We start from the raw sequence: 57,328 nt of genomic DNA, 5'->3' as shown, positions 1-57,328 counted from the left end.
GCTGCGCGGGCTGCACGGCGCGCATGTGCCGCTGGCCCGCGAGCTGCTCGCTGCGCTCGGGGACGAGCCGCCGGAGGACCTTGCCGAGGAGTACGTCCTGTGCGTGATCAACACGGTCGCGGGCGACGGGAACGACCCGCGCGAACCGGAGCGCCTGGCCCGCGCGGAGGCCGTGCTCGCATCCCGGGACCACGCGCTGCGGCGGCCGTTCGTGGTGGTCCTGTGGTCGGTGGCGTACGGGCCGCAGTACGCCGTGAAGGAGCGGGTGCGCCGGCAGGTCGGCGAAGCGCCCTGGGGGCTCGCGCTGCTCGATGTCGGCCTGGGCTTCCAGGAGTGGTTCGCGGGGCGCCCCGTCACGTCGGAGGAGCACTTCGAGCGGGCGCTCGCCGGCTTCCGGGCGACCGGGGACCGATGGGGCATGGCCAACTGCCTTGATCCGCTGGGCATGTTCGCGGACTGGCGCGGTGATCGGGAGCGGGCCCTGGCGCTGCTCGACGAGGGTCTCGCGCATGTGGCCGCGCTCGAAGCCCCGGAGGAGACCGCCGATCTGCTGCACCGGCGGGCGTACGTCCTGCTTCACCAGGGCCAACTCCGGGACGCCGCAGACCACTTCACGCGGTCGGCCGCGATGGCCCGTACGGCGGCCGTCCCCGACAAGGTGGCGAGCGCGCGGCGCGGGCTCGGCGATGTGGCACGGACCGGCGGGGACACGGAGCACGCGCGCGTGCACTACGAAGCGGCTCTCGAGCTGTGCGCGGCGAACTGGTTCAGCGTCGGCGAGACCGTGCGGACCCTGATCGGTCTGGGCCGCGTCGCCCTCGCCGCGTCACGGCCCGACGAGGCGCGCGACTGGTTCGAGCAGGGGCTCGCGCTCTGCGACGGGCCCACGCGCGCCCTCGAACTCGCGGACGTGGCCGAGGCGTTGGCCTCCGTGGCGCAGGGTCCGCGCGAGGCCGCGGTGCTGCTCGGGGCCGGTGCGGGTCTGCGCGGCCTCGCGCTCGCCGGGGACCCGGACGTCGCCCCCGTAGAGGCATGGGTCCGTGCGGCCCTCACTCCGGAGACGTACGAGAGGGCGTTCAAAGAGGGCCGGGCCATGAGATCAGCGGCGGTCAGCCGACGGTAAGCGGGTGGTCAGGGGCGCCCGCGAGGCTCGGGGACATGACGAACACACACACCCCGTACGCATCGACCCGGCTGTCCCACCTCGACGTCCTGGTCTCCGGCGCCAGCGTCGCCGGCCCCGCCGTCGCCCTCGCCCTGTCCCTCCACGGAGCCCGCGTCACCGTCGTCGAGAAGGCCCCCGCCCTGCGCGAGGGCGGATTCGCGGTCGACTTCCGCGGCTGGGTGCACTGCACGGTCCTGACCGCCCTCGGCATCCACGACGACATCCACGCGCGCCAGACCCGCATGGGCCGCCAGACGGTCGTCGACGCCGACGGCACCCCGCGCGTCGATCTGCCGGCGGAGCTGATGAGCGGCGACGTGGAGATCTTCCGCGGCGACCTCGCCCACATCCTGTACGAGCACGGCAGGGACACCGTGGAGTACGTCTTCGGTGACTCGATCGCCACCCTGGCCCAGGACGACGACGGGGTCGACGTCACCTTCGAGCGCGCGGCGCCCCGCCGCTTCGATCTCGTCGTGGCGGCCGACGGACTGCACTCCCCCACCCGTCGCCTCGTGTTCGGTGACGAGTCCCGCTATCTGCGCTTTCTCGACCACTACGTGGCCGGCTTCGGCATCCCCAACCACCTGGGCCTCGACCGCACCGGCAGGCTCTACAGCGACCCGGGCCGCGCGGTCTCCGTCAGCAACTACGACGGGGACCCGGACCGCGCGGGCGCGCTCCTGGTGTTCCGCTCCGGGCCTCTGGTCCTCGACCGCAGGGACGTGGACGGGCAGAAGCGGATCCTTGCGGAGCGGTTCGCGGGGATGGGCTGGGAGGCGCCCCGGGTCCTCGAGGCGCTGGAGGACGCGGACGACCTGTACTTCGACGCCATCGCGCAGATCCATGTCGACCGGCTCACCAAGGGTCGCGTGGTCCTGCTCGGCGACGCGGGGTACGGCGCCACGATGGGCGGCATGGGCACCGGCGTCGCGGTCGTCGGCGCATACGTCCTGGCGGGTGAACTGGCCCTGGCCGGCGGCGATCACCGCACCGCGTTCGCCGCCTACGAGGCACAGATCGGGGACTTCGCGAAGGGCTGCCAGAAGATCTCGGGCAACGCGGGCCCGTTCTTCGCGCCGCCCACCGAGCGGAAGATCCGCAGCCGTGACCGGATGTACCGGCTGCTCAGCTCCCGCCTGATGGCCGGGTTCTTCAAGCGCCTGACGGAGAAGGCCGCGACCGCGCTCGACCTGAAGGACTACCCGGCCCTGCTGGACGCACCGGCCGTGGCGGTACGCGGCCGGTGAGCCCGTCAGGCCTCTATGTCCCCGAAGTGGTCCCAGCCGCCCTTGTTCGTCCACGGGGCGCCGTCGACCGTCACCTGGGGCAGCGCCGACGGGTTGAGGACCTCGCCGATCACCTTCCAGCGGGCGGGCAGCTTCACGTCCGGCGGGAACGTGGCCACGATGGCGTGGTCCTCTCCCCCGGTGAGCACCCACTGGATCGGGTCGACGCCGACGGCCTGCCCGATGTCGTTCATCTGCGAAGGCACGTCGACCTTGCCGGACTTGATGTCGATACGGACCTTGCTGGCCTCCGCGATGTGGCCCAGGTCGGCGATGAGCCCGTCGCTGACGTCGCACATGGCCGTGGCGCCGAGCCCGGCGGCCGCGGGGCCCGCGTGGTACGGCGGTTCGGGGCGCCGGTGGGCCTCGACGAAGGCGCGGGGCGAGCGGAAGCCGCGCGAGAGGACCGCGTGCCCGGCCGCGGACCAGCCGAGCCAGCCGGTCACCGCGACGACGTCGCCCGGCTGTGCGCCGGCGCGCGTGACCGGCTCGTGGTTGCGCATGTCGCCGAGCGCGGTGATCGCGACGGTGATGGTGTCGCCGCGTACGACATCACCTCCGACGACGGCGGCGCCCGCGACCTGGCACTCGTCGCGCAGGCCGTCCATCAGCTCGTTCGGCCAGCTGGCGGGGAGTTCGGCGGGGACCACGAGGCCGAGCAGGAGCGCGGTCGGGACGGCGCCCATCGCGGCGATGTCCGCGAGGTTCTGCGCGGCCGCCTTGCGCCCGACGTCGTACGCCGTGGACCAGTCGCGGCGGAAGTGCCGCCCTTCGAGGAGGATGTCCGTGCTCACGACGACCCTGCGGTCCGGCGCGGCCACCACGGCCGCGTCGTCGCCCGGGCCGAGTCGTACGGCCGGGGTGGTGGTGAGCCGGGAGGTGAGCTCTCGGATGAGCCCGAACTCGCCCAGCTCGCCGACGGTGCCCTTCATGCGCGTACTGCCCCTTCTGCCCCGGTCCGCTTACGGTCGCGAGCCGTCTCTGTCATCGGTACGGTCATTGTCATGGGCGGGACCGTCCCGTGGACCGGTGCCCGCCTTCCGTCAGTCGCAGTGTGTACGCCACAGTCACCGCGGGTCTCCCCGCGGCGAGCGGCGACGCGATACCGTGGCGTCTCTTCTCCCCACATGATCCTCGTGGCCGCCCTGGAGGTTCCGTGGTACAGGCGTACATCCTGATTCAGACCGAAGTCGGCAAGGCGTCGACCGTAGCCGAGCTGATCGGCAAGATCCCGGGGGTGATCCAGGCCGAGGACGTGACAGGTCCCTACGACGTCATCGTGCGCGCACAGGCCGACACAGTCGATGAGCTGGGCCGCATGGTGGTCGCCAAGGTCCAGCAAGTGGACGGCATCACCCGCACCCTGACCTGCCCGGTCGTGCACTTGTAGCCCCCGTCTAACCTTGGCCGGTGAACTTCTTCCGCCACCGGCCCCGCCTTGCCACCGGGCTCCCCGCCCTGGCCCTGCTGCTCGCCGTCTCGGGCTGCTCCTCAGCAGACGACACGGCACACGCAGCGGTTCCCACCCCTGACGCCAAGGTCACGGACCTGTGCCGGAACCTGCACAAAAGGCTTCCGGACACGGTGGACGGGCACGGAAGGAACGACCCCTCTCCGCGGTCCGAGCTGACCGCGGGGTGGGGAGATCCGGCGATCATACTGCGCTGCGGTGTCGCACGGCCCGCGCTGATGGACGACCCCCAGGCTCTGCCCGTGAAGGTGAACGGCGTGGGCTGGGCGTACGAGAAGCGGGACGACGGCACGCAGGTGCTCACGACGACGCTGCGGGTGGCCTACGTGGAGGTCACCCTGCCCAAGGAGCTGGCCGCCGAGGGGGCCTCGCCCCTGGTCGACTTCGCCCAGCCCGTCAAGAAGGCGATCCCCGAAGGGATCGCCGACTGACGTGCACGGATCGGATCGCTACAGGACTAGCGCAGCCCCGTCGACCGGTTCAGCGCCGCCTGGATGAGGCGGTCCACCAGCTCCTGGTAGCTCACGCCGCTCTCCTGCCACATCCGCGGGTACATGGAGATCGGGGTGAAGCCGGGCAGCGTGTTGATCTCGTTGATCACGAAGTCGCCGTCCTCGGTGAGGAAGAAGTCGGCGCGCACGAGGCCCTCGCAGGACGCCGCGTCGAACGCCTCGACCGCGAGCCGCTGCACCTCGGCCGTCTGCTCGTCGGTGAGCGGCGCGGGCACGATGCCGGACGCCGAGTCGATGTACTTGGCCTCGAAGTCGTAGAAGTCGTGGGCCTGGACCGGCGGGATCTCGGCCGGCACGCTCGCGCGCGGCCCGTCCTCGAACTCCAGGACTCCGCACTCGATCTCGCGGCCGACGAGCGCCGCCTCCACGATGATCTTCGGGTCGTGGCTGCGGGCCTCCTCGATCGCCTCGTCGAGGCCCTCGAAGGAGTCGACCTTGGTGATGCCGATCGACGAACCCGCGCGCGCGGGCTTGATGAACAGCGGCCAGCCCTGCTCGCCGACGAAGTCCGCGATGCGGCGCCGCGCGCCTTCCCGGTCGTTCTCCCACTCGCGCGGCCGGATCACCAGGTAGGGGCCGACCTTCAGCCCGAACGAGGTGAAGACCCGCTTCATGTAGTCCTTGTCCTGGCCGACGGCCGAGGACAGGACGCCACAGCCGACGTACGGCGTCCCGGACAGGTCGAGCAGGCCCTGGATGGTGCCGTCCTCGCCGTACGGGCCGTGCAGGACGGGGAACACGACGTCGACGTCGCCGAGGACCTTGGGCACGGAGCCGGGCTCCGTGTAGACGACCTCGCGGCTCGACGGGTCGACGGGCAGCACGACCCCGCCCTCGGCGGACTCGGCGAGCTCGGCGACGTCCGGCACCTTGCGGTCGGTGATGGCCATCCGCTCGGGATCGTCGGCGGTCAGCGCCCAACGCCCCTCCCGCGTGATGCCGATCGGCAGCACGTCGTACTTGGTGCGGTCGATGGCCCGCAGCACGGCGCCTGCGGTGACGACGGAAACGCCGTGCTCGGAGCTGCGACCGCCGAAGACGACGGCCACACGGGGCTTCTGGCCCGACGGGCGGCTGCTCTGGGGAAGGTTCTCGCTGCTCATATCGCGTTGAGCGTACCTGCTGGTAGCAGCGGAGTCAGCGTCCGGCGAGCCTCGCGTCAGCGCCGTTCGGGCTTGGCGCTGCGCGACATCATCTCCTTCAGGGCGACGACCGGGGACTTCCCCTCGTGCACGATGCCGACGACGGTTTCGGTGATCGGCATGTCGACGCCGTGCCGGCGCGCCAGGTCGAGCACCGACTCGCAGGACTTGACGCCCTCGGCGGTCTGCTTGGTGACCGCGATGGTCTCCTGGAGGGTCATGCCCTTGCCCAGGTTGGTCCCGAAGGTGTGGTTGCGCGACAGGGGCGAGGAGCAGGTGGCGACGAGGTCGCCGAGACCCGCGAGCCCGGAGAACGTGAGCGGGTCGGCGCCCATCGCGAGGCCGAGCCGGGTGGTCTCGGCGAGGCCGCGCGTGATGAGCGAGCCCTTCGCGTTGTCGCCGAGGCCCATGCCGTCGGCGATGCCGACGGCGAGCCCGATGACGTTCTTCACGGCTCCGCCGAGCTCGCAGCCGATCACGTCCGTGTTCGTGTACGGCCGGAAGTACGGCGTGTGGCAGGCGGTCTGGAGGCGCTGCGCAACCGATTCGTCGCGGCAGGCGACGACCGCGGCGGCGGGCATCCGGGCGGCGATCTCGCGGGCGAGGTTGGGGCCCGTGACGATCGCGATGCGGTCCTCGCCGACCTTCGTGACGTCCTCGATGACCTCGCTCATCCGCATGGCGGAGCCGAGTTCGACGCCCTTCATGAGGGAGACGAGGACCGTGCCGGGCGCGAGCAGCGGCGTCCACTCGGCGAGGTTGGCGCGCAGCGTCTGCGAGGGCACGGCGAGCACCGTGAAGTCGGCGCCGTCCGCGGCCTCGGCGGCGTCCGTGGTCGCCCTGATGTTGCCGGGGAGTTCGATGCCGGGGAGGTAATCGGGGTTCGTACGCGTGGAGTTGACCGCTTCGGCCAGTTCGGGCCTGCGCGCCCACAGGGTGACGTCGCACCCCGCGTCGGCGAGCACCATGGCGAAGGCCGTACCCCAGGAGCCGGTTCCGAAGACGGCCGCCTTGACGGGTGGGGTCACTTGCTCTCCTCAGGACTTCCGTGCTCGATGGCGGCCGAACCGGCCTGCTCCGTAAGGGTGTTGGTGCCGGCGGCCTTGCGGCGCTGCGCGATGCGCGCCTCACGGGGGTCGTAACGCCGCAGCGGGGGCTGCTCGCCGCGCAGTTCACCGAGCAGTCCGGTGATCGCCGTCATGATGGCCTCGGTGGCCTCCTTGAGGAGTTCCGGGGTCATCTCCTTGTCGTAGAAGCGCTCCAGGTCGACCGGCGGTCCGGCGAGGACGTGGTGCGTCTTGCGCGGCAGCAGGTCGGGCTTCTTCGCGTACGGCGCGAGCACGAGGTTGGCGCCCCACTGGGCGACGGGAATCACGGGGCACTTGGTCTGCAGTGCCACGCGCGCGACGCCCGTCTTGGCGGTCATGGGCCACAGATCCGGATCGCGGGTGAGGGTGCCCTCGGGATAGAAGGCGACGCACTCCCCGCGCTCGACGGCGTCGATGGCGGCACGGAACGCGCTGAGCGCATCCGTGGTCTCGCGGTAGACGGGGATCTGTCCGGTGCCGCGCATGACGGCGCCGACGAACCCCTTCTTGAAGAGCCCGTGTTTGGCGAGGAATCGCGGAACGCGTCCGGTGTTGTACTGGAAGTGCGCGTACGCCAACGGGTCCAGATGCGAATTGTGGTTCACCGCGGTGATAAAGCCGCCGTCGGCCGGAATGTTCTCCATTCCGCGCCAGTCCCGCTTGATCAGAACCACGAGCGGCGGTTTTGCGATGACCGCCGCCAGGCGGTACCAGAAGCCGATTCTGCGGCGGGACACTCGGACACCTTCCTCTATGGACCCTTGAAGGCCCTCTCGGACCTGGTCAGCCGCACAAGTGTCGCCCCAGGCCGCCGGTCTGTCGAGAACACCGTACGCCCGCACGTTTATGCCCACCTCACGCGCCGGGCCACAATGAGCGCGACCCGAAGGGACGGACCTCACGTGCAGTGGACCCTCGTGATACCGCTGAAACCCCTGGTGCGGGCCAAGAGCAGGCTGGCGCCCACGGCGGGGGACGGGGTGCGCCCCGGGCTCGCGCTGGCGTTCGCGCAGGACACCGTGGCCGCCGCGACCGCCTCGGCCGGGGTGCGGGATGTGGTGGTAGTCACGGACGACGCGCTCGCCGGGAGGGAGCTGGCCGCCCTGGGTGCCCTGATCGTCCCCGATGCCCCGGGAGCGGGCCTGAACGCCGCTCTGGCGCACGGTGCGGCGGCCGCGCGGGCCCGGCGCCCTGATGCGGCAGTCGCGGCGCTCAACGCCGATCTGCCGGCCCTGCGGTCCGCGGAATTGTCCCGGGTTCTCGCGGAAGCCGCGCTATTTCCCCGCGCATTTCTCCCCGATGCCGCGGGAATCGGGACAACACTTCTCAGTGCGGGTTCCGGTACGGAATTGCGTCCCGCATTCGGCACCGCGTCGCGGGCCCGTCATGCCGCGTCCGGCGCGGTGGAACTCCCGCTGACGGGCGTCGACTCCGTACGCCAGGACGTGGACACCGGCGAGGACCTGCGGGTGGCGCTGTCGCTCGGCGTCGGCCCGCGCACCGCGGGGGCGGCCGCCGGGCTGCTGATCCCGGACTGAGTACGCTGCCTTCATGCAGGCGACCGCGTACACATACGACTCCGAATCCCGCTCCGGCAGCGTGCTGCTCGACGACGGCACCCCCGTGCCGTTCGACGGCCCGGCGTTCGACGCGGGCGGCCTTCGGCTGCTGCGCCCCGGGCAGCGGGTCCGTATCGAGGTCGAGGGTGAGGGCGAGGCGCTGCGCATCACGCTGGTGACGCTGCAGACGCTCTGAGCCTGCGCCGAACCGGGCTTTCGCGAACACACCGCGGGCCGGGCTCCCCGAGGGGAGCCCGGCCCGGCGCGTGAGGGGCTCTTGAGGCCGTCGCCCTTACTTCTTGCGGGCGGTGGTCTTCTTGGCGGTCGTCTTGCGCGCAGTGGACTTCTTGGCGGGCGCCTTCTTGGCCGTGGCCTTCTTGGCGGGCGCCGTCTTCTTCGCCGTGGCCTTCTTCGCGGCGGTCTTCGCCGGGGCGGCCTTCTTGGCGGCGGCCTTCTTCGCCGTGGCGGTGGTCTTCTTGGCGGTGGCCTTCTTCGCCGTCGCCGTGGTCTTCTTCGCCGTCGTCTTCTTGGCGGTGACCTTCTTGGCGGTGACCTTCTTCGCGGTCGCCTTCTTGGCGGTCGTGGCCTTCTTGGCCGCGGCCTTCTTGACGGTCGCCGAAGCACCGCCGGTCAGGCTGCCCTTGGGCGCCTTCTTCACGGCCACGTCGTTCTTCGGGAGCTTCTTCGAGCCCGCGACGAGGTCCTTGAAGCCCTGACCGGCACGGAAACGCGGAACGGAGGTCTTCTTGACCCGTACGCGCTCACCCGTCTGCGGGTTACGGGCGTAGCGGGCCGGGCGGTCGACCTTCTCGAACGAGCCGAAGCCGGTGACCGAGACCCGGTCCCCGCTGACGACGGCACGGACGATGGCGTCCAGGACCGCGTCGACGGCGTCCGCGGCCTGCTGACGGCCGCCGACCTTGTCGGCAATCGCTTCTACGAGCTGCGCCTTGTTCACGTCTTCCCCTTCGGAGACATTGCCGGAACGTATCCGGTCCGGCTTTTTCGCACGTTAGGCAGATATATACCGCAAATCAAACACGAAACGGGCTAATCACCCTTGTGCCGCAACGAACTCGGGCTGTCGCGAAGTTCCTCAGTGGTCCTCTTGTGAGAATCGACCCGCGTCGAGGTCCACCATGAATCGGTCCAGTCGCCTTGCCGCATCGGCGAGATCGTGCTTGGCCGCGGCCGTAATGACCAGCAGCTTCCGGGTCAGCGCCATCCGTACGCCCTCCGGGACTTGCAGTGCGCGCACCCTGGAGTGCGCTTCCTTGAGTTGGTCCGCGACCGCCGCATAGAGCTGGAGTTGGCCGTCGTGTTCCATGCACAGATTGTGCCATCTGGGGCGAGTTGTCGCCTCCGCAGGGGGTAACTGCCGTCCCTGGCGGGCCTCCTGGGCCCCTTCGAAGGGCGTACGCGCATGGGCGCCACGAGACGCGCGCAACCCCCGAACCCCCTTGAAAACGCGGGGAGTTGAGAGCGCCGGAACGGGACTTGGGGAGCGGTCCGGGGCCGGACACAGCTGTACCCCCAACCGTCCACGATTGGGGGTACAGAGGCTTGTTGCGATGGCCGGAATCAGCCTTGCAGAGTTCAGATCTGCACGGTCTGCGGCTTGAAGGCGGGACGCTTGGACTCGTACTCCGCGATGTCAGCCTCGTTCTGGAGCGTGATGCTGATGTCGTCCAGGCCGTTCAGCAGCCGCCAGCGCGCGTTCTCGTCGAGTTCGAAGGCCGCGGTGATGCCCTCGGCCCGTACTTCACGCGCCTCCAGGTCGACCGTGATCTCGGCCTGGGGGTCGTTCTCCACCAGGTCCTGGAGCGCGTCCACGACCTTCTGGTCGAGCACCACCGTGAGCAGGCCGTTCTTGAGCGAGTTGCCGCGGAAGATGTCGGCGAACCGCGAGGAGACGACGGCCTTGAAGCCGTAGTTCTGCAGCGCCCACACCGCGTGCTCGCGGGAGGAACCGGTACCGAAGTCGGGACCCGCCACCAGGACCGTGGCGCCCTCGCGTTCGGCCTTGTTCAGCACGAACTCGGGGTCCTTGCGCCAGGCCTCGAAGAGCCCGTCCTCGAAACCGTCCCTGGTGACCTTCTTGAGCCAGTGGGCGGGGATGATCTGGTCGGTGTCGACGTTGCTGCGGCGCAGCGGGACGGCCCGGCCGGTGTGCGTGGTGAATGCTTCCATGGCTGATCAGACTCCAGCGGGCGTACGGGCGTCAGTGTCGGACAGGTCGGCCGGCGAGGCCAGGTGGCCCAGCACGGCGGTGGCGGCGGCGACCTGGGGCGAGACCAGGTGCGTACGGCCGCCCTTGCCCTGCCGTCCCTCGAAGTTGCGGTTCGAGGTGGACGCGGAGCGCTCGCCGGGGGCGAGTTGGTCGGGGTTCATGCCCAGACACATCGAGCAGCCCGCGTGCCGCCATTCGGCGCCGGCCTCCTTGAAGACCTTGTCCAGGCCCTCGGAGACGGCCTGCAGACCCACCCGGGCGGAGCCGGGAACGATCAGCATCCGTACGCCGTCGGCGACTTTGCGGCCCCCGACGATCTCGGCGGCGGCGCGCAGGTCCTCGATGCGGCCGTTGGTGCACGAACCTACGAAGACGGTGTCGACCTTGATGTCGCGCAGCGGCTGCCCGGCGGTCAACCCCATGTATTCCAGGGCCTTTTCGGCGGCGAGGCGCTCCGAAGCGTCCTCGTACGAAGCAGGGTCGGGGACCTGCGCCGACAGGGGCGAGCCCTGGCCGGGGTTGGTGCCCCAGGTGACGAACGGCGACAGCGCGGCGGCGTCGATGACGACCTCGGCGTCGAACACCGCGTCGTCGTCCGACTTCAGCGTCTTCCAGTACGCCACCGCGGCGTCCCAGTCCTCGCCCTTGGGGGCGTGCGCGCGGCCCTCGAGGTAGGCGAAGGTGGTCTCGTCGGGGGCGATCATGCCCGCGCGGGCACCGGCCTCGATCGACATGTTGCAGATGGTCATGCGGGCTTCCATCGAGAGCTTCTCGATGGCGGAGCCGCGGTACTCCAGGATGTAGCCCTGGCCGCCGCCCGTACCGATCTTCGCGATGATGGCGAGGATCAGGTCCTTGGCGGTGACGCCCTCGGGCAGATCACCGTCGACGGTGATGGCCATCGTGCGGGGACGGGCCAGCGGCAGCGTCTGGGTCGCCAGGACGTGCTCGACCTGGGAGGTGCCGATGCCGAAGGCCAGCGCGCCGAAGGCGCCGTGCGTGGAGGTGTGGGAGTCGCCGCAGACGACCGTGGTGCCCGGCTGGGTCAGGCCCAGCTGCGGGCCGACGACGTGCACGACGCCCTGCTCGACGTCACCCAGCGAGTGCAGACGCACACCGAAGTCGGCGCAGTTCTTGCGCAGCGTCTCCAGCTGGGCGCGCGAGACCGGGTCCGCGATCGGCTTGTCGATGTCGAGGGTCGGGGTGTTGTGATCCTCGGTCGCGATGGTGAGGTCGAGGCGCCGCACCTGGCGACCGGTCTGACGCAGGCCGTCGAAGGCCTGCGGGCTGGTCACCTCGTGCAGCAGGTGCAGATCGATGAAGAGGAGGTCGGGCTCGCCCTCGGCGCGCCGGACGACGTGGTCGTCCCAGACCTTCTCCGCGAGTGTCCTACCCATCGCTTTCCCTCCGGTCGGCATTGTGCGCCGACCCAACTAGAGATCGTGGTCGCCGACGTCCGTACCCCTCGTACCGGACGTGAACGTCCCGGCCCGGTGGTCTGCGGGCCGCTGTAAGTACAGGGTGTCAAGTTTCACGGGAAATTGAACTTGCGTTTCACAGAGTGAGACGCGAGTATCGACGCATGGACAACTCTAGCGGCGTCGGCGTTCTGGACAAGGCGGCCCTTGTTCTCAGCGCCCTGGAGTCCGGTCCGGCCACCCTCGCGGGGCTGGTCGCGGCGACCGGACTGGCAAGACCCACGGCACACCGTCTCGCCGTGGCACTGGAACACCACCGCATGGTGGCGCGTGACATGCAGGGCCGATTCATCCTCGGCCCGCGCATGGCCGAGCTGGCCGCGGCGGCGGGCGAGGACCGCCTGCTCGCGACGGCGGGCCCGGTACTCACCCACCTCCGTGACGTGACGGGCGAGAGCGCGCAGCTCTATCGCCGGCAGGGCGACATGCGCATCTGTGTCGCGGCCGCCGAGCGCCTGTCGGGCCTCAGGGACACCGTCCCCGTGGGCTCCACGCTCACGATGAAGGCGGGCTCGTCGGCGCAGATCCTGATGGCCTGGGAGGAGCCCGAGCGCCTCCACCGCGGCCTCCAGGGCGCCCGCTTCACGGCGACGGCCCTGTCGGGCGTACGGCGCCGCGGCTGGGCCCAGTCGATCGGCGAGCGGGAGCCGGGCGTCGCGTCCGTCTCCGCGCCGGTGCGCGGCCCCTCGAACCGCGTCGTCGCGGCGGTCTCGGTCTCCGGACCGATCGAGCGCCTGACGCGCCACCCGGGCCGCATGCACGCGCAGGCCGTCATCGACGCGGCGGGCCGTCTCTCCGAGGCCCTTCGCCGCACCGGCTGACCTTCCCCCACTCCACCGCTCCCCCTCGGGCCGGCCGCTTCAACGCCGCAGCGACCGGCCCGAGTTGAGACTTGGTGAGACCTTCGCGCTCACGCGCTCCGGGCAACGCGAAGAGGCCCTCCCCTGTAGGGGAGGGCCTCTTGCTGTCTTGTACCCCCGACCGGATTCGAACCGGCGCTACCGCCTTGAGAGGGCGGCGTGCTAGGCCGCTACACAACGGGGGCAAGGATCTTGTGTTGCCACACTATCCAGCTGGGCTACCAGGACTCGAACCTAGAACAACGGAACCAGAAACCGTCGTGTTGCCAATTACACCATAGCCCAATGCGATCCAGGCCTGGATGGCCCGATCAGTACCCCCGACCGGATTCGAACCGGCGCTACCGCCTTGAGAGGGCGGCGTGCTAGGCCGCTACACAACGGGGGCCCTAGCGATCCTGCATGAAAAACAGCGGGTGCGACCCGGACTGTCCCCCTGGGAAGGATCTGTACCCCCGACCGGATTCGAACCGGCGCTACTGCCTTGAGAGGGCAGCGTGCTAGGCCGCTACACAACGGGGGCTTTGCGGATCTGGAATCCGCGATGCAGATAAGCTCTGCGAGCTGGCCTACCAGGACTCGAACCTAGACTAACGGAACCAGAAACCGTCGTGCTGCCAATTACACCATAGGCCATCAAAAAGCAACCCCTTGCGAGGGTTCTGTTTGATTTACGCTTCCGGGTCCGGCCTGTCGGCCCGTTTCCCTTGGCGCAGGAAGAACATTACCCGAAGGTGGACGGCGCTCCAAAACGGGTATCCGGGGCCAGCAGGGCGGGGAGCTGGTCGAGCGCTGTGATGCGCGTGAGTTCGGGGCGGCCACCGGTCCCCGCGCGGTCCAGCCAGATGCCGGTGAGCCCCGCCTCCTCGGCGCCGCGGGCGTCGGTGTCGGGCTGGTCGCCGACGTACGCGACCTCGTGCGGGGGCAGTTCCAGGGCCTCGCAGGCGGCGTGGAAGGCGGCGGCCTGCGGTTTGGCCACGCCGAGTTCGGCGGCGCAGACGACGGCCTCGAAGCGGTCCCTGACACCGAGGACACGCAGCTTGCGGTCCTGGTTGTGGAGCGAGGAGTTGGACAGGATCGCGTGCCGGTAGCGCTCAGCGAGCAGGTCGAGCACGGGGACGGTGTCGGGGAACAGCGCCCAGGCGGCCTCGTAGTGGACGATGTAGCGCCCGAACCAGGCGTCCGCCTCGGCGTCGTCCATGTCGTCGGCTCCGCGCCCCACGAAGGCCCGTACGCGGTCGCGGCGCTGGCCCTCCCAGTCGGTCTCGCCCGACTCGAAACGCGCCCAGTGCTCCCGGGTGAGGGTGCGCCAACGGGCGAGGGCCTGGCCGACGGAGGTGAATCCGTCGGCCAGGCCCTCGGCCAGTAGGTGGTCCCGCATTCCCGCGCGGTCCGCGTTCGCGTAGTCGAAGATCGTGTCGTCTACGTCCCACAGGACCGCGCGGATCGGCATGTGCCCGAGCTTAGGCCGTGAGCTTGGCCAGGGCGGCGTCGATGCGGGTCAGGGTCTTGTCCTTGCCCAGGATCTCCAGGGACTCGAAGAGGGGCAGGCCGACCGTGCGGCCGGTGACGGCGACGCGGACCGGGGCCTGCGCCTTGCCGAGCTTGAGGCCGTGCTCCTCGCCGGCGGCCAGGACGGCCTCCTTGAGGGAGTCGGCCGACGCCCAGTCGGCGGCCTCGAGCTTCGCGCGGGCCGCGGTCAGGAGGCCGACCGGGTCGCCCTTCATGGCCTTGGTCCAGGACGCCTCGTCCTCCACCGGCTCCTTGAGGAACAGGAAGTCGACGTTGGCCGTGATGTCGGACAGGACCGTCACGCGGGTCTGCGCGTGGGGGGCGATGGCCTCCCAGGCCGCCTGGTCGAAGTCCTCGGGCGCCCAGTTGGCGAACGGGGCCCGCAGCCAAGGCTCGCAGGCCGCCGCGAACGCCTTCACGTCCAGCATGCGGATGTGGTCGCCGTTGATCGACTCGGCCTTCTTCAGGTCGAAGCGCGCCGGGTTCGAGTTGACGTCCGCGAGGTCGAACTTCGCGACCATGTCCTCGATGGAGAAGACGTCCTGGTCGGCCGAGAAGGACCAGCCGAGCAGGGACAGGTAGTTGAGCAGGCCCTCGGGCAGGAAGCCGCGCTCGCGGTAGAGGTTGAGCGACGCCTGCGGGTCACGCTTCGAGAGCTTCTTGTTGCCCTCGCCCATGACGTACGGCAGGTGACCGAAGGCGGGCGTGAGCTTCGCGATACCGAGCTCGGTGAGCGCCTTGTAGAGGGCGATCTGGCGGGGCGTGGAGGAGAGCAGGTCCTCGCCGCGCAGGACGTGGGTGATCTCCATCAGGGCGTCGTCGACCGGGTTGACCAGCGTGTACAGCGGGGCGCCGTTCGCGCGGACGATGCCGAAGTCCGGGACGTTCTCCGGCTGGTAGGTGATCTCGCCGCGGACCAGGTCCTCGAAGGTGATCGCCTCGTCGGGCATGCGGAAACGGACGATGGGCTGCCGGCCCTCGGCCTCGTACGCGGCGATCTGCTCGGCGCCCAGGTCGCGGCAGTGGCCGTCGTAACCGGAGGGCTTGCCGGCGGCGCGGGCGGCGTCGCGGCGGGCGTCGAGCTCCTCGGTGGAGCAGTAGCAGCGGTAGGCGTGGCCGGCGGCGAGGAGCTTCTCGGCCACGTCCTTGTAGATGTCCATGCGCTGCGACTGGCGGTACGGCGCGTGGGGGCCGCCGATCTCGGGGCCCTCGTCCCAGTCGAAGCCGAGCCAGCGCATCGAGTCGAGGAGCTGCTCGTACGACTCCTCGGAGTCGCGGGCCGCGTCGGTGTCCTCGATACGGAAGACCAGGGTGCCCTGGTTGTGCCGGGCGTAGGCCCAGTTGAACAGCGCCGTGCGGACCAGGCCCACATGGGGGTTGCCGGTCGGGGACGGACAGAAACGTACGCGGACGTTCGCGTTAGCCACGCTTGATCACCTTGTTGGTGAGAGTGCCGATGCCTTCGATGGTGACGGCGACCTCGTCGCCGACGTTGAGCGGGCCGACCCCTTCCGGGGTGCCCGTGAGGATCACGTCGCCGGGGAGCAGCGTCATGGCCTCGGAGATGTTGACGATCAGGTCCTCGATCGAGTGGATCATCTGGGACGTGCGGCCGAGCTGGCGCTGCTGTCCGTTGACCGTGCACTGGATCGTCAGGTCGCTGGGGTCGAGGTCCGTCTCCACCCAGGGGCCGAGCGGGCAGGAGGTGTCGAAGCCCTTGGCCCTGGCCCACTGCTTCTCGCGCTTCTGGACGTCACGCGCGGTGACGTCGTTCGCGCAGGTGTAGCCGAGGATGACGTCCTTGACGCGCTCGCGCGGGACCTCGCGGCACATGCGGCCGATGACCACGGCGAGCTCGGCCTCGTGGTGCAGTTCCTGCGAGAAGGAGGGGTAGGCGATCTCGTCGCCGGGGCCGATCACCGAGGTGGACGGCTTGAAGAACGCGAAGGGGACGTCCGGGACCTCGTTGCCCAGTTCCTTCGCGTGTTCCGCGTAGTTGCGGCCGAAGGCGACGACCTTGTTCGGGAGCACCGGCGGCAGAAGCCTGACCTTGCTCAGCGGGACCTTCGTGCCGGAGAGTTCGAAGTCCGCGAACGGGATGCCCTTGATGATGTCGAGGACAAGCCCATCGGTCGTTCCGGGGGGACTGTCGCCCTCGACCGCGCCGAAGGCGACATTGCCGTCGATGGAGAATCTGGCGATGCGCACGGGTGCCTTGCGCCCCTCTACTTCCGCTGGCTGGAATCTGACGCCCCAGGCTAACGCGGCTCGGGCACCCGGCCTCGCGGTTTGCCGCGCGTCAGGAGGCGACGGGCGTCTGCTCCGGGGCTTCCATCAGGATGGCGCGGCGCGGGTTTGCGGTCTGCGCGGGGAGCTCGACGGAGTACTCCGGGAGCTCCGGTGCCGTCTGCAGCTCGTCGGCGTCCTTGAGGTGCATCAGCGTCGTACGCCGGGGGTTGGCGATGTTGCGGAACATCGTGGACTTCACAGTCTTCATGTGTCGCTCGTGACCTTGTCGGTGCGGGCGCCTGCGAGGCGCCGGTTGTCGGATTCGCCATCCCTGTAAAGCGTCAGGCTAAACATCTGATTCCCGTCGAAAGCGAGGAAGAGGCGAAGTTCTTCATGTGAGTTTGCTCACCAGAGGGCGGGTAAAAGTTTCAATTCGGACCCGAAGTGCGCCACATCGAAACGGGCATTCCGCCACTGAAGCCATCATTCCGCTCCCGATCATGGCGACTGGGACACCCCCGGGGCGTAGGTGGAACGTCAGTAAAAGTCCGTTATCGATGAGATCACTTTCTACGTCTCGTGACGCACCCCTCACAAGGCGTCACACTGGTCCGGTCCTGACCCTCGGCCCTTGTTGGAGATCCTGCACTGTGCTGGAATTCGCGGGACCGCCGCGAGATCGAGCCGGCGCGCACGGGGCGCAACGCAGCGCCGAGTCGCGGCGGGAAGGGGGAGCAGCGCCGGTCACCGACGACCGAAGGGGGCGTGTCAGCTCGCCCCCGAACTACGCCGACACCGTCCCGTCCGCGCACGCGGGGGACGCCTGGTCCAGAGGTTGCGACGCTAGTGCAGGGACGTAAGAACAGGGATGGCAGCGCTGCGGCGGAGCCGGAGCCGCGCGGCGGGACTGGCCCGATGACAGGCAGTTCCTCGCCCCAGCACGCCCAGAACCCGGGCCGGACCGCCTCCGTCGAGGGCAGTACGGCTGCCTCGGCCGCGCCCAAGACCGCCGCGAAGCCGAAGAGCCCGACCGGCCCCGGCTCGCGAATAGCCCTGCGCAACTGGCGTATCTCCACCCGCCTGGTGTCGCTGCTCGCCCTCCCCGTGGTCGCCGCGACCTCCCTCGGCGCGCTGCGTATCGGCGAGTCGATGAGCGACATCCAGCAGCTCGACAACATGAAGCTGCTGACCGACATGACCAAGCAGGCCACCGAGCTCGCGTCCGCGCTCCAGGAGGAGCGCGACCAGTCGGCGGGCCCGCTGGCCAACGGCGGCAAGGCGACCGAGGACTACACCGTCAAGGGAGCGCGCGAGAAGACCGACCGCGCGCGCAAGGCCTTCATGGAAGGCACGTACGAGATCACCGACGGGTCCAGCAACAGCGGTCTCGACGGTGTGCAGGACCACGTCACGCAGATCGCCGGCCAGCTCAACAACCTCAAGGGCATCCGGCAGGACGCGTTCAAGGACCGCAGCACCTCGTCCCAGACGATCGACGCCTACAGCCGCCTCGTCGAGCAGCTCCTGTCGCTGTCCACCGACATGGCGCAGGCGACCAGCAACCCCGAGATGATCAAGCGCACGCGTGCCCTGGCGTCGTTCTCCTCCGCCAAGGAGTACGCGTCCGTGCAGCGCGCCGTCATCGCGGCCGCCCTGCCCCCGAACGACCGTGACTTCGGCAAGCTCTCCGAGACCGACCGCCGCTACGGCGAGTCCGCGCTGGAGAACCAGGAGTCCGACCTCAAGGGCTTCAGCTCCGTCTACGGAAACGTCGCCGCCACCGAGCTGATGAAGCCCATCGACTCGGGCAACGCGACGATCAAGGCCGCCGACCAGTACGCCCGCCGCGCCCTCAGCCAGGAGGGCGGCATCAGGATCCAGGACAAGCGGTCCTACAAGGACTGGGTCGACGCGGACAGCCAGCGTCTGCAGGAAATGTCCAAGATCGAGCTGACGCTGCTCAACCAGATGGAGCAGCAGGCCCGCGAGCTGCGCAACGAGTCCGAGCGCACGGCCATCATCAACGGTGCGCTGATCCTGCTCGTCCTCGGCGTCTCGCTCGTCGGCGCGTTCGTCGTGGCCCGGTCCATGATCCGCTCGCTTCGCCGGCTGCAGGACACCGCGACCAAGGTCGCCCAGGACCGCCTGCCCGAGCTGGTCAAGCAGCTGTCCGAGTCGGACCCGCAGGACGTCGACACCTCCGTCGAGTCGGTCGGTGTGCACTCGCGCGACGAGATCGGCCAGGTGGCCTCGGCCTTCGACGACGTGCACCGCGAGGCGGTCCGTCTGGCCGCCGAGCAGGCCCTCCTGCGGGGCAACGTCAACGCGATGTTCACCAACCTCTCGCGGCGTTCCCAGGGTCTTATCCAGCGCCAGCTCTCGCTCATCTCCGAGCTGGAGTCGCGTGAGGCCGACCCCGACCAGCTGTCCTCGCTGTTCAAGCTCGACCACCTCGCGACCCGCATGCGCCGTAACGGTGAGAACCTCCTCGTTCTCGCCGGTGAAGAGCCCGGCCGCCGCTGGACCCGCCCGGTCCCGCTGGTCGACGTCCTGCGCGCCGCCGCCTCCGAGGTGGAGCAGTACGAGCGCATCGAGCTGGCCTCGGTCCCCTCGACCGAGGTCGCCGGACGCGTCGTCAACGACCTCGTGCACCTGCTCGCCGAGCTGCTGGAGAACGCGACCTCCTTCTCCTCGCCGCAGACCAAGGTCAAGGTCACCGGTCACGCGCTGCCCGACGGGCGTGTGCTCATCGAGATCCACGACACCGGCATCGGCCTCTCCCCCGAGGACCTCGCCGCGATCAACGAGCGGCTCGCGTCGCCGCCCACCGTGGACGTGTCGGTCTCGCGCCGCATGGGTCTGTTCGTGGTCGGCCGTCTGTCGCAGCGTCACGGCATCCGTATCCAGCTCCGCCCGTCCGACTCCGGTGGTACGACGGCGCTCGTCATGCTGCCCGTCGACGTCGCCCAGGGCGGCAAGAAGGCTCCCGGCAAGCCCGGTCCCGGCGCCGCCTCCGGTGGCCCCGCCGCCGCGCAGGCCGCCGCCGGTGTGGCCGCCGCACGGCGTGGGGTCGGCGCGGGTGCGGGTGCGCAGGGCGGTGCCGGTGGTACGGGCCGGCTCGGTGCCGGTCCCGGCGCGGCGCGTCCGCAGGTCGCGGGCTCGGGTCCGCGCGCGGCGCTGCCCAGCCGTGACGGCAACGGCCCGCAGGCCGGTGGCCCGCAGACGCCTCAGTCTCCGCAGTCCCAGCAGCCGCAGCAGTCCCCTCAGCAGGGTCGTCCGGCTCCGGCCGGCATGTTCGGCGCGCAGGGCCCGCAGGGTGGTCCCGGCCAGGGTCAGCCGCAGGGTCAGGGCCTCGGCCAGGGCCCGGGCCAGAACGGTCCCGTGCCGCCCCAGCAGCGTACGAACCAGGCGCCCGAGCAGGGCCGCAGGCCGGTCCTGCCGCCGCGTGGCGGTCCCCGTGCCGAGCTGCCCGGGGGCAACCCCCAGCCGCGCGTGCCGAGTTGGGGCAACGACGACGCGCAGCCGCCGGTGCCGCGCGCCTCGCTCGACGCGCCGCGCGGGCACGAGGAGCCGGACTCCACGTCGCAGTTCCCGCGGGTGGACGACCGTCAGGGCCCCGGCTCGACGGCCGAGTTCCCCCGTCCCGACTTCGACGGGCCCCGTCCCGGCGCGCCCGCCCCGCTCGACCAGGGCCAGGGCCAGGACACGGGGGCGTTCGTCCGTAACGACGTCTTCGGCGGTCACCAGGGCCAGTCGCAGAACCCGAACCACTTCCAGCCCCAGAACCAGGCGCCCGGCCAGCCCCAGAACCCGAACCACCAGACCGGCCAGTTCGCGGCGCCCGGCTTCGACGACGGTCTGCGCCCCGGCGCTCAGGACCCGTCCACCACCGGCCAGTTCGCGGCCCCCGGCCAGAACGCCCCGGGGCGTCCGCGCCAGGACGGCCCGTTCCCCGGCGGCGACGGCTTCGGCCAGACGCAGGGACAGGGCCAGTCGCAGCCGCAGGGCCGCCGCGGCGGTCCCGCGCGCGACCTGCCGCAGCTCGGCTCCCGGGACGCGGCGGACTTCTCCATGCCGCGTCCGCCCGCCCAGGGCGGCCAGGATCAGGGGTTCCCGGCACAGCCGCAGGCCCCCGGCCGACAGGACGAGCTGCCGCCCGCCGGACCCGGCGACGGCCGCACGCCGCTCTTCGACACCCTTGAGACCAACTGGTTCCACGGCCAGCAGTCGGGCCAGCAGGCCCCGCAGCAGCAGGACCGGCCGCAGGCGCCTTCCCCCCAGCAGAACAACGGCCGTCCGGGCGGCCTGCCGCAGCGCTCGCCGCAGCAGCCCCAGTCGCCCAACGCCACCCCCGCGCCCGCCCGCCCGGCGGCCGCCGCTCCCGCGGCGCCCCAGCAGGCTCAGGCGCCCGCCAACTGGCGCCAGTCGCCCAACGACGAGCTCGGCCGCCAGGCCGAGCGGGTCCGCCAGCCCTCGGCCGGCGGAGTCACCGTCTCCGGGCTCCCGCGTCGCGTCCCGCGTGCGAACCTCGTCGCGGGTACGGCTCAGCAGCAACAGCACCAAACCGGTCCGCAGGTCTCGCGTTCGCCTGATGACGTTCGCGGCCGGCTGACCAATCTCCGTCGGGGCATCCAGCAGGGTCGCCAGGCCGGTACGGGCCAGACCGGCAGCTTCCCCAGCCCCACTCACCAGCAGGAGCGTTAGTTGACCCAGATGAGCCAGGCGGCACAGAACCTGAACTGGTTGATCACCAACTTCGTGGACAACACGCCGGGGGTCTCCCACACCGTCGTCGTGTCCGCGGACGGCCTGCTGCTCGCCATGTCGGAGGGGTTCCCCCGGGATCGCGCCGACCAGCTGGCCGCCGTCGCCTCGGGCCTCACCTCGCTGACCGCGGGTGCGTCCCGGATCTTCGAGGGCGGCACGGTGGCCCAGACCGTGGTGGAGATGGAGCGTGGCTTCCTCTTCCTCATGTCGGTCTCGGACGGTTCGTCCCTCGCGGTGCTCGCGCACCCCGAGTGCGACATCGGCCTCGTCGGCTACGAGATGGCGCTGCTCGTGGACCGCGCGGGTTCCGTGCTCACCCCCGATCTCCGCGCCGAACTGCAGGGCAGCCTGCTGCACTAGTCACGACCTCCCCCACACGCACGTATGACCGCACCGTCAGGCCGCCACCGCCCCCCACCGGCCCCGTCAGACGGCACGCAGACCACCTGCTGTCCCGCCCGGAGGATCCATGACCCCGCCCACCGCCTCTCACGACCCGTACGGCGTATCTCCGCACGCCGCGTACGGTCCTGAGGGCGACCAGCCGCTGGTGCGTCCTTACGCGATGACCGGTGGCCGGACACGGCCGCGCTACCAGCTCGCCATCGAGGCGCTCGTCAGCACGACCGCCGACCCGGCCCAGCTGATAGGGCTGCTCCCCGAGCACCAGCGCATCTGCCACCTGTGCCGCGAGGTCAAGTCGGTGGCGGAGGTGTCGGCCCTGCTGTCGATGCCTCTCGGTGTGGCCCGGATCCTCGTCGCGGACCTGGCGGAAGCGGGCATGGTGGCCATCCACCAGCCCGGTGGCGACGAGAACGCAGGCGGCCAGCCCGACGTGACACTGCTCGAAAGGGTGCTCAGTGGACTTCGCAAGCTCTAACGGCGGAGGCGGCCGTTCCACCACGTCCGCGAAGATCGTGGTGGCGGGCGGCTTCGGCGTCGGCAAGACCACGTTCGTGGGCGCCGTCTCGGAGATCAACCCGCTGCGCACCGAGGCCGTCATGACGTCCGCGTCCGCGGGCATCGACGACCTCACCCACACCGGGGACAAGACCACCACCACGGTGGCGATGGACTTCGGCCGCATCACGCTCGACCAGGACCTGATCCTGTACCTCTTCGGTACGCCCGGTCAGGACCGCTTCTGGTTCATGTGGGACGACCTCGTCCGCGGCGCGATCGGCGCGATCGTCCTCGTCGACACCCGCCGCCTCGCCGACTGCTTCCCGGCCGTCGACTACTTCGAGAACTCCGGGCTGCCCTTCGTCGTCGCCCTCAACGGCTTCGAGGGGCACCAGCCCTACACGCCCGACGAGGTGCGCGAGGCGCTCCAGATCGGCCCGGACACCCCGATCATCACCACGGACGCCCGACACCGTGCGGATGCAAAGAGTGGCCTGATCACGCTGGTCGAGCACGCCCTGATGGCCCGCCTGAAGTAGCTCGACCGCCGGAAATCCGGCCACCAAGTGGCTAGATCCATACGGCAGTTGTCGTAGTGCGCCCGGAGGCCGCTGTGTCCTTTGACACGGTCGGCCTCCGTGTTCATAACGTTTCGACAGAGAATTCCAGGGCCTCAGACACAGGTCGCGCACACCCGGTTCCACTGTGCGCACAAGAGCCCCGCCTTTTGGCGGGGCTCGCTCTTTATGACCGTTTTATCTAGGGCATCCGTCACTCGGAGGTTCCGGTTCCCGGTGTTTGGAAGAGAACCGCCTGACGTGCTGGAATGCGCTGAACTGCCCAGTAGGTAAGGGCCTGGAGACAGCGGCACAGCGTAGGTGCCGACGCCGAGAGGTTGTTGGTCGAGTGAGGCGAAGCAAGAACAGTCCCGAGCCGTCGTCGGCACGGGGCAACTTCACCCCGCCGCCGCGTGCAGCGGCGCCGGCCGCGCATGTGCCACGGGCCGAGGCGGCCCCGGCGCCGTCCGGCGGCCGGATGTCACCGCGTAACTGGCGTGTGCCCACCAAGCTGAACGCGATCCTGCTCATACCCGTGCTCGTGGGTCTGATCATGGGTGGCTTCCAGGTCAAGGGCTCGATCGACACCTGGAACGAGGCCGAGGACGCGGAGAACACCGCCCGTCTCGTGCAGGCGTCCCTGACGTACGCCAACAGCCTGATCGAGGAGCGCGACATCTCCGCGGCTCCTCTCCTGCTCGGCAAGAAGAACGACCCGAAGGTCGTCAAGGCCCGCGAGACGACGAACGAGGCCGCCGACGCCTTCGACGCCGCCGCGAAGAACATGCCGGCCAAGGAAGGCCTCGAGCGCCGCCTCACGCAGTTCCGGCAGGTCGAGCCCGGTCTGGAGAAGCTCCGGGCCGCCGCGTACACGAGCAAGCTCCCCGCCGTGCAGACCGAAGAGGGCTACGTCGGCATCCAGCACCCGCTGATGGAGTTCGCCAACGAGCTCGGCCTCGGCACCGGAAACATCACGAGCTACGGCCGCACGGTCTACGCGATCTCGCTGTCCAAGGCCGCGCTCTCGCTCGAGCGGTCCATCGGCATGCACCTGCTGGTCAAGCCGGGCCCGACGGCCACGACCTTCGGCAAGCAGAAGATCGCGCTCTCCTCCTACGCGTACCTCGAGGGCATCGCCGTCGAGGAGTACAAGGGCGGCGGCACGCAGGCCGACGTCGACAAGCTCGACGCCGCCCAGAAGCAGCTGACGATCGACGGCGCGAAGCAGGCCAAGCAGGCCGTCGCCGCCGCGAAGGCGCAGGGCAAGACCTACGTCCCGCCGCCGCCCGGTGGCGCGACGGCCATGGTGTCCTATATCGCCACGCTGCCCACCACGCAGCCGAGCGCCCGCTTCACCATCGCGCAGAAGGGCGTCACCGCGGAGAACTGGTGGGCGGTCAACACCGCCAAGTTCAACGCGTACCGCACCATCGAGTCCGACCTCGCCGACAAGGCGGTGAACGAGGCCGCCGGCATCGCCGACGACGCCAAGCAGTCCACGTTCGTCACCGGTGCGATCGTCCTGGTCGCCCTGCTCGCCGCGTTCGCGCTGGCCGGGATGATGGCGCGCCAGATGAGCCGCTCGATGCGCCGACTGCGCACCGCCGCCTTCGACGTCGCCGAGCAGCGCCTGCCGATGCTCGTCGACCAGCTCTCGCGCACCGACCCGGGCCGCGTCGACACCCGTGTCCAGCCCATCCCGATCAACTCCACGGACGAGATCGGCGAGGTCGCCCGCGCCTTCGACCAGGTGCACCGCGAGGCCGTCCGGCTCGCCGCCGAGCAGGCCCTGCTCCGTGGCAACATCAACGCGATCTTCACCAACCTGTCGCGCCGCAACCAGTCCCTGATCGAGGGCCAGCTGACCCTCATCACGGACCTGGAGAACAACGAGGCCGAGCCGGACCAGCTGGAGAACCTCTTCCGCCTGGACCACCTCGCGACCCGTATGCGCCGCAACGGCGAGAACCTCCTCGTCCTCGCCGGCGAGGAGCCGGGCCGCCGCTGGGACCAGCCGGTCCCGCTGGTCGACGTCCTGCGCGCCGCCTCCTCCGAGGTGGAGCAGTACGAGCGCATCGAGCTGTCGGGCGTTCCGGAGGCCGAGATCCACGGCCGTTCGGTGACCGACCTCGTGCACCTGCTCGCCGAGCTCCTGGAGAACGCCACCACGTTCTCCTCGCCGCAGACCAAGGTCCGCGTCACCGCGACCCGTCTCCCCGACGGCCGCGTCATGGTCGAGATCCACGACAAGGGCATCGGCCTCACCGCCGAGGACTTCGCGGACATCAACCACAAGCTGGCCAACCCGCCGACGGTGGACGCCGCGATCTCGCAGCGCATGGGCCTGTTCGTGGTCGGCCGCCTGTCCGACCGGCACGGCATCCGCGTCCAGCTGCGCCCCTCGGGCGAGCAGGCCGGCACGACGTCGCTCGTCATGCTGCCCGACGCCATCACCCACGGTGGCAGCGGCGACCATCTCCCCGAGTCCGAGTTCACCGTCTCGTCGATGATCCCGTCGCAGTCCGCGTACGAGCCCGCCCCGCTGCGCACCGCCGCGGAGCTCGGCTTCGACGACAGCCGCTACGGCGAGGCCCCGGACGACCTGCGCGACCTGGACCCGGTCGGCCGTTCGCTGATGCGCGAGGAGCGCCGAGCGGCCCTGGAGGCCCAGGCGCACACCGATGGTGACCGCCCCCTGTTCCGCGACGAGATCGCGGGGGCGCAGGGGCAGGACCCGTACGAGCAGCAGCAGACCACCTATGCTCCCGCGCAGCCCGCGTACGACGATCGTCAGCAGCAGACGTACGAGGACCCCTCGTCCGTCTACGCGCAGGGCCAGCAGACGTACGACGAGCAGCCGCAGAACGGTTCCTACAACGACTCGTTCTTCGCGCCGCAGGACGGCTACACGGCGCAGGACGCCTATGCGGAACCCGTCCAGGAGACGTACTCGGCCTTCGGTGACGGGCCGATCCGCGGCTCGCAGCAGGGCGACTGGCAGGCGCAGGACGGCTACCAGGAGTCCTACCGGTCCGAGCGCAACGCTCAAACGGAATCCGCGCAGCGCGCTGACGCCGGTCAGCAGGAGCGCGTAGGCTTCGACCCGCACGGTCCCGCGGCGCCGGCCGGCCCCACCCCGTCCGCCGCTCGTTCGCTCACCGACGCCGGTCTTCCGATGCGCGGTCCGGGCGGGCAGCAGCGCCAGGCCCCGGCTGCGACTCCGGCACCCGACCGTGGCGACAACACCACCCAGGACAACGGCAGCGGCAACAGCGACGGCAGCGGCCCCGACGACTGGCGTTCGTCCAACGACGAGCGCTGGGTCCGCGCGGAGCAGCTCCGGAAGCCCAAGGCTGGCGGAGTCACCTCCTCCGGTCTGCCGCGCCGGGTGCCCAAGGCCAACCTGGTCGAGGGCACGGCGGAATCGACCCCGCAGGGCGGCCCCCAGGTCTCCCGCGCGCCTGAGGACGTCAGGGGCAGGCTGAGCAACCTGCGCCGCGGCGTGCAGCGGGGACGCGAAGCAGGAAGTGACACGAACGGCCAGGCCACGAATCAGCACAGTGGTCCTGACAGCACCTACAACCAGGAGCGTTAGTGTGAGCCCGATGAGCCAGGCGGCACAGAACCTGAACTGGTTGATCACCAACTTCGTGGACAACACCCCTGGGGTGTCCCACACGGTGGTGGTCTCCGCCGACGGACTCCTTCTGGCGATGTCCGAAGGGTTCCCGCGTGACCGTGCCGACCAGCTGGCGGCCGTCGCGTCGGGTCTTACCTCGCTGACCGCGGGCGCGTCCCGCATCTTCGAGGGCGGCAGCGTGAACCAGACAGTTGTGGAGATGGAGCGAGGATTCCTCTTCATCATGTCCATCTCCGACGGTTCTTCCCTCGCTGTCCTCGCACACCCGGAGGCGGACATTGGCCTCGTCGGGTACGAGATGGCACTTCTTGTCGACCGCGCGGGTACGGTTCTCACTCCCGACCTGCGGGCCGAGCTTCAGGGGAGCCTTCTCAACTGACAGACAGACGGTGCGATTTCGCGTTCCGTAGCCGTAAGGTTTCGGGACGCGGCTCCACGGTGATGGTGCCCGGCACAGTTGGAGGAGGAAAGCGTGGCTGGTTCTGCAACACCCCCGAGCGGTTCATCGGCGAACTGGTCCTACGGCCCTGGCCAGGGCCAAGGGCAGGGGCAGGGTGACGCGCCGAACCGGTACAACTTCCCCTCCGCGCCGAGCCACCGGCGACAGCCGTACGCGCCCCCGCACCCGCCGCAGCCGCGGCAGCCGGGGCCGTACGACCAGCCGTCGGCACCGCGCATCCAGCCCGTGCAGCCGCAGCGGCGTCCCGACACCCCTGCGCCGGCTGCCAACAACCCCCTGGTGCGTCCCTACGCCATGACGGGTGGCCGCACCAGGCCGCGCTACCAGCTCGCCATCGAGGCGCTGGTGCACACCACCGCGCAGCCGCACCAGTTGCAGGGCCAGTTGCCCGAGCACCAGCGGATCTGCACCCTCTGCCGAGAGATCAAGTCAGTGGCCGAAGTCTCGGCCCTGCTCAGCATCCCCCTCGGTGTGGCCAGGATTCTCGTCGCCGACTTGGCGGAGGCGGGCCTGGTCGCCATTCATCAGCCCGGCGGCGAAGAGAACGCCGGCGGCCAGCCAGACGTGACTTTGCTCGAAAGGGTGCTCAGTGGACTTCGCAAGCTCTAGCGGAGGGCCTTCCCGCTCCACCACGTCCGCGAAGATCGTGGTGGCGGGCGGCTTCGGCGTCGGCAAGACGACCTTCGTGGGCGCCGTCTCGGAGATCAACCCTCTGCGCACCGAGGCCGTCATGACATCCGCGTCCGCGGGCATCGACGACCTCACCCACACCGGGGACAAGACGACGACCACCGTCGCCATGGACTTCGGCCGCATCACCCTGGACCAGGACCTGATCCTGTACCTCTTCGGTACGCCCGGTCAGGACCGCTTCTGGTTCATGTGGGACGACCTCGTCCGCGGCGCGATCGGCGCGATCGTCCTCGTCGACACCCGCCGCCTCGCCGACTGCTTCCCGGCCGTCGACTACTTCGAGAACTCCGGGCTGCCCTTCGTCGTCGCCCTCAACGGCTTCGACGGCAGCCAGCCGTACCAGCCGGACGAGGTCCGTGAGGCGCTGCAGATCGGCCCGGACACCCCGATCATCACGACCGACGCCCGACACCGCGCGGATGCGAAGTCGGCGCTCATCACGCTCGTGGAACACGCGCTGATGGCCCGCCTCCGCTAGCCTGCGGCGCCTTCGGACAGGGAGAAGCCCCCGGGACCCTTTGGGTCACCGGGGGCTTCTTCGCGCTGGGGGCTTCTTCGCGCTGGGGGCTCGTCCTGCGAGGCCGGACAGGCCGATCGGGCCGTCCGGCCCGATGTGCCCGCTGCCTAGCCCTGCCAGCTGTGCGGGGCGCGGAAGCCGTGCTGGCGCTCCAGGCGGCGCCAGCCGGCCTTGTCGCGGCCGCGCAGGGCGGGGCTGTCGGTCGGTGCGGCCGCGGCGCGGGCCAGCAGGATCGCGGTCAGGGCCGCGACCTCCTCGGGCTCGGCGTGGCCCTTCTCAACGCGGATGTCGTGTGCAGACATGCAGTGATCTCCTTGTGGGGTTACTGCGGGGGGTTGCCGTGCTTGCGCGAAGGCAGGTCGGCGTGCTTCGTGCGGAGCATCGCGAGGGAGCGGATGAGCACCTCGCGGGTCTCGGCGGGGTCGATGACGTCGTCGACGAGGCCCCGCTCGGCCGCGTAGTACGGGTGCATCAGCTCGGCCTTGTACTCCTTCACCATGCGGGTGCGCATGGCCTCGGGGTCCTCGGCCTCGGCGATCTGACGGCGGAAGATGACGTTGGCGGCGCCCTCGGCGCCCATCACGGCGATCTCGTTGGTGGGCCAGGCGTAGGTGAGGTCGGCGCCGATCGACTGCGAGTCCATCACGATGTAGGCACCTCCGTACGCCTTGCGCAGGATGAGCGAGATCCGCGGCACGGTGGCGTTGCAGTACGCGTACAGCAGCTTGGCGCCGTGCCGAATGATCCCGCCGTGCTCCTGGTCGACACCGGGCAGGAAGCCGGGGACGTCCAGGAGGGTCACGATGGGAATATTGAAAGCGTCGCACATCTGGACGAAGCGGGCAGCTTTTTCGCTGGCCTCGATGTCCAGGACACCCGCGAGGGACGAGGGCTGGTTGGCGACGATGCCGACGACCTGACCGTCCAGGCGGGCCAGGGCGCAGATGATGTTGCGCGCCCAGCGCTCGTGGATCTCGAGGTAGTCGCCGTCGTCGACGAGCTCCTCGATGACCTTGGTCATGTCGTACGGGCGGTTGCCGTCGGCCGGGACCAGGTCGAGCAGGACGTCCGAGCGGCGCTCGGCGGGGTCCTCGGAGGTCACGGTGGGCGGGTTCTCGCGGTTGTTGGAGGGCAGCATCGAGATGAGGTAGCGGACCTCGGCGATGCAGGTCTCCTCGTCGTCGTACGCGAAGTGGCAGACGCCCGAGGTCTCGGCGTGCACGTCCGCGCCGCCGAGGCCGTTCTGGGTGATCTCCTCACCGGTGACCGCCTTGACGACGTCCGGTCCGGTGATGAACATCTGCGAGGTCTCGCGGACCATGAAGACGAAGTCGGTGAGGGCGGGGCTGTAGGCCGCGCCACCGGCGCACGGGCCGAGCATCACGCTGATCTGCGGGATGACGCCGGACGCCTTGGTGTTGCGCTGGAAGATGCCGCCGTAGCCGGCGAGCGCGGAGACGCCCTCCTGGATACGGGCGCCCGCGCCGTCGTTCAGGGAGACCAGCGGGGCACCGGCCGCGATGGCCATGTCCATGATCTTGTGGATCTTGGTGGCGTGGGCCTCGCCCAGGGCGCCGCCGAAGATACGGAAGTCGTGCGCGTAGACGAAGACCGTGCGGCCCTCGACCGTGCCCCAGCCGGTGATGACGCCGTCGGTGTAGGGCTTCTTGGCCTCCAGGCCGAAGCCGGTCGCCCGGTGCCGGCGCAGTTGCTCGACCTCGTTGAACGATCCCGCGTCGAGCAGCAGCTCGATCCGCTCGCGTGCGGTCAGCTTGCCCTTCGCGTGCTGAGCCTCGGTCGCCTTGTCACTGGGCCCGCGCAGCGCCTCCTCACGGATCGCGTGCAGCTCGGCGACGCGTCCGCGCGCGTCGGTGGGCTCATCCCCGGCGGAACCTGCTGAGGCGGTGTCGTCCAAAACGGTCATGTAGCGACCTTACGAAGACGACCAAGCAAAACGGGCCGTCGACTCCGTACAGTCTCCGGCCCGTTTTCCTGGTACCCCCGAACAGAACGTCTTCGCCATGCAGGCGAAGTGACTGCTCAGAGCCCCGCTGCCTTGTAGGGGTCACACAAATGGCTCAGCTGAGAGTCACCTCACACCGATGGCTCACACATGCCGCCCCCGGAGTGACGCGCAGCCGCAGCCTACGGCCCGTGGCGACCACTTCGACCGAGGGGTCGTGGCTGACGACGCGGCGCACGGGCCGGTCCCAGGTGATGTCCACGGGCTCCCCCGTGCGCGGCGGTTCGCTGACGGTCAGCGTCGCGGCGCGCCCCTTCCGCCGCACGAGGACGCTCGCGGGAGCCGACACCGTGAGCTCCCCCGCGCTCCCGGCCTGCCAGAAGTTCGCCGCGCTCACGCCGAGGGAGGGCACGGCGACAGCCTGGGCGGCGGCCGTGTTGGCGACGACCGACAGCCAGTGGCGGTCGTCCGCGCGCCGCGCGAGGTCGTGCTTCGAGGCGCCCGGCATCAGCAGATAGGCGTACGCGGCGCCGGTGGGGTCCGTGCCGTGGTCGAGCCAGAGCGTCTGCCAGCGGCGGGTGCGGCGCTCGGTGGAGCTCGTGGCGTTGATGTCGGACCATGCGCCGGTGCGGTCCTCGCGCAGGTGGTGCAGCGGGGCGCCGCCGGGGAAGACCCAGCCGCCGTGGCCCTCCAGGTGGGCCCAGCGGGCGCGGGCGGCGCCGTCGACGGTGAAGGCCTGGGTACCGCCCTCGCCGAGGTTGCGGTTGTCGACGACGGTCTCGACGGGGACGCCGTCGGCCGCCGTGATCCCGGCGCCCAGGCACACGACGGTGTCGGCGAGGCAGAACCACGACTTGCGGGCCTGGAGCGTCGAGCCGAGGCCCTTGACGTGCTGTCCGACGGCGGCGAACTCGCCGTCAGTGGCGCCGCCGACCCACTTCACGTCCGGCCGGGACGCGCCCCACTCGCCGCCGGCCTTGTCGGCGAGGCGCTTGGTGGAGACGGTCGTGCCGGGCAGCCGGTAGAAGTCGACGGTCGGCCAGAACCAGTCCGTGTACTGATCGCTGCGCTTCCCGGCGGCCCACCAGGAGAGCATGCCGGCGCCGGTGTGCCAGCCGCGCGGGTTCTCGCCGTTGCCGCACTCGTAGTACGCGATCCGGTCCGAGGACATGGAGATGTTCGCGGCGAAGCCCGGGCGCTTGTGCACCGCGCGGTCCATGGCGGCGAACAGCTGGTGTCCGACGGGCTCGGGCGCGGCCGCGACGGCGGAGTCCGCGACGGCGTGCAGCCGGGACAGGTCGGCGACCCCGAACTGCCGGGCGGTCAGCAGGGGCGTGACCGTGTCCCGCTCGATCCAGCCCTTGATCCGCCCGTGCCAGCGCTCGCGCTCGGCCGGGCTCGCGCCGGCGGCGAGCTGCGCCATGGCGGCGATCAGACCCTGGCCGTGGAAGTGGTCGCTGCGCATGACCTTGAGGTCGTCGCTGTTGAGGTAACCGCGGCTGATGGCACGGCCGTTGACGCTGTCCATCATCAGGCCGTCGAACAGGAGCGGGGCGTAGGCGTGCTCGACGCTGTCGAGGATGATCTGCCGGTTCGGGTCGGTGACGGCCCATGTGGACCCGGCGAGCAGCGCGAAGAGCCGGCCGAGTCCGTCGAGCATGACCTGGCCGTAGGTGCCCGAGTAGGCGATGTAGGTGTGCTGGATGAACGAGCCGTCGGCGTAGAGGCCGTCGCCCTTGGTGACGTAGGGGAAGACGGGCGAGAGGGCGTCGCGGGCCAGGGCCGTCTTGTCGGCGTTCCTGCCGAGGATGCCGCGCAGGGCGACCGAGCGGCACAGGTCGACGCGGTTGGCTCCGGTGGAGGTGCCCGAGTAGTCGCGCAGGACCTCGTCGGGGATGAAGTGGTCGACGGCGGCGAACGCGGCGTCGCGCCGGTCCTGCGTGAGGTGGTCGTAGAGGACGGCGACGATGTCCATCAGGAGGCGGGGGCTGCCGATCTGCCACTCCCACCAGTTCCCGTACCGCGTGGTGGTCGCGTTGTAGACGGTCGCGGCGAGGTGGTCGAGGCCCTTGACGATGTCGGCGAGGAGGCCCGCGTCGCCGGTGGATCCCGTGCCCTCCTGGGCGTAGGCCTGGGTCATCGTCCACAGGCGGTTGTAGCCCTGGGTGATGCCGGCCGGCGGGTCGAAGGGGTAGCCGGGCCAGAGGGACGTGGCGGTCGGGGCCATCGTCGCTCTGAAGCCGCGGGCGAGTTCTCCGAGTTCCTTCAGGCGCGAGGCGTAGGGCTCGGCGGTGGCGTCGTAGCCGGTGCCGAGGGAGATCTCCAGCCATCGCCTGCGCAGGGTGTCGAACTCGTCGTCGGCGGCGCCGGAAGCGCCGGCGGCATGGGCGGGCGGGGCAAGTGCCGCCCCGGCCAGGAGAGTTGAGGCGATGAGGAACGTGCGGCGCGTGGGTGTCATGGGGTTGCACCTAATCAGTCGTAGAAAGCGCTGTCTACGGTGTGCGCGGAAGGGGCCCCGCCACTGGCAGCGGGGCCCCGTGGCGCGACGGATCAACTACCGCAGTGGAAGCGGGCGTTGCCCCAGTCGGCGTGGTCGTTGCCCGGGCCGTCGCCGCCGTCGCCCGTGATCAGGTCGACGTACTTGGCGCCGGTCACGTCCGCGGTCAGCGCCCAGGCGTTGTCGGCGGCCTTGAGGACCGGCGACTGGACCTTCTGGGTGCCGTCCGCCTCGACGGAGAACTGCACGCTGCCGCGCGTCCCCTGCGAGTCGTCCTGGCCGACCTCGGCGGTGAACGAGGTGCAGCGGCCGCCCAGGTAGTAGCGGATCTTCCCGGGGGACGCGGTGCCGAGACCCTTGGCGTAGACGGTTCCGTTGACGGTCAGCGGCTTGCCGTCGCCGGCGCCGGTCTCACCGTTCTCCATGTCCTTCTCGGCGGGACCCCAGCCGTTGTCCATGGCCGTCCAGTCCAGGTCACTGGCGTACGTGTCCGTGGTGGGGGGCGGCGGGAGCGTGCGCACGGTGGCGCCCGCGGTCAGCGTCCGCGTGCTGTCCCCGACGGCGTACGTCGCCTTCGAACTCAGCTGGTACGGCTGGTACTTGGCGTCGACCGGCGGGGTGACCTGCCAGGTGGCCGTCGCCTTGGCACCGGGCGCGACCGGGTCCAGCGCGACCGGGCCCGCGGGCTCGGCCTGCCAGCCCTCGGGCAGGTCGAGCGAGAGGGACGCGCCCTTGATCTCGCTCGCCTCGTAGTTGGTGAAGGTGGCCTCCACCTTGTTCGTCCGGCCGGGCTCCAGCGTCTCGTCCGACTTCAGGGCGAGGGTGCCGCAGGCCGCCTTCTCCCCGGCCGGGCCGAGGTCGGTGACGGTGAAGTCGTCGAGGACGAAGTCGGCGCCGTCCGGGGCCCCGTCGAGCTTGCGCAGACCGGTCCAGGTGTCGCCGCAGCCCGCTGTGACCGTGCCCTCGTAGTGGCCCGTGGTGCGCTGCTGCCCGATCGGGGTGCTCGCGGTCTCGACCTGGTCGGGGGTGCCGTCGGCGGCGATGCGGTCGTAGCCGCTCACCCACTGGTAGGCGCCCGCGTGGCTGGACTGGTAGTCGAACGCGACCTTGTAGGCGTGCCCGTCCGTCATCGGCACGGCGGCCGGTGACGTGCGGTAGACGACGCCGGTGTTCTCCTCGTGGGACTTCAGGGACTCGCCGCCGCCGATGACGTCGTCGACGAGCTTCCCGTTCCAGCCTGCCTGGGTGTACGGGGCGTTCTTCTGCGCGATGTGCGTGCGCGGGTCCGTGACGCCGCCCGCGTCACCCTTGTCGAAGGGGCCCCAGCCCTGGTCGACGTCCTCGAAGTCCTCGTGCACGACGGTGCCGGGCTTCGTCGACGGGGCGTTGCTCACTACACGTACGTCGTCGACGCGGACCTTCGCGGACGAGCCCTTGGCGGCCTCGATCCGCAGCGTGGTGCGGCCGTTCGCGGGCGCCGTGAAGGTGGTCTTCACGCGCTGCATGTAGGTGCCGCCCCAGTCGCTGGAGGCGACGCCGTTCTGCAGCGTGGAGCGCTCGACCGCGACGGACTCGCCGCCCGCGCTGAGCGTCGTACGGCGGGACTTGCCGGGTTCGACCTCGACCCAGGCGGAGGCGGTGTAGCGCTTGCCCGCGTCGAGTCCGCTCACGCGCTGCTCGACGGCGGCGGTGCCGGTCCCGCTCAGGGCGGCGCTGTTGCGGCCGTGGTCGTCGGTGTCGCGCCCGACCGTGCCGTCCTTGTCCCAGGCGGCCAGGCGGGCGTCGTTGAAGCCGGGGTCCTTGATGTGCGTGCCCTCGCCCCAGGCCGGGTCGACCGCGTGCGGCGCCTTGTCCGCGGGGTAGAGCACGTACGGCTGCCCGGCGTCGGCCTTCAGCGTGACCTTGCCGCCGGAGGCCCGCACGGTGCCGGTCTTCACGCGGCCGTTGTCGGTGAGCCGGTAGACGGTGTACGAGGATCCGGGCACGGCCCAGCTCGTCGTACCGCCGTCCTTGTTGTAGTGGTACAGCTTCTTGCCGCCGTCCCACGGGAGCAGATAGGCCGTCCCGTTGAGGACCTTCCTGCCGTGGTCGTAGAAGGCGCGCCGGCCGTCCTCGACGGTGCCGCGGAGCCCGCCGGTGAAGGTGATGTCGTTGCCGTTCCAGCGGGTGATCTGCTGGTGCTGGAGGAACTTGGCGGGCAGGTCGCGCTGCCAGACGTTGTCGTAGAAGGCGTTCCAGTCGTTCTCGCCGGTCCAGCCCTCGAACTCGTCGATGGCACTCTGGCCGAGGACCGGGTCGCTGTTCCAGACGTCCTTCTCGCCGTTGCGGATGAAGCGGATGATCTTCGAGTTGAGACCCTTGTCGGTCTTGGGCCCGTAGTCGAGGTCGTTGGCCCAGTGCGACCACAGCGACTCGCGCTCGAACTTGTCGGCCCACTCGGAGGCCAGGTTCCAGCCCTGGGCGCGGACGGCCTCGGCGGTCTTCTCCGCGATCCAGCCGTGCGTGTAGTAGACGTCGAGGTAGATCGTCGTGAGGTTCGGGTCGGTCTCCTCGCGCAGCTGCTTGAACCGGGCGGCGAGGTCTCCGCTGTTGATGTCGCGGCGCTGGTCGATGTAGTAGCTCTGGTCGAGCCAGTTCCAGCCCGGGGCCTTGGGGTCGACGAGGTCGCCGGTGAAGTGCTTGGCGACGGGGTACGCCTCGGTGGCGTTCACGTGCACACCGAAGCTGGTGCCGAACTTCTTGCCGCCCTTGAGCAGCTCGTTGAGGTCCTTCAGGCCGCCGGCACGCTTGTTGATGTTGCCGCCGTAGTCCGGGTGCGCGGAGTCGTGGCCCTCGGAGGCGTAGCCCTTGAGCAGGGCGAACTGGCCGAGGTTGTCGGTGGCGAGCGAGATCCGCTTGACGTCGTCGAGCGTGCGCAGGAAGGGGTGCGTGGCCTGGCTGGCGAAGTTGAACGGGATGTGCGTGATGACCCGGTCGGGGGTGCCGTCGCTGCCCTTCGCCTTCACGCCGATCGAGTGGAAGGCGACCGCACCGTCCTGCCAGTCGACCTTGCCGTCGCCGTTCGCGTCGGGCGTGACGACGACCTTGGCCCACGGCAGGTCCTTGTCCGGTGCCGGGGCTCCTTCGCCGCGGTAGGTCCACTGGCCGGACCAGACGCCGACGCGGGTGGAGCCGTCGGCCGACGTGCGCGCCTGGTGCCAGAAGCGGGCGTCGTCGCCGCCGGTCTTGCCGCTCGGCTTGTCGTAGGTGGAGTTGGACTCGACGGCGGCGGCGAGCCGCCCCGTGTTGACGATGGCGTACGAGGCGCCGACGGGTGAGGCCTCGGCGGGAGTGTCCGCCGTGACCTTGCCGAAGACGTCGGCGGTCCGCGTCGAGTCGTTGTCGAGCGTCGTGAACGCGGTCTCGGCACCGCCGTCCGCACTGCCCACGGAGACGAGGTCGTGCCCGGGTATGTCGATCGTGCCGACCCGGAAGGCCGCGGTGTCGCGCACGGCGGTCACCTTGAAGGTGGTCGCACGCCCGCTGACGCTCAGCGAGGCGTCGATCTCGACGCCGGCGAGGTCCGGGAAGGTCAGCGTGTACGAGGCCTTGGACCCGGTGAGGACCGGGGCGCCCTTCACGGCGACCGTGTACGCCTTGCCGTTGAGGGTGACCTTGTCCACCGGGTTCGTACTCCCGAGGAGTTCGGCCCCGGAGGCGCGGTCGGTGTACGCGAGGACGCGCGGGAAGTCGTCGGCGACGGCGACGGAGAGCTGCGCGGATCCGATGACGGCCTGCGCCACGGCGGGCGCTGGGTCGGCGGCGGCCGGCAGTACGGGGCCCGTGAGGGCGAACACGGCGGACGATGCGGCGGCGACCGCGACGGCGCAGGCGGCGCGAGATCTTCGTGACATAGGTGACTGGGTATCGGCGCAGGCGCGGCCGGTCAACGGACTCGGCGCTTCCGGGCGGCGGCAGTCCAACAACCACCGCCCGGAAGTCCAAGTCACCGTGCGCGGGCGCCGGTTCGGTCAGCAGCCGCCGCAGTTGTAGTACAGGACGTCCCAGTGGTTGCCCTCGTCGGCGTAGATGTTGCCGGAGCCCGACTGGTACTGCGGGGCTCCGTCGCCGCGCAGGCCGATGTAGGTGAACGTGTTCTTGATGTAGTTCGTGACGCAGGTGTTCTTGCCGTAGTCGAGCTTGTAGCCGTTCCAGTGCGAGTAGGTGCCGCTCGCGTGGCCGGTCTCGGTGCCGCCGGTGATGTTCAGCGCGCAGCCGGTGGCCCGCTTGAGGGTCTGGGCGCCCTGGGCGGTGGCGAGGTTGAGCTGGTCGAAGGACGTACAGGTGGAGTTGTTGCGGTTGGAGCAGCCGCCGGAGGACGACCAGGTGATGCCGACCTGGCTGAACATCGAGGTCGCGGTGGCGTGACTGATCTTGGTGGCGGCCTGGGCGTCGGTGGCGGAGCTGAACACACCGAAACCGGGGGCGAAGAGGGCGCCGAGTACGAGCGCGAGGGCGCTCACGACCGAGCGGATTCTCATGGGGAGGAGGTCCTTCCTGCTGGTGACCGTGCTGGCTGTGAGACGGCTGTGCAGGTGGAGCAAGGAGATAGTGCCCGAGTTCTACGCGCGTCCGCCAGAGCGCGTCGGATGACGACGCGGTGTAATCGAGACGACACCAGGTGTTGGATGTTGAAAGTTGAACAGAACGACGCTACAGTCGACCTCGTTGAACGTTAAACATTCAACGAACTCCCCCGCCACGCCCCGTCCCCAAGGAGCAGTCATGGGTCTCTTCGGCCGCAAGAACGACGACACCACCCCCGCCGCCACCACCGGCGCGGTCAACCCCGACCTCGCCGCCCTGACCGGCGACTACACCATCGACCCCGCGCACACCACGATCGGCTTCGTGGCCCGCCACGCCATGGTCACCAACGTCAAGGGCTCCTTCACCGAGTCGTCGGGCACCCTGCACCTGGACGGCGCGGACCCGTCGAAGTCGACCGCGTCGATCGACATCACGATGACCAGCATCGACACCGGCTCCGCCGACCGTGACACCCACTTGAAGAGCTCCGACTTCTTCAAGACGGACGAGTTCCCGACGATGACGTTCCGCTCCACCTCCGCCGAGGCCCTGGGCGGCGACGACTACCGGATCACCGGCGACCTGACGATCCTCGGCACCACCAAGCCGCTCACGATCGACCTGGAGTTCAACGGCTCGGCGACGGACCCGTTCGGCAACGAGCGTGTCGGCTTCGAGGGCAAGAGCGAGCTCCTGCGCTCCGACTGGGGCCTGACCTGGAACGCGGCCCTGGAGACCGGCGGCGTGCTCGTCTCGGACAAGATCAAGCTGACCTTCGACATCTCGGCGATCAAGAACGCCGCCTGACGCCGCCACTGCGCGAGCCGGCCCCCACGGCTCCCCGCACCACGAGCACGCCCGTCCTTCCCGTCCCCCGCGGACGAAGGGCGGGCTCTCGTCGTATTCGGGGACCGCGTGAGCGACAACACGGGCCGCGGCAAAGGAAATTGAACGCTACCTTCCGGTAATTCCGTCACTTGAGACGACCCGTTACTCTCCCTTCACTTGGGCATCACACGGCGCTACGCTGCGTCCGACTGCCGAGCGATCGACTCCGCTCGAATCGACTCCGCTCGCCCCCAGAGGTCTCCCCCCTCCCCGTCGCGCCCCGGTGGCGCCGCAGGGCAGACCTTCTGCCGTCCCCGGAAAGGCGCCACCGATCCCATGAGCACGAACAGAGGGCTTCAGGCCAATGCCCTCGGCACCTCCGACAGCATCGTGATGGCCGTGGCGGGCAGCGCGCCCGCCTATTCGATCGCCGCCACCACCGCCGTGCTGATCGGCACGGTGGGCCTCGCCGCGCCGGCCGCGCTCCTCTACTGCGCGATACCCATGCTCGGCATCGCCTGGGCCTTCAACTACCTGGGCCGCCTCGATGTGAACGCGGGCGCCAGCTACTCCTGGGTCGGCCGCGCCCTGCACCCCTTCCTCGGCTTCATCAGCGGCTGGTCCCTGGTGATCTCGGCGACCATCTTCATGGTCGCGGGCTCGCTCCCGGCCGGCGCCATGACGCTCGAACTCGTCGCCCCCTCCCACGCCGACAACACCGCGCTCGCCGCGGCCGTGGGCGCGGTCTGGTTCCTGGCCATGCTGGTCGTCGTGCTCATGGGCGCCAAACTGACCGTCCACGCCCAGCTCCTGATGTCCGGGATCGAGCTGGTCATCCTGCTCGCGGTGGCCGTCGCCGCGGTGTTCAGCGACAAGCGGGTCACCGAATTCTCCTGGTCCTGGCTGGGGTTCGGGCACTTCGACGGGGCGTCCGGGTTCGCCGCGGGCGCGCTGATCGCCGCGTTCTACTACTGGGGCTGGGACGTCACCAGCAATCTCAGCGAGGAGACCCGGAACAGCAAGAAGACCTCGGGGCTCGCCGGGCTGATCGGCGTCGGCATCGTGTTCGTCCTCTTCGAGGTCTTCACGATCACCACCAACATGCTGCTCACGCCCAAGGAGATCGCGACCAGCGACAACATCATGGGGCTGCTCGGCGAGCGCGTACTGCCGGGCCCCGGCGGCGAGTTGCTGATCGTCGCGGTGATGCTGTCCACCATCGCCACCCTGGAGACCACCCTGATCCAGGTGACGCGCTCCCTCTTCTCCATGGGCCGCGACCGGACGCTGCCCTCCGCCCTCGGCAGGTCGCACCCCCGCTGGCAGACGCCGTGGGTCGCGATCGTCGTCGTCGGTGTCGTCGCCCTCGCCCTCTTCGTGGCGTCGACCGCGCTCGGCTCGGTCTCCGCCGTCCTGGAGGACGCCGTCGCCGCGATCGGCCTGCAGATCGCGGTCTACTACGGCCTCGCGGGCCTCGCCGTCGTCGTGGCGTACCGCAAACTGCTGTTCAAGTCGGCGGCCAACTTCTTCTTCGGCGGTCTGTGGCCGCTGACCGGCTCGCTCTTCATGATCTGGGTGTTCGTCGAGTCCCTCGGCAGCCTGTCGGGCACGGCCGTCTCGATCGGCGTCGGCGGCATCGCCGTGGGTCTCGTCCCGATGCTCTGGTACCGCGCCAAGGGCTCCGCCTACTACCGGCCCGCCCGTCTGGACGCGGCGCGTTCGGAGCAGGTGCACGCCGAGTACGGGAACGAGGCGCCGGTGTACGCGGCGTCGTCCGGCGACACCCTGTCCACGGACTTCTGAGCTGCACCCTCGCCGGCGGACCGGCCGACCGCACCCAGGACCATCACCGACTACTGACTGGCGAGGACGCCGATGACCGTCCGTTTCGATCCCACGAACGGCGACCGGGCCCTGGCGGAGGCCCGCGCGGACATCACGATCGGTCGCTGGCAAGGACTGCCCGAGCTGTGCGCGGCGGCCGGCTCCGACTGGGACCGGCGGACGTTCCGGATGCGCCTGCTCGCCCAGGCCACCGCGGGCACGTCCGTCGCCGAGTCCTGGCACGAGTCGCAGCCGCGGAACGCCGACGCGCTGGTCCTGCGGGCGGAGACCGAGGTGATGCGGGCGTTCAACCTGGCGATGGCGGCCGGCCCCGGGAACGCGGTCGACCCGGACCAGCTGGAGCGGGCCGTGCGCACCTCATTGCGGGCGGCCGAGGCGTTTCCCGCGGATCCGGTGCCCTGGGTCTCGCTCCTGACGGTCGCCCGCCTGTTCCCCGGCGGGCACCCGTCCATGGAGCTCTGGTGGAAGGAGCTGCACCAGCGTGACCCGCACAACCGCGAGGGCAACCACCAGGTGCTGCGCCATCTTTCGGCACGCTGGCACGGCTCGCACGGCGTCATGTACAACTTCGCGCAGGACGTGACGGCGACCCTCCCGCCCGGGTCGCCCCTCGCCGTGCTGCCGCAGGTCGCCCGGGTCGAGGAGTACCGCCACCGCGTCGAGCGGGAGGGCTCCCAGGCGATCGGGCTGCTCCAGTTCTGGAACAACGAGAACAGCGCGTCTCAGGCCCGGCGCACCTGGCACCTGTGGATAGCGCAGCGGCAGTACACGTACGCGCAGGACGTCGCGGATCTCAACACCCTTGCGCACGCGTCCTGTTACGCCGACCTGACCGGCGAGGCCGCGCACCTCTTCCGGCTTCTCGACGGACACGCGACCCGCGTCCCGTGGTCGTGCCACGGCGCCCCGGAGGAGATCTTCACGCGCTGGCAGTCGAAGCTTCTGGGCTGACCGGGCCTACGGAAATGTGATGTGGGTCACCCGACGCCTCTGTGGTGTCACATTCCGCCCCGTCCCTTCCGTCCAAGGGGTGAGCACCCATGTGGTGAGCGCCCAGGGGAGGAGCGAGCCTGATGTCCGAGAGGACCGCGGAAGGCAGCACGGGGACGGTGCGGGAGAGCGGGCAGGCACCGGCCGGTGAACGGCTCGCGGACTGGGCGGACGGCCGCCTCGGCCTGCACACCCTGTCCAGGAAGTACCTGCGCAAGGTCTTCCCGGACCACTGGTCGTTCCTGCTCGGCGAGGTCTGCCTCTACACGTTCGTGATCCTGGTCCTGACCGGGGTCTATCTCACCCTGTTCTTCCACCCGTCGATGAACGAGGTGGAGTACCACGGCAGTTACGTCCCGCTGAACGGGATCCGGATGTCCGAGGCGTACGCCTCCACCCTCGACATCAGCTTCGACGTCCGGGGCGGACTGCTGATCCGGCAGATCCACCACTGGGCGGCGCTGATCTTCGTCGCGGCGATGCTCCTCCACATGATGCGGCACTTCTTCACCGGCTCGTTCCGCAAACCGCGTGAGCTGAACTGGGTGTTCGGCTGGACCCTGCTCCTGCTCGGGCTGTTCGAGGGCCTGTTGGGGTACTCGCTGCCGGACGACCTGCTCTCCGGTACGGGTATGCGCTTCCTCGACGGGGCGATCCTGTCGGTGCCCATTGTCGGGACGTATCTGTCGATGTTCCTCTTCGGCGGGGAGTTCCCCGGGCACGACATCGTGGGGCGGTTCTACTCGGTGCACGTGCTGCTGTTCCCCGGCATCATGGCGGCGCTCGTGGTGGCCCATCTGATCCTGGTCGTCCACCACAAGCACACACAGTTCCCGGGGCCGGGAAAGACCGAGCGCAATGTCGTGGGGGCGCCCTTCTTCCCCGTCTACCTCGCCAAGGCCGGCGGCTTCTTCTTCCTGGTGTTCGGCGTCGTCACGTTCCTCGCGGCCGTCGCGTCCATCAACCCCGTCTGGAACTACGGGCCTTACCGCGTCGACCAGGTGTCCACGGGGGCGCAGCCCGACTGGTACCTGGGGTTCGCGGAGGGGCTTCTGCGGGTGATGCCGGGCTGGGAGATCACGCTGTGGGGGCACACACTGGCCCTCGGCGTGCTGGTCCCGCTGGTCGTCTTCCCCGCGGTGCTCGTCGTGATCGGCGTGTATCCGTTCGTCGAGGCCTGGGTCACGGGCGACCGGCGCGAGCACCACCTCCTGGACCGGCCGCGCAACCGGCCGGTGCGCACCGGGCTCGGGGTGGCCTGGCTGACGTTCTTCCTCGTGGCCCTGATGGGCGGCGGCAACGACATCTGGGCCACGCGTTTCCATGTCTCGCTGAACGCGGTCACCTGGTTCGTGCGCGTCGCGCTCGTCGTGGGCCCGGTGATCACCTTCGTCGTCACGCGGCGGATCTGCCTCGGGCTCCAGCACCGGGACCGCGAACTGGTGCTGCACGGAAGGGAGTCGGGCCGTGTCAAGCGCCTTCCGCACGGCGAGTACGTCGAGGTCCACGAGCCGCTCACCCGGGCCGAGCTGCACACCCTGACCGCGCACGAGCAGCCCCCGGCCCTGGAGAGCGGGCCGGAGACCGACGTGAACGGCGTGCGGCGTCATGTGCCCCGGGCCGAGCGGCTCCGGGTGCGCCTCTCGCGCGCCCTCCACGGAGAGGGCGCGCAGGTGCCGAAGCCGACCGCTCGGGAGTACGAGGAGGCGCGGCGCGAGCACCGGTGACGCGCGAAAGGGGCGTCAGAACAACGCGTCGGCCAGGCGGTCGACCTGGTCGGGGTCGATGCCCCAGCAGTAGAGCATCACCTCGTCCGCGCCGATGTCCGCGAAGCCGGTGACGGCCTCGCGGATCTGCGCGGGCGTGGCGAGCATGCGCTCGGCGGATCCCGCGGCGCGCGGGTCGAAGCCGTAGTACGCGGTGATCGCGTCGCGGGCGCGGGCGATCAGGTCGTCCGGGCCGAGCGCCACATTGACCTGGGCGACCAGGCGCGGGCGGCCGGAGCGGCCGTGCTCGTCCCAGAGCCGCTCCACGTCGCGGAACATCGGCTCCATCCACTGCGGAGGCAACGCGGCGCCGAGGAAACCGTCGCCGAAGCGGGCCACGCGGGCGAGGGCCGCCGGTGCGAAGCCGCCGAACAGGACCTCGGGGCCGCCGGGGGTGACGGGGGCGGGGCCGATCGGGCCGACGCCCTCGGCGTCGTCGTAGGAGTGGCCCGCCCAGGTGCGGCGCAGGGTCTCCATCTGCTCGTCGAGACGGCGGCCGCGGCGGCGGATGTCGATGCCCGCGGCACGGCAGTCGTCCGCACGGCCGCCGACGCCGATGCCGAGCGTGAAGCGGCCGCCTGACATCCGGTCGAGGGTCGCGGTCTGCTTGGCGAGCAGGGCCGTGCCGTGGTGCGGGGCCAGCAGGACCTCGGTCTGGACGCGGACGCGGGAGGTGGCTCCGGCGAGCGCGGCGAGGGTGATCAGAGGCTCGGGGTTGTCGTACACGAGCCGGTCGAGGAGGCCGAGCGTGGAGAAGGGGGTCGTGTCGGCGCGACGGGCCCAGTCGAGCAGGACGGCGGGGTCGTCGACGGGCAGGCCGAGGCCGATACGCGGAGTGCGCACGGTACTCATGGGGTGGAGCTCCTTCGGAAGGGGGCATGCGGAATCTCGCTGCCGCCCCTCCGGGACCGCGCACGGTGTACGTGCCGGCTTGCTTCCCGTCTGCGGCGTATTTCTGGGGAAGCGGTTCGTAAGAGTGCGGTCAGACTAGCCCCGACGCCGGGCGTCGCGCCTCCCGTTTTCGGACCGCGGGGCTCAGAACCCGCCCCCGAAGTCCCCGCCTCCCCCGAAGTCGCCTCCGCCGCCGAAGTCCCCGCCGCCGCCTCCGAAGTCCCCGAAGTCGTTCGAGTCGAAGTCCGCCCCCGAGTAGTCCCCGCCGTCGTATCCGGCTCCCGCGCCGAAGTCGCCGTATCCGGAGCCGTAGTCCGCGGCGTAGGCGGGGCTCGACATCATCGAGCCGAGCAGCGTGCCGAGGAGGAGTCCGGGCAGGATGCCGCCGCCGAAGTAGCCGCCCGCCCAGGGGCCGTAGGCCGGGCCTGCATCGTAGTAGGGGCGCCGCTCGCCGTCACCCGTGTCGACCGTGCGGACCATGGGTTCGGCGCCGTCCTTGAGGCGGGTCGCGTCGGCCGCGCAGACGGGGACCTCGCGCTCGGCGCCGGACGGGGGCGACCACAGCGCGTCCGTCACGGAGGGCCCGTGCCGCGGGTCGAAGAAGCAGGGCGCCCGGCGCTCGGGCAGCGGCCGGCCCTCGCGGCGCGCGGCCAGCATGGCCAGCGAGAACCGCCCGTCGTCCAGGGCCTGCGTCACCCCGCGCACCTCCTCGGGGCGCTGGGCGGCGGCCATGAACTGTTTCGCCTTCTCGTACGAGTCGAGCGCCCGCTCGTAGTCGGCGCGCATCGTGTCGTCGGCGCCGGGCTCGGCGGGGTGGAAGTCGAGGCGGTCCAGCTCCTCGCCGAACGCCGTGATGTCCTCGTCGACGACCACGCGGAGCTTCTCCAGGGCGGCCCGCTGCTCGTCCTCGCGCTGCCGGCGCCGCCTGCGGGACACGGCGTACGCCGCGCCGCCGCCCACGACGACGACCGCGCCGAGGCCGATCAGGGCGCCGACCGGGGCGCCGCTGTCACCGCCGCCCGCGCCCCACGCGGAGGGCGCCGAGCCGCGCGCGTTGCGGACGGCCGTGTCGACGAAGTCGTTGAGCTGGGTGGTGACGTTCTCTCCCTGGACGCTGGTCGTCAGATTTCTGACCGCGTCCTGGGACATGACCCGGCTGTCGGCCCGGGCGTCGAACTTCTGGCCGAGGCGGACCGCGTAGACGCCGGTGATGCCGGTCTTGGTGCGCAGGTCGGTGAAGAGGTCCTGGGTGGGGAAGTTCGCGGGCAGCACCGCCACCATGACGGGCTTGTCCGCGTCCTTGATCTTCTTGGTGAGGGCGTCGGCGTCCCCGGCGGACAGCTGCGCGGAGGCGGCCGGGTCGACGTACACGGGGCTCTTCTTCAGGGCGTCGGCCACCGTCGAGACGTCGGAGGCAGCCGCCTGGACCCCCGGTGTCACCGCCGTCGTGGCCCCCAGGGCGAGAAGTGAACCGAACAGGACAGATATCAGGCGCGATGCCCGACGGGTGGGCCTCATACCTCGACGCTAACCCAGGAGGGACCCGTATGCCGTATGTACTGCAAGGAGGGGCCCACCCGCTTTGCGGTGGGCCCCTCCCCGCGCCGTCTCACGCGGCGCGGTACGCCTCGGTCAGCTTCGCGACCGCGTCCGCGTAGCGCCCGGACAGGAGCAGGTGGTCCGCGTCGGCGAACGGTTTGGCCACCGCCGGCGTGATGTCCTGCCCCACCTTCTGCTGGACGAGCAGCCGTGCCTTGCCCACCACCGCGCGACCGGCCTCCGCCGACCCGGCCTTCTGCGCCGCGGCGGCCGCGAGGGCGAGGGCCTTGAGGGTGAGCGTGCCGCCGCCCGGCGGGGTGCGCAGCGTCGTCAGTCCCCAGCCGAACGGGAACTGCGGGTCGTACGCCGTGTCCCCGACGTTGATCGGCAGCTGGGCCTGCGACTTCGGCCAGGTCACGGGGAGCTGTCCGGTGAAGGGCTTCGCCCCGTACAGGACGTCCGCGACGCCGTCGCCCTCCGTGCCGGGCAGCCAGGACGCGACGAGCGCGTCGATGTCGCCGAGCCGGTCACCGATGAGCTGCGGGCGGCCGGAGACGATGAGCACCGCGCACTTCATGGCGCCGCACACCTTGTCCACGGCGGCCCGGTCGGCGGGCGTGAGTTCCAGGTCGTTGCCGTTGCCGACGTCGCCGATCCCTTCCGCGTACGGGGTCTCGCCGACCACGACGACGCCCACGTCATAGCCGTCCGTGGGGGCGGAGGCGTCCTTGGAGTAGGAGATGGTGGCCCCGGGCGCGGCCTTCTTCATGCCTTCCAGGACGGTCGTGCCATCGGTGATCTTTCCGGACGAGCCCTGCCAGGTGACGGTCCAGCCGCCGGTCTGGTTGCCGATGTCGTCGGCGTTGGACCCGGCGACGTACACCTTCTGGCTCTTCTTGAGGGGGAGCACACCGCCCGCGTTCTTCAGGAGGACCTGGGACTCGGCGGCGGCGGTGCGGGCCACGGCGCGGTGTCCGGCCGAGCCGATGGCGGCGGCGCCGCTCGTGTCGGCGTACGGCTTCTCGAAGAGGCCCAGTTTGAACTTCTGGGTCAGGATGCGCGCGACGGCGTCGTCGATGCGCGGCTCGCCGATCCGGCCCGCCTTCACCTCGTCGATCAGGGTCGTGCGGAAGTCCTTGTACGCGGTCGGGACCATGATCATGTCGAGGCCCGCGTTGACCGACGTACGGACGTCGGACGCGTAGTCGCCGGGGAGCTGGTCGATGGCCTGCCAGTCGCTGATGACGAAGCCGTCGAAGCCCATGCGGTCCTTCAGGACTCCGTTGATCATGGCGGCGTCGGCGTGCATCTTCACCGGGCCCTCGTCGTCGCCGATGATGTCGAGCGACGAGTACGAGGGCATGACGGTGCCGACCCCGCGGTCCACAGCCTCCTGGAACGGCGCGAGGTGCACCGCCTCCAGCTCCTGCCGCGTGACCTTGGTGACGCCCTGATCGATCGTGTACGAGCCGGTGGTCGACGAGCCGTACGCGGTGCCGCCGTCGCCCACGAAGTGCTTGGCGGTGGCGAGGACCTTGTCGTCCCGGTCGAGGTCCTTGCCGTCGCGTGCCCCTTGGAGACCCTGGACGACCGTCTCCATCTGCTTCACGAGGGCGGGGTCCTCGCCGAAGGATTCGTACGACCGGCCCCAGCGTTCGTCGCGGGTGACGCACAGGCAGGGTGCGAAGTCCCAGGGGATGCCGGTGGCGCGGACCTCGGCGGCCGTGACCGCGCCCGCCTTCTCGGCCGTCCCCGGGTCGCGGGTCGCGCCGAGGCCGATGTTGTGCGGCAGGACCGTGGCGCCGACGAGGTTGTTGTGGCCGTGCACCGCGTCCACGCCGTAGATCAGCGGGATCTGGAACCGCGTCGCCTGCGCCCGGAGCTGGAAGCCGTCGATCATCTTCGCCCAGGCCGCGGCCGTGTTCGGCGTCGGCGTCGAGCCGCCGCCGGAGAGCAGCGAGCCGAGGTCGTACGCGGCGATGTCGCCGCCCGTGCCGACCGCGTTGCGCTCGGCCTGTGTCATCTGGCCGGCCTTCTCCTCCAGGGACATCCGGGAGAGAAGGTCGGCGACGCGCCGCTTCACCGGGAGCCTGGTGTCGAGGTAGGGCAGGCCGTGGGCGTCGATCACCACCTGCGGGGTCTCGGCGGGCGCCTTGGCGCCGGTGACCGTCAGCTTCAGCGGGATCGTCTCGGCGGGCTCGGCCGCCTTGTCCTTGAGCGTCGGTACGGACACCGTGTGCGTGGCGCCCGAAGCGGTACCGGCCGGGAAGGTGAACTCGCCCTTGACCGGGGTGTAGTCCGTGCCCGCGCCGGCGCTGCCGCCCGCGCTCTCGTAGGCGACCGTGACCGGCTCGGCGAGCGGGGCGGAGCCGGTGGTGGCGACGGAGATCCGCACGCCGGCCGTGCCGCCCTCCTTCACCGGGTAGACGGCGGCGCCGGTCAGGACCTTCGTGGTGAGGGCGGGGTCGGCCCTGCCGTAGAGCTCCACTCCGTCCATGGCGAAGGTGCCGGGCGTGCCGGTGGGCAGGGTGAGCGCGTAGCCCCACATGTCGGTGAGGCCGAGGTTCTGGTCGATGCCGCCGACGGGCTGGTAGTCGGTGCGGTAGGCGAAGTCGGTGAAGGGGATCTCGACCTGGTGCCAGCCGGTCCACTCGTCCGTGAACGAGGTCGTCCACAGCTCGGACGCCTCGCCGTTCGCACCGCCGTCCTTGATCTCGAAGTTGACCCGCTTGCCGCTGTTCTTCCCGTCCCACCAGAAGCGGATGCCCTTGTGCGTGGACCAGTCGTGGCCGGGCTCGTTCGCGGCGAAGTCGTGGGTGAAGCCGCCGTAGCCGCTGATGTCGTACGTCCCGGAGAGAACCTTGTCGCCCTCGGGGGCGTCGTCGCGCGCCGCGAGCTCCAGCTTGGGCGGGTCGTCGCTGTCGCCGCCCCAGGTGAAGATGCCCTCCGCGGGCTGGGACGCGAAGGGAACCTCGCCCTCGAAACGGTCGACGGGCACCGGCGGCGGTTCCTCGGCGCCGGTCGCCGCGCCTGCCGACGCGAGCGGGAGCAGCCCCGTGAGCAGGGCTGCGGAGACGAGCAGGGCGGTTCTTCGCATGGACTTCCCTTCGGCCGGTTCGGGTACGCACCGCAACCTCTGGGGGTGACGGGAGTCCCTGGTGAAGCTCATGACTTACCTCACGCCGTGAGTTAACTGGTGCCCCGTGGACCCGTCAAGACTTCACGTCAGAACCGGTGCACAGCCAATTCCCTGGGCTTGTCAGGGCAGTTGAGCATTCAGTTTCTGAACGCGCACCCCCTTGACTCCCGTTCGCAGCCGTCATTTACTCACGCCTCGCACGCCCCATCTCCTCACCCCCCACAGAAGGGCGGCGCACCATGAGAACCCCCAGACGACCCCGTTCGGGCCCGCGCCGGGCGGCCCGGCTGCTCGCCGCAGGGCTGCTCACGACCGCGGGCCTGACCGGGCTCGTGGCCTCCCCCGCGCAGGCCGCGGGCGAGCCGGTCACGGCCTGGCTGACCACGACGGACGACGCCGGCGGACGCCATGTCGTCCGCGGTCTCGAACAGCAGGCCCCGTTCGCCTTCCAGCCGGGCACGGGCGGCGGTGGCGAGAACATCACCGTCGACGAGAACACCCGGTACCAGACCTTCACCGGCGGCGGCGCCTCGTTCACGGACACCGCGGCCTGGCTGATGAACAGCAGCGGCGCCCTGTCACCGGCCACGCGCGACGCCACGATGCGCAAGCTGTTCTCCCCCACCGACGGCATCGGCCTGTCGTTCCTGCGCAACCCGATGGGCGGCTCCGACCTGGCGCGTCACGGCTACACGTTCGACGACGTGCCCGCCGGGCAGACCGATCCCGACCTCTCCGAGTTCTCCGTCGCCCACGACCTCGCGGACGTCCTGCCCCTCACGAAACAGGCCCGTCAGCTCAACCCGAAGGTCACCGTGATGGCCTCCCCGTGGACCGCGCCGGCCTGGATGAAGGACAGCGGACAGCTCAACGGCGGCTGGCTGAAAGCAGAGGACTACGGCACCTACGCCTCGTACTTCGTGAAGTACCTCCAGGCGTACCGGGACCAGGGCGTCCCGGTCGACTACGTCAGCGCGCAGAACGAGCCGACGTGCTGCGGGGGCTACCCCTCGATGAGCTGGAACGCCTCGGGGCTCGCCTACTTCACCAAGAGCGAGCTGCTGCCGAAACTGGCGGCCGCCGGCCTGACCACCAAGGTCCTCGCGCACGACTGGAACTGGGACACCTACGACGGCTACGCGGCGCAGACCGTGGACGACGCGGCGGTGCGCGCACACCCGAACTTCGGGGGGATCGCGTGGCACGGCTACGGCGGCGACGTCGCCGAGCAGAGCGCGATCCACGACCGCTACCCGCAGCTCGACGCCTTCGGGACCGAGCACTCGGGCGGCACGTGGATCGCCGACCAGCAGCGCGAGGACATGCTCAACATCGTCGACTACACCCGCAACTGGGCGAAGTCGGTGACCAAGTGGTCGCTGGCCGTGGACCAGAACATGGGCCCGCACAACGGCGGCTGCGGCACCTGCACGGGGCTCGTGACCGTGCACAACGGTGACGGGCGCAGCGGGCAGGTCGACTACACCGTCGAGTACTACACGATGGGCCATCTGACGACGTTCGTCCGGCCGGGCGCCCAGCGCATCGCGTCGACCGGCAGCTCGGCCGTGCCGAACGTCGCCTGGCGCAACCCGGACGGCTCGAAGGCGCTCATCGCGTACAACGGCGGCACGTCCGCGAAGACGGTGACCGTCAACTGGGGCGGGCAGCACGCCACTTACGCGCTGCCCGCGAAGACCTCGGCGACCTTCACCTGGTAGCGAAGCGGCAGCCGGGGCAACAGAGAGCCGGAGGGGCCGACCGCGGCCCCTCCGGCGTCCTCGCCTGTGCTGCCTCTACTCGACCGGCTCGACCCCGGCCCGCAGAAGCCCGTACGTGTAGGCGTCCTCGAGGGCGCCCCACGACGCGGCGATGACGTTCTCGGCGACGCCGACGGTGGACCACTCGCCCGCGCCGTCGCTCGTGGAGATCAGGACGCGGGTCGTGGAGGACGTGCCGTGCTTGCCCTCCAGGATGCGGACCTTGTAGTCGACGAGCTCCAGCTTGGCGAGCTGCGGGTAGATCCGCTCCAGGCCGACGCGCAGGGCGCGGTCGAGGGCGTTGACCGGGCCGTTGCCCTCGGCCGTGGCGACGATGCGCTCGCCCTTGGCCCACAGCTTCACGGTCGCCTCGTTGGCGTGGCTGCCGTCGGGGCGGTCCTCGACGATGGCCCGCCACGACTCGACACGGAAGTAGCGCCGGGCGCGGCCCTCGGCCTCCTCGCGCAGGAGGAGTTCGAAGGAGGCGTCGGCCGCCTCGTACGTGTAGCCCTTGAGCTCGCGCTCCTTGACCCGCTCGACGACGCGGCCCACGAGCTCGCGGTCGTCGGAGATGTCGACGCCGAGCTCCTTGCCCTTGAGCTCGATGGACGCGCGGCCCGCCATGTCGGACACGAGCATGCGGATGCGGTTGCCGACCAGATCCGGGTCGATGTGCTGGTAGAGGTCCGGGTCGACCTTGATCGCCGAGGCGTGCAGACCGGCCTTGTGGGCGAACGCGGAAACACCCACGTACGGCTGATGCGTGGAGGGCGTGAGGTTGACGACCTCGGCGATGGCGTGGGAGATGCGGGTCATCTCGCGCAGCGCGCCCTCGGGGAGGACCTTCTTGCCGTACTTCAGCTCCAGGGCGGCGACGACCGGGAAGAGGTTGGAGTTGCCGACGCGCTCGCCGTAGCCGTTGGCCGTGCACTGCACATGGGTCGCGCCCGCGTCGACGGCGGCGAGGGTGTTGGCGACGGCGCAGCCGGTGTCGTCCTGGGCGTGGATGCCGAGGCGGGCCCCCGTGTCGGCGAGGACCGTGGCGGTGATCGCCTGGACCTGGGCGGGCAGCATGCCGCCGTTGGTGTCGCACAGGACGACCACGTCGGCGCCCGCCTCGTGCGCGGCCGTGACGACGGCCTTGGCGTACATGGGGTTGGCGCGGTAGCCGTCGAAGAAGTGCTCGCAGTCGACGAAGACGCGGCGGCCCTGCTCGCGCAGGTAGGAGACGGTGTCGCGGACCATCTCCAGGTTCTCCTCGAGGGTGGTGCGCAGGGCCAGTTCGACATGGCGGTCGTGCGACTTGGCGACCAGGGTCACGACCGGGGCGCCGGACTCGACGAGTGCCTTGACCTGCGGGTCCTCGGAGGCCTTGGAGCCGGCGCGGCGCGTGGCGCCGAACGCGACGAGCTCCGCGTGCTTGAAGTCGATCTCCTGCTGGGCGCGGGCGAAGAACTCGGTGTCGCGGGGGTTGGCCCCGGGCCAGCCGCCCTCGATGAAGCCCACGCCGAAGTCGTCCAGGTGCCGGGCGATGGTCAGCTTGTCCGCGACGGTCAGATTGATGCCCTCACGCTGAGCGCCGTCGCGCAGCGTGGTGTCGAAGACGTGGAAGTCGTCGTCGACGCGGGAAGCGGGGTAATGGTCGTCGGTTGCGTCCGTCATGCTGATCTGGCTCCTGTGTCGGATCTCGGTCTACCGGAATGACCGGCTCCACCGTCCCCCTATGATCCCTCGCGCTCCGGTCCTGGCTTGAGGTGGGCCAGGAAACGAAAAAACCCCTCGCGGGTGCGAGAGGTCTGCGCGCGGGTCGAGACGACGATGTCCGCCCGTACGTGGTCGTACGTGGCGGTCACTGCGGACCGGCGCGCCTGCTGCCAATAATCATGGCGAACGAGAGCACATCGGCAGTGTGCCACAGCCCGGGCGTGGCCCGGACCGTGGTCTCACGATGTGGGCTCAGACCGCCTCGGCCGTGCGCTGCGTGGTCTCGGGGGCGGTGGCCGCGACCCGGTTCAGGTCGATGTCCCTCGTCTCGCGCATCGTCAGGTAGACGATCAGCGACACGGCGGCGCACCCGGCGACGTACCAGTAGAAGCCCGACTCCAGGCCCGCGTCCTTGAACCACAGGGCCACGTACTCCGCCGTGCCGCCGAAGAGCGCGTTGGCGATGGCGTACGGGAGGGCGACGCCGAGGGCGCGGATGCCGGTCGGGAACAGCTCGGCCTTCACGCACGCGTTGATCGACGTGTAGCCGGTGACGACGACGAGGGCGAGCAGGGCGAGGCCGAGGGCCGGCCAGAAGGAACCCGCGTGCTTGAGCATCGTCATGATCGGCACGGTCAGGAAGGTGGAGCCGACCGCGAAGGTGATCAGGAGCGGGCGGCGGCCGATCCGGTCCGAGAGCCGGCCCGCGAGCGGCTGGATGCAGGCGAAGACGATCAGCGCGCAGAACGAGACGAGCGTCGCGGTCTCCTTGCTCAGACCGGCGGAGTTGGAGAGGTACTTGGTGAGGTACGTCGTGTACGTGTAGTACGCGACGGTGCCGCCCATCGTCAGGGCCATCACGAGGAACGCCTCGCGCCTGTGCGCCCACAGCGCCGTCAGGGTGCCCTTGCTGTCGGCGCCCGCGTCGTCGGCGGACTCCTCGTAGACGTCGGTCTCCAGCATGTTGCGCCGCAGATAGAAGATGATAGCGGCGCCCAGCGCGCCGATGACGAACGGGATGCGCCAGCCCCAGCTGTGCAGCGCGTCGTCGGACAGGGTGCGCTGGAGGACGATCTGGAGGCCGAGACCCACGATCTGGCCCGCGGTCATGGAGACGTACTGGAAGCTGGACGCGAAGCCGCGGCGGCTCGGGTCGGACGCCTCGGTGAGGTAGGTGGCGCTGGCCGCGTACTCGCCGCCGACCGAGAGGCCCTGCAGCAGGCGGGCGATGAGCAGGACGACGGCGCCGCCGTACCCGGCGACCGCGTAGGTGGGCGCGATCGCGATGAGGACGGCGGACGCCGACATCAGCGTGACCGTCAGGGTGAGCGCCGCCTTACGGCCCTTGCGGTCACCCACCCTGCCCAGCAGCCAGCCGCCCACGGGCCGCATGAAGAAGCCGACGGCGAAGATGCCGGCCGTGTTCATCAGCTGTGCCGTGGGGTTCCCGTCGGGGAAGAAGGCCCCCGCGAAGTACGTGGCGAAGCTCGCGTACACGAACCAGTCGAACCACTCGACCATGTTCCCGGCCGACCCGACCAGGATTTTCTTCCATTGCTCTCGTCCCATGGGCGGCCACGGTGCCGGAATGCTTCGCTCCATGACAAGGGTGTAACACGCAACGATCATGCGTACTTGCGTTCATAGTGTTCATGGAGCGCCCCGGGGACGGTCGGCCGGCGGGCGCGGCGCACGAAGACGTCCCGTACGGGACGTCAGATGCCGCGGAGGGCTACGCGGGCTTCTCGGCCAGCGCCTCGTCCAGGAACTCCCTTACGTGGGACAGGATCTGGGCCCGGTCCGTGCCGCGCAGGCCGATCGCGACATGGATGGAGAAGCCGTCGAGCAGCGCCCGCAGCCGGGACGCGAACCGGTCGGGGTCGAGCGGCGGGAGCTCGCCGCGTGAGGTGCCCTCGGCGAGCAGAGCGACGAGGTCGCGGTGCCAGGCCAGCTCGATCGCGGCCTGCCGCTCGCGCGCGTCGCCGTCGGCCTCGGCGTTCTGCGAGCGGTTCCAGACCTCCAGCCACAGCGTCCAGTGCGGGTCGCCCTGGGCGTCGGGGACGTACAGGTCGACGTACGCGTCGAGACGCTCGCGGACCGTGCCGCCACCGGAGAGCAGCCGGGCCCGCTCCGCGCCCAGGCGCCCCTCGCTCCACTCCAGGGTCCGCAGGAGCAGTTCGTCCTTCGAACCGAAGTAGTAGAGGAGGTGGCCGCTGCTCATGCCGACCTCGCGGCCGAGCGCGGCCATGGTGAGTTTCTCCAGGCCGCGCTCGGCGATCATCTCCATGGCTGCGGCGAGGACCTCTTCGCGCGGAGGGGCGTTCTTCCGGCGGGCCTGGGCCACGGGGACTCCTGCGGGTCTTTCAGTGTGCGGGCGTGATCTCGGGTTGCTGCTGGGTGATGCAGTGGATGCCACCGCCCCCGGCGAAGATCGTACGGGCGTCCACGAGCTGGACGGTCCTGTCCGGGAAAAGCCGCCGGAAGATCCCGGCCGCGACCTCGTCGTTCGGGTCGTCGAAGGAGCACAGGACGACGCCGTCGTTGCACAGGTAGTGGTTGATGTACGAGTAGTCGACCCAGCCCTCGTCGTCCTTGAGGACGGTCGGCGCGGGGACCTCGACGACCTCCAGGGGCCGGCCCTTGGCGTCCGTCTCGCCCTTGAGCTGGGCGACGATCTGCTTGCTCAGCTCGTGGTCGGGGTGGGCGGGGTCCTGCTGCGAGTGGACCAGGACGACGCCGGGCGCGGCGAACGCGGCGACGATGTCGACGTGGCCGCGGGTGCCGTAGACGCCGTAGTCGCCGGCGAGGCCGCGCGGCAGCCAGATCGCCTTGGTGGTGCCGATCCTCGCGTGGATCTCCTGCTCGACCTCGGCCTTGGTGCGGCCCGGGTTGCGGTCGGGGTCGAGCTGCACGGTCTCGGTGAGGAGCACGGTGCCCTCGCCGTCGACGTGGATGCCTCCTCCCTCGTTGACGAGGGAGGAGGAGTGGACGGGCACGCCGGCGAGGTCCGCGATGTGGCGGGCTATCTTCGCGTCGTGCTCCCAGACGGCCCAGTCCTGGGCGCCCCAGCCGTTGAACGTCCAGTCCACGGCGGCGAGTCGGCCGTCGCCGACGACGAACGTGGGGCCGATGTCGCGCATCCACGCGTCGTCGAGTTCGCGCTCGACGAGGTCGATGTCGTCGCCGAGGAGCGCGCGGGCCGAGTCGCTCTGGCCCGGGGCGACGATCACGGTCACCGGCTCGAAGCGGCGTACGGCGCGGGCGACGGACGCCCAGGCCTCGCGGGCCTCGGCCAGCTCCTCGTCGTTGGTGAAGGTCGGGTTGGGGCTCGGCCAGGCCATCCAGGTGCGCTCGTGCGGGGCCCACTCGGGGGGCATGTGGAAGCTGCTCATGAGCGGGTCCTCACAGGAAGTAGAGACGGTTCAGGGAGACGGAGTCGGCCGGTTCCGAGCGGACCGGGTCGCCGTCGAGCGTGACGAGTCCGGTGGCCTGGTCGACGTCGATGGAGCCGGTGCGCGAGTTGAGGCGCAGGTCTGCGGGGCCGATGCCGCGGGTACCGCGAACGGCGACGCGGCGGCGGCGGGTGGGCATCTTGTCGTTGCCCTGGTCGAGGGCGGCCTGGGCGACGAAGGCGACGGAGATGTCCGCCGCGGTCGCGCCGTGCGCCCCGAACTGCGGCCCCAGGACGAGGGGTTCGCAGGTGTCGGTGGCCGCGTTCGGGTCGCCGACGACGCCGTACGCGGGGAAGCCGGACTTCAGGACGAGCTGCGGCTTGGCACCGAAGAACTCGGGCCGCCACAGCACGATGTCGGCGAGCTTGCCGGCCTCGATGGAGCCGACCTCGTGGGACAGGCCGTGCGCGATGGCGGGGTTGATCGTCAGCTTCGCCATGTAGCGCAGGACACGCGCGTTGTCGTCGTACTCGCCGTCGCCGGAGATCGGGCCGAGTTCGGCCTTCATCTTCCCGGCCATGGCGAAGGTCCTGCGCACGGTCTCGCCCGCGCGGCCCATGCCCTGCGCGTCGGACGACGTGATGCCGATGGCGCCCAGGTCGTGCAGGACGTCCTCGGCGCCCATCGTCCCGGCGCGGATCCGGTCGCGGGCCATGGCGGCGTCGCCCGGCAGGTCGGTCTTCAGGTCGTGGACCGAGACGATCATGCCGTAGTGCTCGGCGACGGCGTCGCGGCCGAACGGCAGCGTGGGGTTGGTGGACGACCCGATGACGTTCGGGACGCCCGCCATCTTCAGCACGTTCGGTACGTGCCCGCCGCCGCAGCCCTCGATGTGGAAGGCGTGGATGGTGCGGCCTTCGAGGACCCTGAGCGTGTCCTCGACGGACAGGCACTCGTTCAGGCCGTCGCTGTGCAGGGCGACCTGGACGTCGTGCTCCTCGGCGACACGCAGCGCGGTGTCGAGGGCGCGGGTGTGGGCGCCCATGTCCTCGTGGACCTTGAAACCGGAAGCGCCGCCCTCGGCGAGGGCCTCGATCAGCGGGGCGTCGTGCGAGGACGAACCCCGGCCGAGGAAGCCGATGTTGACGGGCCAGGCGTCGAAGGCGTTGAAGGCGTGGCGCAGCGCCCAGGGCGAGTTGACGCCCACGCCCCACACGGGCCCGAACTCCTGGCCGATGATCGTGGTCACGCCGGAGGCGAGCGAGGCCTCCATGATGCGCGGCGACAGCAGGTGCACGTGGGTGTCGACGGCGCCCGCGGTGGCGATGAGGCCCTCGCCGGACACGATGGACGTGCCGGTGCCGACGACGACGTCGACCCCGTCGAGGGTGTCCGGGTTGCCGGCGCGCCCTATGGCGTGGATCCGTCCCTCGCGGATGCCGATGGAGACCTTCCTGATCCCCTGCACGGCGTCGATCACGAGGACGTTGCTGATCACGACGTCGCAGGTCTCGCGGACGGCGGCGGCCTTGAGGTGCAGTCCGTCGCGGGCCGTCTTGCCGAACCCGGCGAGGAACTCGTCGCCGTACGCCTGCGAATCGGACTCGACGCGGACGGTCAGGCCCGAGTCGCCGAGGCGGACGCGGTCACCGGCGCGCGGGCCGTGCGTGGCGGCGTACGCGCGCGGGTCGATGTGCCGGCTGCCCGGCGCGCAGTGGTCGCTGTGCTTGGTGGGCCTGCTCATGCGCCCGTTCCCTTCACTCCGAGATATCCGCAGGCGGCTGCCCTGCGCAGGGCCTCCTCCTTGGCGCCCGGCGCGTCCAGCGGGCCGTCGACGAGTCCGGCGAAGCCGATCGCGACGCGCGCGCCGCCGATGGGCACGAGGCCCACCTCGGCGCTCTCCCCCGGCCCGAACCGCACCGACGACCCGGCGGGGACGGCGAGCCGCATGCCGTACGCGGCCGCGCGGTCGAAGTCGAGCCGCGGGTTGGCCTCGAAGAAGTGGAAGTGGGAGGTGACGGAGACGGGGACGCTCGACGTGTTGGTCGCCGTGAGCGTCACCGTGGCCGGCGGGTCGCTGTGCTGGGGGCCCGGGAGCAGCGCGCCCGGCGCCTCGTCGCCCAGCGATGAGCCGATCGGGTCGCTGACCACGGCGAGCCGCGACCCGTCGTCGAAGACGGCCTCGACGTGCACCTCCGTCACGACGTCGGAGACGCCGGGGAGCACATCGTCGGGGCCGAGGACGGAGCGCGCCGCCTCGATGGCCTCGGCGAGCCGCCGGCCGTCCCTGGCCGCCTCGCACACCGTGTCCGCGATCAGGGCCGTCGCTTCGGGGACATTGAGCCGCAGGCCCCGGGCCTTCCGGGCCCTGGC

Annotated in this window: 45 protein-coding genes, 5 tRNA genes and 1 pseudogene (2 of these 51 running past the window's edge); 20 read left to right on the top strand and 31 right to left on the bottom strand. The window is 70.4% G+C overall.

Translation table 11 applies throughout. The features are described from left to right. Positions 1-1,123, top strand: the end of a protein-coding gene (locus LGI35_RS30565) for an AfsR/SARP family transcriptional regulator (protein WP_227297407.1). Its footprint begins 1,898 nt before the window's first position; the window shows 1,123 of its 3,021 coding nt (coding positions 1,899-3,021); its start codon lies off the left edge, out of view; its stop codon occupies positions 1,121-1,123. 35 nt (positions 1,124-1,158) lie between these two features. After that, positions 1,159-2,415 (top strand): FAD-dependent monooxygenase, encoded by a 1,257-nt coding sequence (locus LGI35_RS30560; protein WP_227297404.1) that lies wholly within the window; start codon positions 1,159-1,161, stop codon positions 2,413-2,415. 5 nt (positions 2,416-2,420) lie between these two features. Here the strand turns inward: LGI35_RS30560 and LGI35_RS30555 are convergent, their stop codons facing one another. After that, complete coding sequence (locus tag LGI35_RS30555) at positions 2,421-3,386, bottom strand: thiamine-phosphate kinase (RefSeq protein WP_100595034.1); 966 nt, start codon at positions 3,384-3,386, stop codon at positions 2,421-2,423. Between the two features lie 224 nt (positions 3,387-3,610). Between LGI35_RS30555 and LGI35_RS30550 the strand changes: the two genes are divergently transcribed. After that, positions 3,611-3,844, top strand: coding sequence for an Lrp/AsnC family transcriptional regulator (locus tag LGI35_RS30550; RefSeq protein WP_016642988.1), 234 nt, complete (start codon positions 3,611-3,613; stop codon positions 3,842-3,844). Between the two features lie 20 nt (positions 3,845-3,864). Further along, positions 3,865-4,356 carry a DUF3515 domain-containing protein gene (locus LGI35_RS30545; protein ID WP_227297402.1) on the top strand — a complete coding sequence of 164 codons (492 nt, stop codon included), beginning with the start codon at positions 3,865-3,867 and terminating at the stop codon, positions 4,354-4,356. 26 nt (positions 4,357-4,382) lie between these two features. Here LGI35_RS30545 and LGI35_RS30540 read toward each other — a convergent pair whose 3' ends face one another. Genes LGI35_RS30540 through LGI35_RS30530 form a run of 3 tightly spaced genes read right to left on the bottom strand, consistent with a single transcriptional unit; the run spans position 4,383 to position 7,404 of the window. Then, entirely contained in the window at positions 4,383-5,540 is a 1,158-nt protein-coding gene (locus LGI35_RS30540; RefSeq protein WP_227297400.1) for a D-alanine--D-alanine ligase family protein, read from the bottom strand. Positions 5,541-5,596: 56 nt separating this feature from the next. Next, on the bottom strand, positions 5,597-6,607 hold the full coding sequence (locus LGI35_RS30535; protein ID WP_227297399.1) for an NAD(P)H-dependent glycerol-3-phosphate dehydrogenase: 1,011 nt from the start codon (positions 6,605-6,607) through the stop codon (positions 5,597-5,599). Beyond that, entirely contained in the window at positions 6,604-7,404 is an 801-nt protein-coding gene (locus LGI35_RS30530) for a lysophospholipid acyltransferase family protein (protein WP_227297397.1), read from the bottom strand. Before LGI35_RS30530 ends, LGI35_RS30535 begins: the two co-directional genes overlap by 4 nt. A gap of 165 nt (positions 7,405-7,569) precedes the next feature. Between LGI35_RS30530 and cofC the strand changes: the two genes are divergently transcribed. Together cofC and LGI35_RS30520 are read left to right on the top strand one after the other, a co-directional pair. Continuing rightward, entirely contained in the window at positions 7,570-8,205 is a 636-nt protein-coding gene (gene cofC, locus LGI35_RS30525) for a 2-phospho-L-lactate guanylyltransferase (RefSeq protein ID WP_227297395.1), read from the top strand. Positions 8,206-8,218: 13 nt separating this feature from the next. Continuing rightward, complete coding sequence (locus LGI35_RS30520) at positions 8,219-8,422, top strand: hypothetical protein (RefSeq protein WP_227297393.1); 204 nt, start codon at positions 8,219-8,221, stop codon at positions 8,420-8,422. Between the two features lie 96 nt (positions 8,423-8,518). Here LGI35_RS30520 and LGI35_RS30515 read toward each other — a convergent pair whose 3' ends face one another. The 4 genes from LGI35_RS30515 to leuC all read right to left on the bottom strand — a co-directional run bounded on the left by LGI35_RS30515 (position 8,519) and on the right by leuC (position 11,853). Next, positions 8,519-9,184, bottom strand: coding sequence for an HU family DNA-binding protein (locus LGI35_RS30515; RefSeq protein WP_227297392.1), 666 nt, complete (start codon positions 9,182-9,184; stop codon positions 8,519-8,521). Positions 9,185-9,322: 138 nt separating this feature from the next. After that, entirely contained in the window at positions 9,323-9,553 is a 231-nt protein-coding gene (locus LGI35_RS30510; RefSeq protein ID WP_116509445.1) for an SCO5555 family protein, read from the bottom strand. A gap of 269 nt (positions 9,554-9,822) precedes the next feature. Then, positions 9,823-10,416, bottom strand: coding sequence for a 3-isopropylmalate dehydratase small subunit (gene leuD, locus LGI35_RS30505; protein ID WP_227297390.1), 594 nt, complete (start codon positions 10,414-10,416; stop codon positions 9,823-9,825). A 6-nt stretch (positions 10,417-10,422) separates the two neighbouring features. After that, positions 10,423-11,853, bottom strand: a complete 1,431-nt coding sequence (gene leuC, locus LGI35_RS30500; protein ID WP_227297388.1) for a 3-isopropylmalate dehydratase large subunit — start codon at positions 11,851-11,853, stop codon at positions 10,423-10,425. 185 nt (positions 11,854-12,038) lie between these two features. On the opposite strand from leuC, the gene ndgR reads away from it, so the two are divergent. Further along, a complete protein-coding gene (gene ndgR / locus LGI35_RS30495; protein ID WP_100595026.1) occupies positions 12,039-12,755 on the top strand; it encodes an IclR family transcriptional regulator NdgR in 717 nt (238 codons plus the stop codon). A gap of 151 nt (positions 12,756-12,906) precedes the next feature. On the opposite strand, the gene LGI35_RS30490 is transcribed toward ndgR, so the two are convergent. From LGI35_RS30490 to LGI35_RS30450, 9 genes are all read right to left on the bottom strand, one after another. Further along, positions 12,907-12,979 (bottom strand) — tRNA-Glu (locus LGI35_RS30490). A gap of 28 nt (positions 12,980-13,007) precedes the next feature. Next, positions 13,008-13,079 (bottom strand) — tRNA-Gln (locus tag LGI35_RS30485). A 30-nt stretch (positions 13,080-13,109) separates the two neighbouring features. Beyond that, positions 13,110-13,182: transfer RNA gene (locus LGI35_RS30480), tRNA-Glu, on the bottom strand. Positions 13,183-13,244: 62 nt separating this feature from the next. Next, positions 13,245-13,317: transfer RNA gene (locus tag LGI35_RS30475), tRNA-Glu, on the bottom strand. Between the two features lie 41 nt (positions 13,318-13,358). Beyond that, positions 13,359-13,430, bottom strand: a tRNA-Gln gene (locus LGI35_RS30470). Between the two features lie 88 nt (positions 13,431-13,518). Next, positions 13,519-14,247 (bottom strand): HAD family hydrolase, encoded by a 729-nt coding sequence (locus LGI35_RS30465; protein WP_227297387.1) that lies wholly within the window; start codon positions 14,245-14,247, stop codon positions 13,519-13,521. A 10-nt stretch (positions 14,248-14,257) separates the two neighbouring features. After that, complete coding sequence (gene gltX / locus LGI35_RS30460; RefSeq protein WP_227297386.1) at positions 14,258-15,733, bottom strand: glutamate--tRNA ligase; 1,476 nt, start codon at positions 15,731-15,733, stop codon at positions 14,258-14,260. Then, the gene (locus LGI35_RS30455; protein WP_227297385.1) at positions 15,726-16,514 is read right to left on the bottom strand and encodes a fumarylacetoacetate hydrolase family protein; all 789 of its coding nucleotides are present in this window, start codon (positions 16,512-16,514) and stop codon (positions 15,726-15,728) included. Before LGI35_RS30455 ends, gltX begins: the two co-directional genes overlap by 8 nt. A gap of 91 nt (positions 16,515-16,605) precedes the next feature. Beyond that, positions 16,606-16,803: a hypothetical protein gene (locus LGI35_RS30450; RefSeq protein ID WP_116509458.1), complete on the bottom strand. Its 198-nt coding sequence runs from the start codon at positions 16,801-16,803 to the stop codon at positions 16,606-16,608. 578 nt (positions 16,804-17,381) lie between these two features. Between LGI35_RS30450 and LGI35_RS30445 the strand changes: the two genes are divergently transcribed. The 8 genes from LGI35_RS30445 (at position 17,382) to LGI35_RS30410 (ending at position 28,033) form a co-directional block, all read left to right on the top strand. Then, positions 17,382-21,239 carry a sensor histidine kinase gene (locus tag LGI35_RS30445; RefSeq protein ID WP_227297384.1) on the top strand — a complete coding sequence of 1,286 codons (3,858 nt, stop codon included), beginning with the start codon at positions 17,382-17,384 and terminating at the stop codon, positions 21,237-21,239. A gap of 9 nt (positions 21,240-21,248) precedes the next feature. Beyond that, positions 21,249-21,662 (top strand): roadblock/LC7 domain-containing protein, encoded by a 414-nt coding sequence (locus LGI35_RS30440; protein WP_067164664.1) that lies wholly within the window; start codon positions 21,249-21,251, stop codon positions 21,660-21,662. Positions 21,663-21,771: 109 nt separating this feature from the next. After that, positions 21,772-22,182: a DUF742 domain-containing protein gene (locus tag LGI35_RS30435; protein ID WP_227297383.1), complete on the top strand. Its 411-nt coding sequence runs from the start codon at positions 21,772-21,774 to the stop codon at positions 22,180-22,182. After that, the gene (locus LGI35_RS30430; RefSeq protein WP_100595019.1) at positions 22,163-22,744 is read left to right on the top strand and encodes a GTP-binding protein; all 582 of its coding nucleotides are present in this window, start codon (positions 22,163-22,165) and stop codon (positions 22,742-22,744) included. The genes LGI35_RS30435 and LGI35_RS30430 overlap by 20 nt, the downstream gene beginning before the upstream one ends. 367 nt (positions 22,745-23,111) lie before the next feature. Next, complete coding sequence (locus LGI35_RS30425; protein WP_227297382.1) at positions 23,112-26,357, top strand: sensor histidine kinase; 3,246 nt, start codon at positions 23,112-23,114, stop codon at positions 26,355-26,357. 10 nt (positions 26,358-26,367) lie between these two features. Further along, positions 26,368-26,781, top strand: a complete 414-nt coding sequence (locus tag LGI35_RS30420; protein ID WP_033321188.1) for a roadblock/LC7 domain-containing protein — start codon at positions 26,368-26,370, stop codon at positions 26,779-26,781. A gap of 93 nt (positions 26,782-26,874) precedes the next feature. Next, on the top strand, positions 26,875-27,471 hold the full coding sequence (locus LGI35_RS30415; RefSeq protein WP_227297381.1) for a DUF742 domain-containing protein: 597 nt from the start codon (positions 26,875-26,877) through the stop codon (positions 27,469-27,471). Beyond that, positions 27,452-28,033 carry a GTP-binding protein gene (locus LGI35_RS30410; protein WP_054239772.1) on the top strand — a complete coding sequence of 194 codons (582 nt, stop codon included), beginning with the start codon at positions 27,452-27,454 and terminating at the stop codon, positions 28,031-28,033. Before LGI35_RS30415 ends, LGI35_RS30410 begins: the two co-directional genes overlap by 20 nt. A 146-nt stretch (positions 28,034-28,179) precedes the next feature. Here the strand turns inward: LGI35_RS30410 and LGI35_RS30405 are convergent, their stop codons facing one another. The 5 genes from LGI35_RS30405 to LGI35_RS30385 form a co-directional block, all read right to left on the bottom strand. After that, positions 28,180-28,374 carry an acyl-CoA carboxylase epsilon subunit gene (locus LGI35_RS30405; protein ID WP_116509484.1) on the bottom strand — a complete coding sequence of 65 codons (195 nt, stop codon included), beginning with the start codon at positions 28,372-28,374 and terminating at the stop codon, positions 28,180-28,182. A gap of 20 nt (positions 28,375-28,394) precedes the next feature. Continuing rightward, positions 28,395-29,996: an acyl-CoA carboxylase subunit beta gene (locus tag LGI35_RS30400; protein WP_227297380.1), complete on the bottom strand. Its 1,602-nt coding sequence runs from the start codon at positions 29,994-29,996 to the stop codon at positions 28,395-28,397. Between the two features lie 154 nt (positions 29,997-30,150). After that, the gene (locus LGI35_RS30395) at positions 30,151-32,493 is read right to left on the bottom strand and encodes a polysaccharide lyase 8 family protein (RefSeq protein WP_227297379.1); all 2,343 of its coding nucleotides are present in this window, start codon (positions 32,491-32,493) and stop codon (positions 30,151-30,153) included. A gap of 92 nt (positions 32,494-32,585) precedes the next feature. Continuing rightward, positions 32,586-36,425, bottom strand: a complete 3,840-nt coding sequence (locus LGI35_RS30390; RefSeq protein ID WP_227297378.1) for an endo-alpha-N-acetylgalactosaminidase family protein — start codon at positions 36,423-36,425, stop codon at positions 32,586-32,588. Between the two features lie 117 nt (positions 36,426-36,542). After that, the gene (locus tag LGI35_RS30385; protein WP_100595012.1) at positions 36,543-37,052 is read right to left on the bottom strand and encodes a hypothetical protein; all 510 of its coding nucleotides are present in this window, start codon (positions 37,050-37,052) and stop codon (positions 36,543-36,545) included. Positions 37,053-37,296: 244 nt separating this feature from the next. On the opposite strand from LGI35_RS30385, the gene LGI35_RS30380 reads away from it, so the two are divergent. The 4 genes from LGI35_RS30380 (at position 37,297) to qcrB (ending at position 42,491) form a co-directional block, all read left to right on the top strand. Further along, positions 37,297-37,908, top strand: a complete 612-nt coding sequence (locus tag LGI35_RS30380; protein ID WP_227297377.1) for a YceI family protein — start codon at positions 37,297-37,299, stop codon at positions 37,906-37,908. A gap of 357 nt (positions 37,909-38,265) precedes the next feature. Continuing rightward, positions 38,266-39,732, top strand: a complete 1,467-nt coding sequence (locus LGI35_RS30375) for an APC family permease (RefSeq protein WP_227297376.1) — start codon at positions 38,266-38,268, stop codon at positions 39,730-39,732. Between the two features lie 72 nt (positions 39,733-39,804). Continuing rightward, the gene (locus LGI35_RS30370; protein WP_227297375.1) at positions 39,805-40,725 is read left to right on the top strand and encodes a hypothetical protein; all 921 of its coding nucleotides are present in this window, start codon (positions 39,805-39,807) and stop codon (positions 40,723-40,725) included. A 122-nt stretch (positions 40,726-40,847) separates the two neighbouring features. Beyond that, positions 40,848-42,491 carry a cytochrome bc1 complex cytochrome b subunit gene (gene qcrB, locus LGI35_RS30365; protein ID WP_227297374.1) on the top strand — a complete coding sequence of 548 codons (1,644 nt, stop codon included), beginning with the start codon at positions 40,848-40,850 and terminating at the stop codon, positions 42,489-42,491. Positions 42,492-42,506: 15 nt separating this feature from the next. Here the strand turns inward: qcrB and LGI35_RS30360 are convergent, their stop codons facing one another. The 3 genes from LGI35_RS30360 to LGI35_RS30350 form a co-directional block, all read right to left on the bottom strand. After that, positions 42,507-43,382 carry an LLM class flavin-dependent oxidoreductase gene (locus LGI35_RS30360; protein WP_227297373.1) on the bottom strand — a complete coding sequence of 292 codons (876 nt, stop codon included), beginning with the start codon at positions 43,380-43,382 and terminating at the stop codon, positions 42,507-42,509. A 183-nt stretch (positions 43,383-43,565) separates the two neighbouring features. Then, positions 43,566-44,939, bottom strand: coding sequence for a hypothetical protein (locus LGI35_RS30355; RefSeq protein WP_227297372.1), 1,374 nt, complete (start codon positions 44,937-44,939; stop codon positions 43,566-43,568). A 91-nt stretch (positions 44,940-45,030) separates the two neighbouring features. Beyond that, positions 45,031-48,057, bottom strand: coding sequence for a glycoside hydrolase family 3 protein (locus LGI35_RS30350; RefSeq protein ID WP_227297371.1), 3,027 nt, complete (start codon positions 48,055-48,057; stop codon positions 45,031-45,033). A gap of 281 nt (positions 48,058-48,338) precedes the next feature. On the opposite strand from LGI35_RS30350, the pseudogene LGI35_RS30345 reads away from it, so the two are divergent. After that, positions 48,339-49,817, top strand: a pseudogene (locus tag LGI35_RS30345) (glycoside hydrolase family 30 protein); the annotation flags it as partial. Positions 49,818-49,895: 78 nt separating this feature from the next. Here the strand turns inward: LGI35_RS30345 and cimA are convergent. The 6 genes from cimA to ureA all read right to left on the bottom strand — a co-directional run. After that, a complete protein-coding gene (cimA, locus tag LGI35_RS30340) occupies positions 49,896-51,521 on the bottom strand; it encodes a citramalate synthase (protein ID WP_227297370.1) in 1,626 nt (541 codons plus the stop codon). A 294-nt stretch (positions 51,522-51,815) separates the two neighbouring features. Further along, a complete protein-coding gene (locus LGI35_RS30335) occupies positions 51,816-53,132 on the bottom strand; it encodes an MFS transporter (RefSeq protein WP_227297369.1) in 1,317 nt (438 codons plus the stop codon). A gap of 163 nt (positions 53,133-53,295) precedes the next feature. Beyond that, positions 53,296-53,850 carry a TetR/AcrR family transcriptional regulator gene (locus LGI35_RS30330; protein WP_227300595.1) on the bottom strand — a complete coding sequence of 185 codons (555 nt, stop codon included), beginning with the start codon at positions 53,848-53,850 and terminating at the stop codon, positions 53,296-53,298. A gap of 76 nt (positions 53,851-53,926) precedes the next feature. Next, complete coding sequence (locus tag LGI35_RS30325; protein ID WP_227297368.1) at positions 53,927-54,955, bottom strand: agmatine deiminase family protein; 1,029 nt, start codon at positions 54,953-54,955, stop codon at positions 53,927-53,929. Between the two features lie 10 nt (positions 54,956-54,965). Next, complete coding sequence (locus LGI35_RS30320; protein ID WP_227297367.1) at positions 54,966-56,699, bottom strand: urease subunit alpha; 1,734 nt, start codon at positions 56,697-56,699, stop codon at positions 54,966-54,968. Further along, positions 56,696-57,328, bottom strand: the 3' portion of a protein-coding gene (gene ureA, locus LGI35_RS30315; RefSeq protein ID WP_227297366.1) for an urease subunit gamma. Its footprint extends 57 nt past the window's final position; only the last 633 of its 690 coding nucleotides appear in the window; the start codon falls outside the window, past its right edge; the stop codon is at positions 56,696-56,698. The genes LGI35_RS30320 and ureA overlap by 4 nt, the downstream gene beginning before the upstream one ends.

It is taken from the genome of Streptomyces longhuiensis (genome assembly GCF_020616555.1).
In the GTDB taxonomy this organism is placed as follows: domain Bacteria; phylum Actinomycetota; class Actinomycetes; order Streptomycetales; family Streptomycetaceae; genus Streptomyces; species Streptomyces longhuiensis.
Note: the sequence above shows the minus strand (reverse complement) of the source record. Positions and strands in the feature narration are given on the sequence as shown.

What these genes read in the sequence shown, in the direction of transcription:
- LGI35_RS30560 (WP_227297404.1), top strand. Translation starts at nt 1,159, where the DNA reads ATGACGAACACACACACCCCGTACGCATCGACCCGGCTGTCCCACCTC.
- LGI35_RS30555 (WP_100595034.1), bottom strand. Translation starts at nt 3,386, where the DNA reads ATGAAGGGCACCGTCGGCGAGCTGGGCGAGTTCGGGCTCATCCGAGAG.
- LGI35_RS30540 (WP_227297400.1), bottom strand. Translation starts at nt 5,540, where the DNA reads ATGAGCAGCGAGAACCTTCCCCAGAGCAGCCGCCCGTCGGGCCAGAAG.
- LGI35_RS30520 (WP_227297393.1), top strand. Translation starts at nt 8,219, where the DNA reads ATGCAGGCGACCGCGTACACATACGACTCCGAATCCCGCTCCGGCAGC.
- LGI35_RS30510 (WP_116509445.1), bottom strand. Translation starts at nt 9,553, where the DNA reads ATGGAACACGACGGCCAACTCCAGCTCTATGCGGCGGTCGCGGACCAA.
- leuD (WP_227297390.1), bottom strand. Translation starts at nt 10,416, where the DNA reads ATGGAAGCATTCACCACGCACACCGGCCGGGCCGTCCCGCTGCGCCGC.
- leuC (WP_227297388.1), bottom strand. Translation starts at nt 11,853, where the DNA reads ATGGGTAGGACACTCGCGGAGAAGGTCTGGGACGACCACGTCGTCCGG.
- ndgR (WP_100595026.1), top strand. Translation starts at nt 12,039, where the DNA reads ATGGACAACTCTAGCGGCGTCGGCGTTCTGGACAAGGCGGCCCTTGTT.
- LGI35_RS30465 (WP_227297387.1), bottom strand. Translation starts at nt 14,247, where the DNA reads ATGCCGATCCGCGCGGTCCTGTGGGACGTAGACGACACGATCTTCGAC.
- LGI35_RS30450 (WP_116509458.1), bottom strand. Translation starts at nt 16,803, where the DNA reads ATGAAGACTGTGAAGTCCACGATGTTCCGCAACATCGCCAACCCCCGG.
- LGI35_RS30440 (WP_067164664.1), top strand. Translation starts at nt 21,249, where the DNA reads ATGAGCCAGGCGGCACAGAACCTGAACTGGTTGATCACCAACTTCGTG.
- LGI35_RS30435 (WP_227297383.1), top strand. Translation starts at nt 21,772, where the DNA reads ATGACCCCGCCCACCGCCTCTCACGACCCGTACGGCGTATCTCCGCAC.
- LGI35_RS30420 (WP_033321188.1), top strand. Translation starts at nt 26,368, where the DNA reads ATGAGCCAGGCGGCACAGAACCTGAACTGGTTGATCACCAACTTCGTG.
- LGI35_RS30405 (WP_116509484.1), bottom strand. Translation starts at nt 28,374, where the DNA reads ATGTCTGCACACGACATCCGCGTTGAGAAGGGCCACGCCGAGCCCGAG.
- LGI35_RS30400 (WP_227297380.1), bottom strand. Translation starts at nt 29,996, where the DNA reads ATGACCGTTTTGGACGACACCGCCTCAGCAGGTTCCGCCGGGGATGAG.
- LGI35_RS30395 (WP_227297379.1), bottom strand. Translation starts at nt 32,493, where the DNA reads ATGACACCCACGCGCCGCACGTTCCTCATCGCCTCAACTCTCCTGGCC.
- LGI35_RS30390 (WP_227297378.1), bottom strand. Translation starts at nt 36,425, where the DNA reads ATGTCACGAAGATCTCGCGCCGCCTGCGCCGTCGCGGTCGCCGCCGCA.
- LGI35_RS30385 (WP_100595012.1), bottom strand. Translation starts at nt 37,052, where the DNA reads ATGAGAATCCGCTCGGTCGTGAGCGCCCTCGCGCTCGTACTCGGCGCC.
- LGI35_RS30380 (WP_227297377.1), top strand. Translation starts at nt 37,297, where the DNA reads ATGGGTCTCTTCGGCCGCAAGAACGACGACACCACCCCCGCCGCCACC.
- LGI35_RS30375 (WP_227297376.1), top strand. Translation starts at nt 38,266, where the DNA reads ATGAGCACGAACAGAGGGCTTCAGGCCAATGCCCTCGGCACCTCCGAC.
- LGI35_RS30370 (WP_227297375.1), top strand. Translation starts at nt 39,805, where the DNA reads ATGACCGTCCGTTTCGATCCCACGAACGGCGACCGGGCCCTGGCGGAG.
- qcrB (WP_227297374.1), top strand. Translation starts at nt 40,848, where the DNA reads ATGTCCGAGAGGACCGCGGAAGGCAGCACGGGGACGGTGCGGGAGAGC.
- LGI35_RS30360 (WP_227297373.1), bottom strand. Translation starts at nt 43,382, where the DNA reads ATGAGTACCGTGCGCACTCCGCGTATCGGCCTCGGCCTGCCCGTCGAC.
- LGI35_RS30355 (WP_227297372.1), bottom strand. Translation starts at nt 44,939, where the DNA reads ATGAGGCCCACCCGTCGGGCATCGCGCCTGATATCTGTCCTGTTCGGT.
- LGI35_RS30350 (WP_227297371.1), bottom strand. Translation starts at nt 48,057, where the DNA reads ATGCGAAGAACCGCCCTGCTCGTCTCCGCAGCCCTGCTCACGGGGCTG.
- cimA (WP_227297370.1), bottom strand. Translation starts at nt 51,521, where the DNA reads ATGACGGACGCAACCGACGACCATTACCCCGCTTCCCGCGTCGACGAC.
- LGI35_RS30335 (WP_227297369.1), bottom strand. Translation starts at nt 53,132, where the DNA reads ATGGGACGAGAGCAATGGAAGAAAATCCTGGTCGGGTCGGCCGGGAAC.
- LGI35_RS30330 (WP_227300595.1), bottom strand. Translation starts at nt 53,850, where the DNA reads ATGGAGATGATCGCCGAGCGCGGCCTGGAGAAACTCACCATGGCCGCG.
- LGI35_RS30325 (WP_227297368.1), bottom strand. Translation starts at nt 54,955, where the DNA reads ATGAGCAGCTTCCACATGCCCCCCGAGTGGGCCCCGCACGAGCGCACC.
- LGI35_RS30320 (WP_227297367.1), bottom strand. Translation starts at nt 56,699, where the DNA reads ATGAGCAGGCCCACCAAGCACAGCGACCACTGCGCGCCGGGCAGCCGG.